Here is a 57671-nt window from a genome sequence, read left to right on the forward strand (position 1 = left end):
AACTTTTGCAGATGGATGTAGTTGTATTAAGCATAATAATTTATGCTATTCTTGGAAAACTATCTGATTTTGTAGCAAATGTAATAGAAAGAATTGTTTTAAGATGGAATCCAGCATTTAGTAAGTAATAGTGGAGGTAAAATAAAATGTCAGAAGATAATGGGATAGAAATTAAAATAGAACAATTGAATAAATATTTTGGCAAAGTTAAAGTATTAGAAAATTTATGTTTATCAATAAAGGCAGGAGAATTTATTGCTATTGTTGGGAAAAGTGGTTGTGGAAAAAGTACTCTTTTAAGAATTATTTCGGGTTTAGATAAACCATCAGAGGGTGAAATTAAGTTAGATGATAAAATCTCTCATAAACAAAATGAAAATGTAAGATACTTATTCCAAGAAGCAAGATTATTGCCTTGGAAAAATATTATGGATAATGTGCTTATAGGTTCTCAGAATAATAGGGACTTAGCAGAAAATGCATTAAATGCAGTTGGACTTTTAGACAAAGCAAAGGAATGGCCTTATGCACTTTCAGGTGGCCAAAAGCAAAGAGTTGCATTAGCAAGGGCACTTACAAGCAGCCCTAAATTAATACTGCTTGATGAACCACTTGGTGCTTTGGATGCTTTGACAAGGATTGAAATGCAGCAATTAATAGAAAAAATATGGCTTGAGAAAGGTTTTACAGTAATATTAGTTACCCATGATGTTAGTGAAGCAGTAACTTTAGCTGACAGAGTAGTATTAATTGAAAAAGGAAAAATAGAAATGAACATTGATATTACTCTTGCAAGGCCGCGAATAAAGGATAATGATTTTGCGTATTTTGAGAATCGCATTTTAAATAAAGTTCTTAATCTATCAGATGAAAGAAAAGTACAAGCTGAATATGCTATATAACGTATTAATTTGTGTTGAGAAATTATTAGTTAGGAGGAAGATGTGAATGAGCTTAATACAAACACCATATGAATATGTAAATGAACCAGGAATTATTAGTGAAGCAGGGAATTATGTAAAAGAATTAGGGGGAAATGCACTTATAATTGGAGGAAAAACAGCCTTAAGTATTACTGAAAATAATATTGCAAAGAGTTTTGAAGAAAATAATATTATTTTTACTATAAAAGAATTTTCAGGATATCCAACAGAAAAAGTAATAGCTAAATTTTCAGAGCTTGGAAAAGAACAAAAAATTGATGTTGTTATTGGAATAGGAGGAGGAAGAGTTTTAGATACCACAAAAGCTGTTGGAAACAGGTTGAATATACCAATTGTTGCAATACCAACAATTGCAGCTACCTGTGCTTCTTGGGCAGCTGTATCCATTATATATGATGAAGATGGAAATCAGGTGGATTTTTTTGAGACTCAAAAATCAGCAAATTTAATTCTAGCAGATACAAAAATATTAGCTGAAGCACCAGATAGATATTTAAAAGCTGGAATTATTGATACTCTTGCAAAATGGTATGAATCAGAACCTAACTTGAAAAACCATAATGACAGTTTACAATTAAAAATTCAAACTGAAGTAGCTAAATTAGGTTTTGATATTTTACTGGAAAAAAGTAATAAATATTTTAATTCTAAAGATAGGAAAGATAATTTAAATGATTTTAAACAAATAGTAGATTCAATTATTTTAATTGCAGGTTTAGTTAATAGCATAAAAAGCAATGAATTTTATGGAGGGATAGCACATCCATTTTATAATAGCACTACAAGAATACCAGAAACGCGAAATAAACTTCATGGAGAAAAAGTCGCCTTTGGAATTCTTACTCAACTCGTATTAGAAGGAAAAACAAAAACTGAGTTAATAGAAACTTTTAACTTGTTTAAGAACTTTGATGCTCCGATAACCCTAAAAGGAATTGGAATTGAAAATGAAATAGATGAAAAGATTACTTTAATTGCAGAAGATGTATCAAAAAAGAGTGGATTTTATAAAGGAATAAACTATGAATTAACAAGTGATGTTATTAAAAAGGCTATATTGGAAGCAGATAATATAGGAAGAGAGATATCATAAAAAGGAGTATAGAAATATGTCAAATTTAAAATATAGAGAAGAGCTTGATTTAATTGAAAATTATAAGCCTGCAAAGTCCTTGGAAGCTGTAAATAGAGAACTTGGATTAACTGAAATAATCAAACTAGCAGGTAATGAAAATAGACTTGGAAGTTCTGAGTTAGCTAAGGAAGCAGTTAAAAATTTTGTTAATGAACTTTCTTTTTATCCGGATTTTGATGTAACGCTTCTTAGGGAAAGATTATCTAAAGACCTAAAGGTTAATGGAGATCAGCTTATTTTTGGAAACGGATCTTTTGAGCTTTTATCTTTGATAGCTAAAGCTTTTATAAATAAAGGAGAAGAATCTATAATTCCGGAAATTACCTTTGGGTGGTATCAATCAGTTACCCTTCAAATGGGAGGGAAGATTGAGTGGGTTTCACTTAAAGAACATAAAATAGATTTGGATGAAATAAAAGCAAGAATAAATCAAAATACTAAAGTAATATGGCTTTGCAATCCTAATAATCCTATAGGAACATTTATTGATGAAACAACTTTGAAAAATTTCCTTAAAGATGTTTCAAGAGATGTAATTGTAGTTCTAGATGAAGCTTATTATGAATTTGCAGATGATTCAAGTTATCCAGATTCTATCAAGTTACTTGGAGATTATAAAAATATTATTATTTTAAGAACCTTTTCCAAGGTTTATGGGTTAGCATCTTTAAGATTAGGTTATGGAATTGCAGATTCAGAATTCATCAGCTATCTATATAAGGTCAAGGAACCAATTAATGTGAACATGGTTGCTCAAGTAGCTGCATTGGCGAGTCTTGATGACTTTGAATTTAAAAATAAGGTTTTAGAAAACAATAAGAAAAGTAAGCAATTATATTATGAGGAATTAGATAAATTAAATCTAGAATACATTAAGACACAAGGTAATTTTATAATGATTAATACAAAGCTTAATGGGGATTTGGTTACAGAAGAGTTTTTAAAAAGAGGTATAGTCATAAGAAGCGGCGTAGAATTTAAGATGCCTGAATGGATAAGAATTTCTATAGGCACTTATGAAGAAAATGTTAAAGTATTAGAAGTATTAAAAGAAATAATATCATGATTATTATATGTGTATAAAACACTATTACAGATAAAGCAGATAATAATTATTTGGAGGTAAAGCATTATGAATTATAAAGCTGGACTTGATGTTGGTTCAACAACTGTGAAGCTGGTTATAATTGATTCTGACAATAAAATTGTATTTTCAAGTTATGAGCGCCACTTTGCTGATGTCAAAAATGCAACTTTAAGGGTATTAAAAGAAGCTATTAAAATTGTAGGAAAACAACAAGAAATTATAATGAGGATAACTGGTTCTGCTGGAATGGGGCTTGCAAAAGTTATAGATGTTCCTTTTATACAGGAGGTTATATCATGTACTGAAGCAGTCGAAAAGTTAATTCCAGAAACTGATGTGGTTATCGAACTAGGTGGAGAGGATTCAAAAATTACTTTTTTAAAGGGCACTTTAGAACAAAGAATGAATGGTACCTGTGCTGGTGGAACAGGTGCATTTATAGACCAAATGGCATCTCTTTTAAATACAGATGCCCAGGGAATTAATGAAATGGCAAAAACGGCTGCAATAATTTATCCTATAGCCTCGCGTTGTGGAGTTTTTGCAAAATCAGATATTCAACCTCTTATTAATCAGGGAGCATCAAAAGGAGATATAGCAGCAAGTGTTATGCAGGCAGTTGTAAATCAGACCATTGCTAGTTTAGCAGCTGGAAGAAAGATTCAAGGAAAGATTGCTTTTTTAGGAGGGCCACTATATTTTTTGAGTGAACTTAGAAAAAGTTTTATGGAAACTTTAAAAGTGAAAGAAGAGGATGCAATTTTTCCAGAAAATTCTTTATTATTTGTTGCATTAGGGGCAGCCTTATATCCTAAGCAAAATAAAATTGTACCTTTAGAAGAGGTTGTTCAGAATCTGGAGAAGGCTAGTAAAAATAATTTAGAAGTAGCAAGTTTCTTAGAGCCACTTTTTGAAAGTGAAGATGAACTAAAAGGATTTCGTGAACGTCATAGTAAAGCTTCAGTACCTACAAAAGCTTTAAGTGAACATAGTGGGGCTGCATATCTTGGTATAGATGCAGGCTCAACTACTTCCAAAATAGTACTTATAGACCAAGAAGCAAATATTTTATTTAGTCATTATGGGAATAATAAAGGAGAGCCGTTAGATACAGTAAAAGAGACATTGGTTGATTTATTTAAGAAGCTTCCTAAAGAAGTATATATAGGAAAAGCTACTGTAACAGGCTATGGAGAAGAATTACTAAAAAATGCATTAAAAATAGATATTGGAGTAGTTGAAACAATGGCTCATTATAGGGCTGCTGAGCATTTTCAAGATGGTGTAGATTTCATTTTGGATATTGGTGGACAAGATATGAAAGCCTTAACTATTAAAGATGGAACTTTATCCTCTATTCAACTAAATGAAGCATGTTCTTCTGGTTGCGGTTCCTTTATTGAAACTTTTGCGAAATCAATGAATTACAGTGTAGAGGATTTTGCAAAGGCAGCGCTTAATTCAAAAAGTCCAGCTGATTTAGGCTCAAAATGTACTGTATTTATGAATTCTAAAGTGAAACAGGTACAAAAGGAAGGGTTTAATGTTGGAGATATTTCAGCAGGATTGGCTTATTCAGTTATAAAAAACTCATTATATAAGGTAATAAAAATAAAAAGACCAGAAGAGTTAGGTAAGAAAATAGTTTGTCAGGGTGGAACTTTCTATAATGAGGCAGTGCTTAGAGCTTTTGAAAAAATCAGTGGCTTAGAAGTTGTTCGCCCAACTATTGCAGGGTTAATGGGAGCTTATGGAGCAGCGTTGATTGCTAAAGCTAATCATCAAATTGGAGAAAAATCAAGTTTAATTTCACTGACAGATTTAGAGCAATTTACAGTTGAAAAAGAATTTACTAGATGCAAGCTTTGCGAAAATAAGTGTATGTTAACTGTAACGACTTTCTCTGATGGTGGCAGTTTTGTATCAGGTAATAGATGTGAGAGAGGGGCAAAAATTCAAATTAAAGAAGAAGATAAAAGGGTTAACTTAGTAGAGTATAGATATAATAGATTATTTAAGTATCGCCCACTTGAAATGACTGAGGCCACTAGAGGCGTAATTGGAATTCCAAGGGCTTTAAATATATATGATAATTATCCTTTGTGGTTTACAATATTTACTGATTTAGGATTTGGGATCGAACTTTCCCCTAGATCTACTAAGAAAATTTATGAAACTGGTATTGATACTATTCCAAGTGATACAGTGTGTTATCCAGCGAAAATATCACATGGTCATGTACAGAACTTAATTAATAAAGGAATAACAAAGATATTTTTCCCAACAGTAGTATATGAACGACTGGAGCATGAAAAAGCAGATAATCATTATAATTGTGCTGTAGTTCAAGGTTATCCTAATCTTTTAAAGCATAATATAGATGAAGTAATTAATGAAGAGATAACTTATTATACACCAGCTATAAATTTAGCTGATAAGGATTCTGTAATTGAAACGCTTTTAGAAGAATTAAAGGCTTATAAAATTACAGAAGAAGAAATGAAAAAAGCAGTTTATCATGGCTTTGAGGAGTTAACTGCTTTTAAAAATGATATAAAAGCAAAAGGTGAAGAGACCCTAAAGCTTATAGAAGAAAACGGAGGATATGGGATTGTATTAGCAGGGCGTCCATACCATTCTGATCCTGAAATTAACCATGGCATTTCAAAGGTTATAACGCAAGAAGGCTTTCATGTTCTTACAGAAGATAGCATTTATCAGTTAGGAGATGTCGAAGATTTAAGATTAGTTAATCAATGGGAATATGGTTCACGTATTTTTGCAGCAGCAAAAGTTGTTGCAAAGTCTAAAAATATAGACTTTGTCCAGCTTAATTCTTTTGGATGTAGTTTAGACACTGTTGCTACAGATCAAATATCAGAAATTTTAGAGCAGTATGGAAAAGTTTTAACTGTCCTGAAAATAGATGAAGGTTCAAATTTAGGGACTGTAAAAATTCGTATGAGATCTCTTAAAGTGTCTATTAAAGATAAAGAAAAAGCAGGCTTTAAGCCATATAAGAGATTTGAAAATCCTAATTTTGCAAATTTCACTAAGGAAATGAAAGAGGCTCATACAATACTGCTTCCTTCCATTGCACCTTTTAGGCAAAACGGATTAGTGAATATTGCCCTTCGTGCGTCAGGTTATAATGCTGTAATGCTGCCTTCGAAAAACTTAACAGCATTAGATAAAGGGTTGAGATTTGTAAATAATGAATATTGCCATCCACCAATTGATTATGTTGGACAGATAGTAGAAGCTCTTGAAAGTGGAAAATATGATTTAGATAATACTACAATTATGATTTTAGATCCAGGAACAAATTGCAGCTGTAGAGGAGCAAATTTTGCAACAGTACTGCGTAAAGCAATTTATGATGCAGGTTATCCAGATGTACCAGTTGTTCCTATGCCTATAGAGTTTAAGGATTATGAGACAGATGAAAGAAAATCTGGTTTTGTTTTAACAGAGCCTCTTTTGAAAAGATTAGCCCTTGCAAATTCATATGCTGATTTATTTGAAAAAGTTGTATACAGAACTAGACCATATGAGATTAAATCTGGACAAATAGATAGATTACATCAAAAATGGATAGAGAAAATAAAACCTAATATAGAAAATACGTCCTTAAGTGATTTTAGAATTAACATGGAAAATATCATTAAAGAGTTTGATAATATTCCGTTATTAGATATCCAAAAGCCTAAGGTTGGGCTTGTTGGAGATGCTGAATTAACTATAAACTTTGCTGAAAATGGAAGTTACAATATTGTAAGGTTATTAGAGTCAGAAGGAGTAGAAGTCGTTGTGCCAGGAATAGGCTTTATGTCTACTTATTTAATAGGTGATTTAGGTGAACATATGAAAGAATTATCGGACAGCTTTTATAATCAATGCGAAAAGCCTATGGATGAAGCTTTAAGAGCTTCTAAAAGGTTTAGAAAATTCTATTCTATTTTTGACATGAAGGCAAGTGCAAATCAAATAGCACCATTTGCAAATTATCAGGGTAAGTTTTGGTTTATGACTGGTGGTAAAATGATAGAGCTTTTAAAAGATAATGTTAATAATATTGTACTGTATCAAGCTTTCAATTGTGCCATTAATTATGTGTGTGGTGTAGGTCTTAACAAAGAAATAAAAAGACAATATCCACAGGCTAATATAGTAAATATTGATTATGATCCTGGAATGTCAATGGTAAACCAGGTAAATCGTATTAAACTTATGATAAGTAATGCTGAAAAAGATTTGGAAAGGGAAGAAGTAATTTAGTGAAATTATATTTTAACTGTGATACAAATTACAGTTAAAATATAATTAGTGCTAGAAATACAGGAGGAAGTAATATATGTTATTACAGGAGAAATTTCAATTTCTAAAGGATAATATAAAAGAAAGAGGAAGTGGAGCAATTGCTTTTTCAGGTGGAGTGGATAGTACCTTCTTAGTTTATGTAGCACATGAGGTATTAGGAGATAAGGTTATAGCAGTTACAGCTACTTCATCAACTTATCCACAAAGAGAGTTAAAGGAAGCAATTAAATATGCAAAGGACATTGGAGTAAAGCACTTAATTATATCTTCAGAAGAGTTAGACATTGAGGGATTTGCGAGTAATCCTAAAAATAGGTGTTACTATTGCAAAAAAGAACTTTTTACAAAGATAAGGGTAGTAGCTAAAGAAAATGGTATTGAATATGTTTTTGATGGTTCAAACCTGGATGATAGTGGTGATTACAGACCAGGAATGCAGGCAGCTAGTGAATTGGAAGTTATAAGCCCTCTTAAGGAAGCTACTCTTACTAAAGAGGACATAAGAGCACTTTCAAAAGAATTAGGAATTCCAACTTGGAACAAGCCTTCCTTTGCATGTTTATCTTCCAGATTTCCTTATGGAAGAAAGATTACAATTCCAAAGCTTAAAATGGTAGAAGAAGCAGAACAGTTTTTACTAGATATAGGCATAAGGCAAGTAAGAGTAAGGCATCATGGAGAAATAGCTAGAATTGAAGTTTCTCCTGAAGAAAGAGTTAAATTCTTTGATGTTTCTGTAATGGATAAGATAGGAGAGACGTTCAAAAAAATAGGATTTTCTTATGTTACTTTAGATGTAATAGGATACAGAACAGGGAGTATGAATGAAGTTCTTACAGCGGAAGAAAAAAACAATGCGTGAGATTTTATTTTGATCTGATTATACAAACGATAAGCAGGTTTTGCTTATCGTTTGTATAAAAAAATAAAAATTGTATCTACAAAATGAATTGAGAAAATTTTATAAAAATATAAAATTATATTGACTAATAGTCCCAATATGGAATATAATTATTTTTATAAATCATACTAAATAAATAGGAATAATAAGAAAAAGAAATCATATAATTTATTATAAGACAAAGCAATGAAGGGAATAAGTATATTAAGGAAAGTTTTTAGAGAGGAATTCTTAAAAGAGCTGGAAGGAGTTCTAAATGGAACTTAATAGAATGCATCCTGGAGCACTAAGTTGAACACAGGTATATAAAGTAACAGGTAATTAAGCTTATCTATTTTACATTATTGGCCAAGTTATAGTAGACTTAGCGGGAATGCCCGATATAGCAAAAAGAAGATGTTATGTATAAATTTATTCATAACAATCAGAGTGGAACCGCGGATATTGTCTGCCTCTGTTTAATATGGAGGTAGTTTTTTTATATTAAAAATCATATTAGAACACGAGTAAAAAGATATTGGATGAATATAATAGTGGGGCTATTTATTTTATTTATTCAAATAACAAAATATTATTATGGATTTTGTACAAAAACTAATGTTTTATCTTCAAATTTAGAGAGAATAAGTTTTTTATAATTTAAAGTGTATGGGGGAATGTTTTATGGCGATTAATGAAAAACAAATTATCGAGGATAAAAAGCTTAAAGAAATACTTAAAATGATTGAAAAAATTAAATATGGGTCTGTGACACTAATAATTCAAGATGGAGTAATAATACAAGTAGATAAAAATGAAAAAATACGAATGAAATAATAAGAGAATAATTAATAGTGGTATTATAGTAATCTGACTGGAGAACCAGAGGATGTACTTCTTAATAAAAGAAGTATATCCTCTTTTATTTTATTAAAAACAATATAAAAAGGAGAATTTTAAAATGGCAGAAAAAACATTAAGACAAGTAGCAATTTACGGTAAAGGAGGAATAGGAAAATCAACCACTACACAAAATTTAACCGCAGGACTTGCGGAATTAGGTAAAAATATAATGGTAGTAGGTTGTGACCCTAAGGCAGATTCAACAAGATTATTATTAGGAGGATTAGCTCAAAAAACAGTTTTAGATACTTTGAGAGAAGAAGGGGAAGATATAGAATTAGACGCCATAATGAAAAAAGGCTTTAAAGGAATAAAATGTGTTGAATCTGGTGGGCCAGAACCTGGAGTTGGTTGCGCAGGAAGAGGAATAATAACTTCTATTGGAATGTTGGAAAGATTGGGAGCATACACAGAGGATTTAGACTATGTGTTTTATGATGTACTTGGTGACGTAGTTTGTGGAGGTTTTGCAATGCCTATAAGAGAAGGTAAGGCAAAGGAAATATATATAGTTGCAAGTGGAGAAATGATGGCATTATATGCAGCAAATAATATATCAAAAGGAATCCAAAAGTATGCATTAAAAGGCGGAGTTAGACTTGGGGGAATTATTTGTAACAGCAGAAATGTTGATAGAGAGCTTGATCTATTAAGAGCCTTTGCAAAGGAACTTGGAACTCAATTAATACACTTTGTACCAAGAAATAATGTTGTACAAAGAGCTGAAATAAGAAAGAAAACTGTAATAGAATTTAATCCAGAAGATAAACAAGCAGATGAATATAGAGAATTAGCAAGAAAGATAGAGGAAAACAAACTATTTGTAATTCCAAAACCAATGACTCAAGAAAGACTTGAAGAAATTTTAATTGAGTATGGCTTAATGGATTTGGATTCTGAGTATATCATTTAGTTTAAATAATTTTGGAGTATAAAGTTTAAAATACCTAAAGCAGCATTAGTATTTAAGATAATGGGGAGGCAATTTTATGATAACAGTTAAAAATGTAAGTAAAACTTTTAATACTCCAACCGGAAAAGTAGAAGTATTAAAAGATATACACTTTAAAGTTGATAAAGGAGATATTTTTGGAATAATAGGTTTTAGTGGTGCCGGAAAATCAACCTTAATAAGGTGTTTAAATGGTCTAGAAAAACCTAATTCTGGGGATATATTAATTGGAGAAAATGAGATAACTAAATTAAATAGAAAAGAGTTGCGAAGTGCTAGAAAAAAGATTGGTATGATATTTCAACAATTTAACTTATTTGATTCAAGGACTGTTTATGAAAATATTGCTTTCCCATTAGAAATCTCTGGGTATAAAAAAGATAAGATAAAAAATAGAGTTGAAGAAATATTAGAGTTAGTTGAATTATCAGAAAAAAGGGACTCATATCCACTTCAATTAAGTGGAGGGCAAAAGCAGAGAGTTGGTATTGCAAGAGCATTGGCAAATGAGCCAGATGTACTGCTTAGCGATGAAGCAACTTCTGCCTTGGATCCTCAAACAACATTTTCAATCTTAGAACTTTTGAAAAATATTAATCAAAAATTAAACCTTACAATAGTTATAATAACCCATGAACTAGATGTATTAAGATATTGCACTAATAATATGGTGGTTTTAGAAGATGGACACATTGTTGAAAGAGGAAATACAGAAAATTTATTTCTAAATCCCAAAAGTGACACATTAAAGAGATTTATAAATATTACAGAGGGAATTCAGAAGAGCAGAAAATTTTCAGGAGGTGAAGGGATATGAATAGCGACTTAGTTAATTTGATATTAACAGGAACAAAAGAAACATTATATATGGTATTCCTTTCATCAATAATAGCATTTTTATTAGGCATACCGATTGGAATTTTGCTTGTTGTCAGCGATAAGGGTGGGATATTTCCATTACTTAAAGTAAACAAGATAGTTGGATTTATAATTAATGTCATACGATCAATGCCTGAAATGATATTGATAATTATTTTATTGCCACTTGCAAAACTAATAGTAGGAACAACTTTAGGAGCAAATGCTGCCATTGTATCTATTTCTATAGGTTCAGCTCCTTTTATAGCAAGAATAATAGAAAATAGTTTAAAAGAGGTTGAGTTTGGAAAGATTGAAGCAGCAGAAGCAATGGGAGCAACGACCTTTGAAATAATCAAAAAAGTTTTGCTGCCAGAAGCATTACCTTCAATAGTTAGAGGCGCTACTATTGCGATAATAGGAATAATTGGATTCACAGCTATAGCTGGTGCAATAGGCGCGGGCGGGCTTGGAAGTTTAGCAATAAGATTTGGATATCAAAGATTTCGTACAGACGTATTAATTGGCACTGTAATAGTACTTGTGACAATTGTACAAGTTATTCAGCTGATTGGAGATTCTAGTGCAAGATTAATAAATAAAAAGAGATTCAAGTTTGATTAGAGAAGTAATTTAAATTGAATTAATAGATAATTATTAAAATAAAAAATTTTAAGGAGGAATATATAATGAAGAAAAAAATAATCGCAATTATTGCAAGTACATTTATTTTAATGGGAGCACTTGCAAGCTGCTCTGCAAATAGTAAGCAAGATTCAAATAATTCAAATAGTAGTTCAAATGAAAAAAAAGAAGTAACCATAAAAGTAGGGGCATCAATAACGCCACATGCTGAGATATTAGAGCATATAAAACCTAAACTAAAAGAGCAAGGAATTAATTTAGAAGTTGTAACATTAGATGATGAAGGACAGTTAAACCCTGCATTGGATGAAAAACAAATTGATGCAAATTACTTTCAACATGTGCCTTACTTAGAATCAGTATCAAAAGAAAAAGGGTATAATTTTGAAGTTGCAGGAAAAGTTCATATTGAACCGATAGGGCTATATTCTAATAAAATAAAATCTATTAATGATTTAAAAGATGGAGATAAAATAGGAATACCTAATAATCCATCAAATGAATACAGAGCATTAGTACTTCTTGAGAAGAATGGACTTATTAAATTGAAAAGTGGACTAGCAAATTATTCTGCGACACCAAATGATATAGCAGAAAATCCTAAACATCTTCAATTTGTAGAAACTGACGCAGCACAATTACCAAGAGCGCTTGGGGATTTAGCAGGAGCTGTAATAAACACTAATATAATTTTAGATGCAAAAATAGATCCCAATACTGCTCTGATTAGAGAAAGTGGAGATTCTCCTTATGCCAACATAGTTGTAGTAAGAAAAGGTGATAAAGACAGGCCAGAGATTCAAGCTCTTGTAAAGGCCTTAACATCAGACGATGTTAAAAATTTTATTAAACAACAATATGGTGTGGCAGTAGTTCCAGCATTTTAGACATATAAAAGAAAATAATAAGTCTATAATGCGATGTATATTTCCCGTCGGATAAGGAAGTATGTTTGATTTATAGTGAGCCTATTAGGCTGACATACTGATTTATTATTTTTTTGATCTTGAATATTAATTGGAAAGGAGAGAAAGGAAATGTCGTATAAAGTAGCATTTGCTAGTAGTGATGGAAAAGTTGTTAATCAGCATTTCGGAAGGACAAAACAATTTTTAGTAGTTGAAATAGATAAAGATAATAAGAATTATAACTATGTTGAAATGCGAATTAATGAACCAGCTTGTCAGGAATTTCAACATACAGAGGATGCCTTAAAGAATTCTATTGAGTTAATATATGATTGCGAAGCTGTTTTCGTTGCTAGAATAGGACAAGGTGCATTAGCTCAAGTTGAAGCTAGAGGAATAAAAGGAATTGAGGCACCATACTTCATTGAAGATATAATTGATAGAATACTAAATTCAAGAGTTAATATTTTAGATATATATTAGGAATTAAGTTTAATTTATAAATATTAATTAACAATGCACAATTAATGCCATTTAGGGTATCCGGTGGGCAATTATGGTTGAAAGTTTACAGAGAAAGTTTGAGAATTTATATATAATATAGAATTTTTTAGAGGTGAATTTAAATAAAGTTATTTTAAGGAAGTGAATTTAATGGGAAATTTTAATCATCTTGCAAAGACTCACCCATGCTTAGGAGGAGAAGCGCATTTTAAATATGGAAGAATACATTTACCAGTGAGTCCATCATGTAATATACAATGTAAGTTTTGCAAAAGAGGATTTAATAAATCAGAAGTACGTCCAGGAGTAAGTTCATTACTATTAACTCCTGAAGAAGCAGTAAAAACTGTTAGAAAGGCATTGACTTTATGTCCTGAAATTAGTGTTGTTGGAATAGCAGGGCCAGGAGATACACTTGCAACTGATCATGCTCTTGAAACTTTTCGTTTAGTTAAAAAAGAATTTCCACAGCTTATAAATTGCTTAAGCACTAATGGACTAAGGTTAGAAGAAAAGGCAGAAAAGATTGTTGAAGCAGGAGTACAAACCATAACAGTAACTGTTAATGCAATTGATGCAAGAATACAAAAAGATATATGTTCATTTATAATTGATGAAAATGGAAAGAAAATACAAGGTGAAGAAGGTGCGAGAAAGTTAATAGATGCCCAGCTTAGAGGAATTAAAAAGATTAGCGAATTAGGCGTAATAGTTAAAATAAATAGTGTTTTGGTACCTGGTATAAATGATAAGCATATTAAGGAAGTAGCACGAGTAACAAGAGAATTAGGAGCTTCAATACTAAACATTATCCCGCTAATTCCACAAAATGAATTATCTCACCTTCAAGCACCAACATGTGAACTTTTAGATAAGTGCAGAGGAGAAGCAGGAGAATTTCTTGATGTATTCAGACATTGCAAACATTGCAGAGCTGATGCTTGTGGAGTGCCAGGTAAAAATCAAGATATACATGGTCAATTATATGATAAAGAAGTTGTAGAAACTTTTTCACATGGCTAAAAATATGTTTGTATTAATTGAGTTTAAATTTAATTCTATTCTTATTAAGGAAGGATGAATTAGATATAAAAAAATTTAAATTTAATCGTAGTAAACAAATAGGAATGATATTAATACTATATGATATAGGGTTAAATTAAAGTATAACAAGTCAATATTACAGAATTTATTTTATTATATAGATTCTAATTGCCAATGTTCAATTAACAGCGAAATCAATCCAAGATTTCTTGAAATGTACACTCTTAATTAGAACTTATATATACAAAAAATTGTAAGTTTGGCTTGTTATGTCCTTACAACGATAAGAAGAAATTATATAATATGGAGGAAAAAGAAATGAGAATAGAATCATTATTAGTTCATGGTGCTGTAGATGGAGATGAATTGACAGGGGCAGTAAATGTTCCTATATATCAAACTTCCACATACAAGCAAGAAGAGTTAGGTAAAAATAAAGGATTTGAATATTCAAGAACAGGAAATCCAACACGTGATGCTTTAGAAAAGACTATTGCTTTATTAGAGAAAGGTATAGGAGGACTTGCATTTAGTAGCGGAATGGCTGCAATTACAGCGATTTTATCTCTATTTAGTAGTGGAGATAAAATAATAATTCCAAGTAATCTTTATGGTGGTACGTTTAGAGTAATTGATAAAGTATTTAAAAATTTTAATATTCATTATGAAATAGTTGATTTTTCAAGAATTACAGATGTGAAAAGACTTTTAGAAAATGATAAGGAGAATGCTAGAATAAAGGCTGTGTTAATAGAAACTCCAACCAATCCACTTATGGACATTACTGATATCGAAGAAATTAGTAAGCTTACAAAAGAGTATGATGTTCTTACGATTGTAGATAATACATTTATGTCACCTTACTTGCAAAGACCGTTAGAATTTGGAGCTGATATAGTTGTTCATAGTGCAACTAAATATTTAGGGGGACATAGTAATGTCGTAGCGGGGCTGATAGCTGTAAAGGATAAAGAGCTTATGGAAAAGCTTCACTTTATACAAAATTCCACTGGCGGGGTACTTGGTCCATTTGATTCATTTATATTACTTCAAGGAATAAAAACTTTGGGAGTAAGATTGGATAGGCACAATGCGAATGCAGAAAAAATAGCAGAATTTTTGGGTAAAAGTGAGTATGTTACAAAAATTTATTATCCTGGATTAAAAAACTCTAAGGGATATGAGATCCATAAAAAACAAGCATCAGGTTTTGGAGGAATAATATCTTTTGTGATTAACGAAAAAATTGATTATAAAAAATTCTTGGGATCTTTAAAACTTATAACTTTAGGAGAAAGTTTAGGGGGAGTAGAATCACTGATTTGCCATCCAGCAAGCATGACCCATGCTTCAATTCCATATGAAATAAGGCAAGAGGTTGGAATTGTTGATAATTTAGTTAGGTTATCAGTTGGGATAGAAAATATTGATGATTTACTAGAGGATTTAAGCAATGCATTCAAGGAGAGTTTGGTATGAATTTCGTAAGTGATGTTAAAGAACTTATTGGAAATACTCCATTGATAAAACTTACTAATATTAATGTAAAAGAAAATGTTAATATATTTGCTAAATTGGAATGCTTTAATCCTGGTGGTAGTGTTAAGGATAGAATAGGTGTAGCAATGATTGATGGAGCTGAGAAGAGAGGAAAATTAAAAAAAGGGTATACAATAATAGATGCAACAGCAGGAAACACTGGTCTTGGAATAGCTTTAGCTGCAATAAATAAGGGGTATAATATAATTTTTGTAGTACCAACAAAGTTTTCGATAGAAAAGCAGAAGTTGATAAAAGCTCTTGGCGCTAAAATTATAAATACTCCTGATGAAGATGGAATGCTTGGAGCAATAAATAAAGCAGAAGAACTAATAAAAGAAATTCCCAATAGTATTAGTTTGGAGCAATTTGCAAATGAAGATAATCCTTTAGCACATTATGAAACGACTGGTCCTGAAATATATAATGCACTAGAAGGACATATAAGTTACTTTGTAGCAGGGGCAGGAAGTGGAGGTACTTTTACTGGAATTGTTAAATTTTTAAAAGAAAAGAATAGAAATATCAAAGGTATATTAGCAGATCCTGAGGGTTCAACTATGGTAGGTGGAAAGCATAAAAGTTATAAAATAGAGGGTATAGGGAATGATTTTCTACCAAAGACAATGGATATATCTTTAGTTGATAAAGTGATAAAAGTTAATGATGAAGAAGCTTTTGATAAAGTGCGTTTATTAGCTAAAAAAGAAGGATTAATCGTTGGCTCATCTTCTGGTGCGATACTTGCAGCAGCTATGAAATTATCAGAGGAAATAGATAGAGGAAACATAGTGGTCGTGTTTCCTGATAGAGGAGATAGATATTTAAGTACAACATTGTTTGATTAGTAAAAGAAAAATTGAGATAGAAATATTTGTATTAATAGCAAACCGCATTTTTATAGTATAAATTTTATCTTGAAAAAGATACTACTATAAAAATGTGGTTTTTAGTAAGTAATAAGGCATTGACGGATAAGTGAAGAAGTATTATATTAATATCATATTAAAAATATAGGAATAGTTGGTAAAATGTATTGAAGAAAGGATTGTGATTATTATGGATAAAATACCTACAAGAGAGGAAGCATGGAGCTTACTAACAGAGTATAATCAAGATGAATTTCATCTAGAACACGCTGTAATTGTAGAAAATACCCTTCGGTATTTTGCAAAAGAGCTTGGTTACGAAGATGAAGTTGATTTCTGGGGAATAGTAGGATTACTTCATGATTTAGATTTTGAAAAGTATCCTGAAGAGCATTGTTTAAAAGAACAGGAAATTATGAGTAATAATGGAATTGATAAGTCAATAATACATGCTACTGCAAGTCATGGTTATGCGATTACTGTTGATATAAAGCCTGAACATGAGATGGAAAAGGTTTTATATGCGGTGGATGAATTAACAGGGTTAATAGGAGCAGTTGCAGTTATGAGGCCGTCTAAAAGTGTTCAAGATTTAGAATTAAAATCAGTAAAAAAGAAATATAAGAATTTAAAATTTGCAGCTGGATGTTCTAGAGATGTTATTAAAAGAGGTGCTGAAATGCTTGGATGGGAGTTAGATGCTTTGATTCAAAGAACAATTAATGCATTAAGAACATTTCAAAAATAATAAATAAAATGTTTAACAAATATGAAAGAAGCAAAAAATTAATAATTTCATAGTAAAATATTGAGATTCATTGAAAAAAATGTTACAATACTAAAAATATATATTTATAGAGAATAGGGTCCCAAAATAAAGATCCTGTTATTTTTATAAATATATAGTGTAGTTATTCTATCGGAATAATAAAAAAGGTAGTTAAAACTACAGGCAATAATATAATTGTATGACATTTTAAACAAATGGGGATTATGTCATCCAATAATTTAAAGGGGGAAAAATATGAAAAACAAATATTTATCATTATTAACAGTGTTGTTTTTTATGTGTGGAATTGTTCTCACTGGGTGTAAACCGCAAGAAACAACAAGTACAGCAAGTCAAACTGCTGCAAAATCAGGAGGCACATTAAGATATGCTTTGTGGAGTTCACCTCCAGGATCATTTCATCCAAGCTATAGTGCAAATATTTATGATAACAAGATAGTGGATTTGGTATATGAAAAATTAATAAATGCAGATGAAAATGGTAATTATGTGCCAGGTCTTGCTGATAAATATGAAGTGTCAAGTGATCAACTTACAATCACTTTTAGCTTAAATAAAAATGCAAAATGGCATGATGGGGAACCTGTAACTGCTGACGATGTTGCTTATACATTTACAACTATTGCTGATCCAGATTATGATGGACCAAGATTTTCACAAGTTGAAAATATAGCAGGAGCAAAAGATTATAAAGCTAAGAAGGCAACTAGTATTTCAGGAATAAAGGTTATTGATAAAAATACGATAAGTTTTACTTTTTCACAAGTTTATTCACCAGCACTTGCTACTTTTGCACAAAGAGCTATAATTCCAAAGCATGTGTGGGAAAAGATACCTGTAGCTCAATGGTCAAAGAGTGATCAACTTAAAAAACCAATTGGAAGCGGGCCTTTTAAATTTAAGGAATTTGTTCCAGATCAATATGTAGAACTTGAAAAATATGCAGATTATAATTTAGGAGAACCTAAGTTAGATAAGATTATATTTAAAGTTACTAATCAAGATACTGCTCAATCTGAACTTATAAAAGGAGATTTAGATATAGTACCAATATCTTCATTCAAACAAAAAGATCTTGATGCTTATAAACAAGCAGGGATAACTGTATTGGAGAATGATGGGGTGAGTTATCAATTCTTAGGATTTAATTTTGAAAATCCTATATTAAAAGATCAAAAGATAAGACAAGCTATAGAATATGCAATAAATCGCAAAGGTATAGTTGATAGTGTATTAGATGGTCATGGTAAAGTTGTTAATACTGTATTTTCATCAAAAAGCTGGGCAAATCCAGGCGAAGATGGGCTTGAAAAATATGAGTATAGTACAGATAAAGCTAAGTCATTGCTAAAAGAAGCAGGTTATGAAGAAAAAGATGGAGCCTTCTATAAAGATGGCAAGCCACTACAATTTACTTTAAAATATTCAACTGGTAATAAACCAAGAGAGCAGTCGGCTGTATTGATACAACAAAACTTAAAAGATATTGGTATTGCTGTTAATATTCAAAGTATGGAATATGCAACTCTTGATAAACAATTAACAAGTAAAGATTTTGAAATATTCCTTCTAGGTTGGACTAATGATTTAGATCCAGATATTAAGTCTTCATGGTATTCAACTCCAGGAAGTATACTTGGAAAATATGAAGGCTTTACAGATCAAAATCTTGATAAATTAATTGATGCTGGAAGAAGTGATTTTGATCAAAATAAACGTAAGGAAAATTATAAACAAATAGCAAAGGAATTTAATAATGTAGTTCCAGCTGTGATATTGTATAGTCCAAATGATGGATATGCATATAATTCAAAATTAAAAAATTATAAGCCAGTTCCTTATTATGAATTTTCAAATGCACAAAACTGGTCTTTAGAACAATAAAAATTATAAAAATATGAGGCTTTAGGAATATGAAAATATGCCTAGGCCTCATATGTGCATAAGAGTGAGTTTATTTATGTGAAAATTAATATAGAGAGGAAGGCAAATGAATGTTTAAATATGCAATAAAACGTATGATAAACACTATTCCAATACTTATAGGTATATCTATAATAGTATTTATTCTTATTAACTGTCAGCCAGGAAATCCATATTCTAACATGGTAGATCCAACCGTTACAGATGAAGTAAAGGAACAGATGCTTACACAGATTGGATATTATGATCCACTTCCAGTCAAATATTTTAAATGGGTAACGAGAGCAGTAAGTGGGGATTTAGGATATTCAATTACCTATAAGGAGTCTGTAATGAATGTAATAAGCTCAAGAATTGGAAATACCATTTTACTTGGTACAGCCTCATTGTTTTTAAGTGTTTTAATAGCAATACCAATAGGAATGATAAGTTCAGTTAAAAGATATTCAATTTTTGATTATATAATGACAGTGTTGGCGTTTATAGGCTTGTCTATTCCAGCTTTCTTCTTTGGATTGCTTTTGATTAAGGTGTTTTCAGTGGATTTAAAAATATTACCGATATCGGGTATGGTTACCATAGGGAAAAATTATCTGGGAATAAATCATGTTATAGATATTTTTAATCATATGATTTTACCTACTATTGTACTAGCGTTGTTGAACACAGCTTCTTTCATGAGATATACAAGATCCAGTATGATAGATATAATTGGCCAAGATTACATAAGAACAGCAAGAGCAAAAGGAGTATCTTCCAGAATTATTGTTTTAAAGCATGCTTTTAAAAATGCATTGATTCCAATTATAACTGTTATCAGTTTAGAGCTCCCAACTTTATTTTCAGGAGCTTTAGCTACAGAAACAATTTTCGTATGGCCAGGAATAGGAAGATTAAATTTTGAAGCAGTAACTAATAGAGATTATTCTTTGATAATGGGACTAGTTATGATATTTGCAGTAGTAACTCTTTTATCTAATTTAATTGCAGATATTTTATATGCAGCAGTAGATCCTAGAATTAAATATGATTAAAAGGAGGGCTAGATGTGGCTAAGGAAAAGGTATTATCACCAGCTAGAATTGCCTTAAAGAAATTAAAAAGAAATAAACTTGCAATATTTGGAAGTGGTGTTTTGATTATATTAATATTATTAGCAATAATTGCACCAATAATATCTCCTTATGGAAGGGACACCGTAGACTTATTAAATATAGAAGCTGCTCCTACAGCTAAGCATATATTAGGAACTGATGAATTAGGACGTGATGTTTTTGTAAGGCTTATATATGGAGGACAAGTGTCCTTAAGTGTTGGAGTAGTGGCAATTGTTATACAGCTTGCTATTGGAATAACCTTAGGGGCTATAGCAGGATACTTGGGTGGAATTGCAGACAAAATAATAATGAGACTTGTAGATATGGTATTATGTTTTCCATTTTTGGTAATAGCAATAACTATGGCATCAATTTTAGGCCCTAGTATTTGGAATGTTATGATTATTATTGGAATACTAGGCTGGCCTAAAATTACAAGAATAGTTAGGGCAGAAATCCTATCATTAAAAGAAAGAGAATTTATTGAAGCAGCTAAAGCTTTAGGATTAGATAGTAAAGATATTATATTAAAGCATTTAATTCACAATATTTATGCACCAATTATAGTTTATGGAACTCTAGGTATAGCCCAAGGAATTTTATATGAATCCTTTTTAAGCTTTCTTGGAATGGGAGTAACACAGCCGCAGCCAAGCTGGGGAAATATGTTGACAGCAGCTCAAAATATGAGAGTTCTTCAAAGTGAATGGTGGTTATGGATTCCGCCAGGTGTATGTGTATTTTTGACTATTGTTTCAATTAATTTTTTAGGTGATGGTCTTAGGGATGCTTTAGATCCCAAAATAAAGGCATAGGGGGTGGAGCATGTGGAAAAAGAATTACTTAAAGTAAACAATTTAAAAACGAGCTTTTATACAGCAGAAGGAAAAGTTACTGCAGTAAATGATGTAAGCTTTAAGGTTCATGAAGGAAAAGTACTTGGAATAGTTGGTGAGTCAGGATGTGGTAAAAGTGTTACTTCAATGTCTATAATGAGACTTCTAGATGATTCCATTAGTAAGATTGAAGAAGGGGAAATTATTTTTGAAGGAACTGATATACTTAAGCTTTCTGAAAAAGAAATGAATAAAATAAGAGGTAATAAGCTTGCAATGATATTTCAAGAGCCCATGACTTCACTAAATCCAGTTTTCACTATAGGACAGCAGATAGGTGAAGCAATAAAAATTCATCAAGGAATAAAGGGAAAAGAAAATAAGGAAAAATCTATTGAAATGTTAAAGCTTGTAGGTATTCCTACGCCTGAAAAAATTGTAAATGAATATCCTCATCAATTAAGTGGTGGGATGAGACAGAGAATTATGATAGCAATGGCACTTTCCTGCAATCCTAAGCTCATAATTGCAGATGAGCCAACTACAGCTCTTGATGTTACAATTCAAGCACAAGTTTTGGAGCTTATGAAGAAGTTAAGTAAGGATTTAAAAACTTCTATTATATTAATTACTCATGACCTTGGGGTAATAGCTGAAATGGCTGATGAAGTAATAGTTATGTATTCAGGAAAAGTAGTTGAGGAATGTTCTGTCCAAAATATATTTGAAAAAGCAAAGCATCCATACACAAAAGGCTTATTATATTCAAGAGCAGAAAATGTTAAAAAAGGAGAAAGGTTATATAACATTCTTGGTATGGTGCCAAATTTAAATGATATGCCTTCAGGCTGCAGCTTTAATCCAAGATGCGAAAAATGTATGGATATATGTAAAGAAGAAATGCCAAAGCTAATTGAGACGGAAGAAGGTCATAAAGTTAGATGCTGGCTTTATAGCGGAAAGGAGGTTTAGCTTTGGGAAATGAATTATTAAAGGTTAAAAATTTAAAGAAATATTATACTAGTAAAAGAGATCTATTTTCTAAGAATCAAAGAGTGGTTAAAGCAGTAGATGATGTTACTTTTAGCATTAATGAAGGTTCTGCTTTTGGATTAGTTGGAGAATCAGGCTGCGGTAAATCAACTACTGCAAGAACAATATTAAATTTAATTGAGCCAAGTGGCGGATCAGTTGAATTTAATAATGAAATTATCTACGATGTTGAGGACAAAAAATTCTTAAGCAAGGAAGAAATGAGAAGGAAAAGAAGGGAAATGCAGATGATCTTTCAGGATCCTTATGCATCTTTAGACCCACGAATGAATATTGGTGAAATTGTAACTGAAGGTCTTATAAAACATAAGATAGCAACAGGAAATGATGCTCTTTCTATGGCAAAAGAATTTTTGGAGCTTTGTGGCTTAAGGAAAGATGCTATTAACAAGTATCCTCATGAGTTTAGTGGAGGACAGAGGCAGCGTATAGGAATAGCTAGATCTATGATATTAAAACCAAAGTTTGTAATAGGAGATGAACCTATTGCAGCTTTAGATGTATCCATACAGGCACAAATAGCTAATCTTTTGATAGACTTAAAGGAAAGATTTAAATTAACATATTTATTTATTTCTCATGACTTAAGTTTTGTAAGATATTTTTGTGATAGAGTAGCAGTTATGTATTTGGGATCTATTGTAGAAATGGGAGATTCAGAAGAGTTGTTTAATAAAAGACTTCATCCATATACAAAATCATTAATATCTGCAATTCCAACAACTAATCCGTTGCTTAGAACAAATAGAATAATTCTTGATGGAGATGTACCGAGTCCATCAAATCCGCCTAAGGGGTGTAAATTTCATACTAGGTGTAAATATTGTACAAATATATGCAAAGAAGAAGTACCTAATATTGAAGAAGTTAGTAAGGGATATTTTCTTGCATGTCACAATTGGCAAGACATAAATTAGAAAGGAAGAAATAAAATGAAACCAGTAATAGGCATAACCACCTTTCATGATATAGAAGTAGAAAAATCATTTAGTTTAGCAAGCAATAATTACCTAAGTGCTGTTGAAAATGCAGGTGGGGTGCCGCTATGCATTCCTATTAGTGAAAACATGGAGGATGTTAAATATTATTTAAATGTAGTTGATGGTATTATTTTCTCAGGGGGAGAGGGAGTAAGTCCCTTAAAATTTGACGAGAACCCTTCACAAAAAAATTCATATCTAAGTCACTTGAGAGATGATTTTGAGATAGAACTTTTCAAGGAGGCATACAATAGAGATATGCCTATATTGGGAGTGTGTAGAGGAACACAATTAATAAATGTAGCATTGGGAGGAACATTATATCAAGATATTGTTTCTCAAATACCAAATTGTCATGGACATATGCAACAAGGAATGCAAGTATATGAGTTATTTCATAAAATTAATATAGAAGAAAACAGCAAGTTATTTGATATTTTCAAAAATACAGAGCTAGAAGTGAATTCTTTTCATCATCAAGCAATAAAAGATATAGGTAGAGATTTAAAAATTATTGCTACTGCTAAAGATGGGGTTATTGAAGGAATTGAAAGTTTAAGTAGAAAATTTTTGGTTGGAATACAATGGAATCCAGAAGATTTAACTTTAAAGCATAAAGAATTTTTAAGTATCTTTAAAGCTCTAATTAACAATATAAAGCAGTAGATGAGGAGGAGTAACCAATGAAGCCGATAATTGGATTAGCTTTGTCTAGTAGAGTTAAACCTAAAAAGGTATATAGCGTAATAAATAATGATTACATTAAAGCAGTGCAGAAAGCTGGAGGAATACCAGTTCTTATTCCATTTAGTGATAATTTAGAAAATATAAAAGTATATACAAATAAAATTCAAGGAATAATTTTTACAGGTGGGGAAGATATATCGCCTTTGTTTTATAATGAAGAGCCTATAAAAGAAGTACAATGCATAATTGAAAAAAGAGATATATTTGAATTGGAACTTTTTAAGGAAGTATATAAGAAACAGATACCTATTTTGGGGGTATGTAGAGGACTTCAACTTATTAATGTTGCACTTGGCGGTAGTTTATATCAAGATATTAATGTTCAAATTCATAATAGTAATGGTCATTTACCAAAGTATGCTTTAAGATCAAATCTTTATCATTCAGTAAAAATAGAAAAAGGCAGCGAGCTTTTTGTTATATTTAAAACAGAAGATTTAAAAGTTAATTCATTTCATCATCAAAGTATAAAAAAACTTGGAAAAGATTTAAGAGTAACAGCACATTCTAGTGATGGAGTCATTGAAGGAATTGAAAGTTTAAAAGAAAAATTTTTAGTTGGAGTGCAATGGCATCCAGAAAACTTAGTAGAACGCCATAGTGAATTTTTAAAGCTTTTTCAGGCACTTATTGATAATGCACGGGAGATATAAATTTATGTATTTTAATATATGACTCAATACAGGGGAGTCTTGAATACATGTCAAAAAAGTACAGAAAAAATAGTTGTTGTGTTTCCGGGATATGGGAGAGATGGAACATTATTTTGAGATTAGAATAAATAAAGAAAATTTAATAATTACAAATCAGTAATACAAAAATAAAATTCCACTAAAACAAATTTTGGTGGAATTTTATTTTTATGTTTATAAATAATTGGTTAAAGTTTATCTAGAAAATAGCTTTACGTGTTAATCAAGATATATAAAATACTTTATTCTTTCAAACGTTAATAATTAACTACTTCCTTGAGTTTTGTTCTTTTAATAGCATACTAAGAGGAAGAGCTACTAAAATTATTATAAAAGATATAAAATATACATCATTGATTCCCATTAAATACGCTTGGTTTGGAAGTAATACTTTTGAAATATCAGTATTAGCTAATTCATTAGTGTGCACAGAAGTCATTAGTGTTAGTAAAGAGGTAAAAACACCTATAGCTAGTGAGCCAATACTTTGTCCAACCCAATTGTTAACTGAAGCAGCATTTCCAGAAAGTTCCCTATCTATGCAAGACATACCTATATTAGTTACTGGCATAGTTGATAGAGCTATTCCAACATTACGTAAGGTCATCCATAATATTATGTATAAAGTTGAAGTATCTAAGCTTAAGTGAGACATTTTTAATGAACCTATAGCCATTGCTATAATTCCTGACACAACTAGAAAACGTGGATCCATAAGATTATAAAGTTTTCCGGCTATAACCATACAAAGTGCCATCATTAAGGATGGAATAAGCATGACAAGTCCAGCATTTAATGGTGTCATATGCTGAACATTTTGCAAATAAAGTGGAGTTAAAAGAGTTCCAGCATATAAGCTCATGATAACTACAGCTCGTACAATTATGCTCATAGTATAGCCTTTAAATTTAAATATTTTAAGATTTAATGCAGGTATTTTTGTGGTTGATTCCTGTCTTAAAAATATACTTAAAATAATAGCACCACCAATTAAAAGTAATATTATTTTGTAAGATAGCCATCCCCAGCTAGCCCCTTCACTAAATGCAGTTAAAAGCAATACACTTGCTATTATACTAGTTGAGAAACCAGGAAAATCAAAACCAGCAGGAGGATTTAATTTATAATATGGAGTGAATTTTAATACTATTACAATAGCAATTAAGCCTAGAGGAACGTTCATTAAGAATATAGCCTTCCAGCTAAAAGTTTGTATTAAGAAGCCACTAAGTGTAGGTCCTACAGCAGGAGCAAGCATTGATGCTAGACTCCAAAGACTTATAGCAGTTGCATGTTTTTTTCTCGGTATAACTTGATATATAATTGTCATGGTAGCTGGTGCTGCCAAGCCATTAAAAGCTCCTTGCAATATACGAAAGCCTATGAGGGATTCTATATTCCAAGAAAAAGCACATAGAATAGATGATAAAGTAAAACCTATAAGAGATATCAAATATAAGCGCTTGTAACTAAATTTTTCACCTAAATAGCTGGTTATTGGAGCTATAGTCCCAGTTGCCAGCATAAATCCTGTTAATGCCCATTTTGCCGAATCTAAGGAGGTATTAAAATATTTCATTAGATCTATTAAGGCTAAGTTTATGGTGCTTGTTCCTAAAGTTGTTAAAAAGGCACCAAGGAAAAGAGAGGATATGACAGGCCAAAAGTCCACCTCTTTGTTATTGATATTTTCCATTAAATAATCTCCTTACTTTAATATTTTTGTAAACGTATCATTGAATATATGTAAAAAATGACATATAATTAATAGTAATTATAGAATATATAAAAAAGATATATATGTCAATATTGACATATATGGAGGCGTGATTATGAATAAATTATCTTATGGTTTACTTAGTATCTTATCAACGGAAGCCTTAACTGGTTATGATTTGATGTTAAAATTAAATTTGTTTAGACATACAACTCATAGTTCAATATATCCATTGTTCCCAGCACTTATAGCAGAAGGATATATTGAGTGTACAATTATTGAGCAATCCGGAAAGCCAGACAAAAAGGTATATAATATAACTGAGCAAGGAATCGGTATTTTAAAAGAATGGATAAAAAATAAGGTAGATGGAGAAGAGACAAATAATGAAATAATGCTAAAGGTATATTGTATTCATATTTTAGATAGAAATTCTGCTATGGAATTCTTAGCTGAAATAGAAGAGAGATTTTGTAAGAAATTAGATAAGCGTATAAAATCTTTTGAAAAGCTTAAAGAGAGGCTTAAAGATGAGTCTGTAACTACAAATTCATTGAAATTTGGGGCTTATTTGTTAAATGAGAAAGTAATAAATGACTCAAGAGCTGAAATTATTTGGTGCAGGTGGATTAAAGAACTATATAATAAGAATGATAATATTAATATCTTTAAAGAAAATTTTCAAGGGATATTAAATAATAAAATGCTGAGAGAACTGTAAAAGATATAATTTATAGTTCGGGTAATACTTAAGCAAGTAAAGGTTCAAATATGCTGAAATCAAAGAAATAAGAATCCATACAAATTTTTTACTTGAAAATCATTCAAAATGTATATATAATAGAAAAAGAACAAAATATAGTAATGAAGTAACAGCAATGATAAAAGCTACGATTTATAAATTTCTTTAGAGAGCCGATGGATGGTGCAAATCGGTGAAATGTTAAGTCTTTCCACTTTTGGAGCTGTCGGTGATGAATCGAAAGACTGGTACCCTTTATAGTACTATTATCGAGTGGTTGGTTATTAGTAATCAGCAATTTGGGTGGCAACGCGGATCCTTCCGTCCCATATATAGAATATGAGATGGCGGGTTTTTTTACGTTTTTAAATAATTTTAATATATAGATAATTAATTTTAGGAGGAAGAAATATGTTAGACATAAAATTTTTAAGGGAAAATCCAGAAGTAGTTAAAGAAAATATAAAGAATAAGTTCCAAGATAATAAGTTAGAATTAGTTGATCAAGTAATTGAGCTTGATGCTGAACTTAGAAAGGTTAAGCAAGAAGTTGAAGCTTTAAGAGCTGATAGAAATAAGAATTCAAAACAAATTGGTGGATTAATGGCTCAAGGTAAAAAAGAAGAAGCTGAAGAATTAAAGAAGAGAGTTAATGCGGATTCAGAAAGAATGGCTGAATTAGATGTAAAAGAAAAAGAATTAGAAGAAAAAGTTAAAAATATAATGATGATAATTCCAAACATAATTGATCCAAGTGTACCTATAGGTAAGGATGATAGTGAAAATGTTGAATTAGAACGTTTTGGTGAACCAGTAGTTCCTGAGTTTGAAATTCCATATCATACAGACATTATGGAAAAATTAAGTGGTATTGATCTAGATAGCGCAAGAAAAGTAGCAGGTAATGGTTTCTATTATTTAATGGGAAATATAGCTAGATTACATTCAGCAGTAATTTCTTATGCAAGAGACTTTATGATAGATAGAGGCTTTACATATTGTATTCCACCTTTTATGATCAGAAGTCAAGTTGTTACAGGTGTTATGAGTTTTGCAGAAATGGATGCTATGATGTATAAAATCGAAGGTGAAGATTTATACTTAATTGGTACAAGTGAACATTCTATGATTGGTAAGTTTATAGATACAATTTTACCAGAGGATTCACTTCCACATACATTAACTAGTTATTCACCTTGCTTTAGAAAAGAAAAAGGTGCTCATGGTATAGAAGAAAGAGGAGTATATAGAATTCACCAATTTGAAAAACAAGAAATGATCGTTGTTTGTAAACCAGAAGATAGTATGACATGGTATGATAAAATGTGGAAAGACACAGTAGCGTTATTCCGTTCTTTAGATATACCTGTAAGAACTTTAGAATGCTGCTCAGGAGATTTAGCAGATTTAAAAGTTAAATCAGTTGACGTAGAAGCTTGGTCTCCAAGACAAAAGAAATATTTTGAAGTTGGAAGCTGTTCTAACTTAGGTGATGCACAAGCTCGTCGTTTAAAAATTCGTGTAGATGGTAAAGATGGAAAATACTTTGCGCATACATTAAACAATACAGTAGTAGCTCCACCAAGAATGTTAATTGCATTCTTAGAAAACAATTTAAATGAAGATGGAAGCATTAATATTCCAACTGCATTACAACCATATATGGGTGGAATGAAAGTAATAAAATAAGGATTTAATAAAATCTAGAAATATGAGAATTATAGGTGAAATTTTTTGCCTATAATTTTTTTTTATAAAAATATCTAAAAGCGTGATGAATTCAGTTGTGTTCTTTTAGTAGAAATGCTTCAATAAAAGAGCATGATTATAATAATTTTGATATACTATGATTGTAAATAAACAAGTTTTGTTTTATGATGGAAATTACAATTATAGAAGTTGATTGGAGTAAATTATGAAAGTAAATAGCTTTCTACCAAAATATATGGTGGATTTTAAATGTATAAATTCTAAGTGCATTGATACTTGCTGTGCCGGTTGGGATATAAATATAGATGATGCAACTTATAACAAGTATGTTAATAGTGATGGAGATCTAAAGAAATTAGTTTCTGGAAAATTTGTAAAGAATAATGAAGAAGATAATTCTTTTAATTGTGGATTTATGATTCTTAAAGAAGAAAGTAGATGTCCTTTTTTAAATTCTAATATGCTTTGTGATATACATGGAGAAACTGGTGAAGAAAATCTTTGTATTACTTGTAAGAGTTATCCAAGGGTATTTAATATTGTTGATGATGTTTATGAAAAGAGTGGGTTACCATCCTGTATAGAAATATGTACTCGTGCTTTATTAAATAGGGATAAAATGGAATTTGTTGAATCAGAGGAGGATATTGAAGAAGGCAATATTGAAATAAGAAGAATTATAGATAGTGAAGCCTTTGATGGAACAGAAAGCCTTGTTCAGTATTTTTGGGATATAAGAGTAATATCAATAAATATTATGCAATTAAGAAATTATTCAATTGAAGAAAGATTAAATATTCTTTTGAGTTTTTATTCTAAGCTTGAAAAACTTAATATTCTTAAGGAATTTGAAAACATAGATGAAACTATAGAAGAATTTAATAATGGTTTAGTGAATTTTGGAAGTTTAAAAGGAGAAAGTTTTAAAGAGAAAAGTGATTTTTACAAAAGTCTTTGTGATTCCAAATTAGTTGATAATATTCGAAGCATAAGATTAAAAGTGTGTGTAGATGAATATAAAGCTGGAATTTTAAAAGCTGTTGATATAATTAAATATATAGAAGAGGATCCTAAATATTTAAATCAATTAGAACAATATTCATATATTTTTGAAAATTATTTAGTAAACCAAATTTTTAAAGATCTAGTTCCGTTTAACAAAGGAGAAAATTTAATAGGAAGTATTAAAAAAGTTATTAATACTTACAGAATAATTAAAGCATATGTTATTGGAATTGCTATAAATAATGATGAGGATATTAAAGAAGAAAATATCATTACAGTTATTCAAGCTTTAAGTAAAGATATAGAACACAATAAAGTATTCAAAGAATTGCTATAGATATCCAAAGCGAGAATTAGACATATGCGTAACTTACCGAAATTAAACACATATTTATTACAGCGAACTAATGAAATTTTCGCTGGATGGGTTCTAAGTGGAAGGTTGCACCCATTTCTGCATGTTCCTAAAGTAAATTTATGACAAGCAGAAAGTGGAACAACCAATAGAGGAAACTCGACTCACGTTCGTTCGCTGAGTAAGCGATTCACACCAAATCAGTTTTTTAAATGAGGTTAACTCATGAATGAGTTAACTAAGTTCAAGAAACCAAATCATAGATTTGGACTTTCACTTATCTGCTTAATAATCATCACAGCTTAATTTCATATGCCGCTTGCACAAATATGTATGTAATTTCTAGTGTAGTGTTACGATTATAATTTCTCAATGATGCATGTATATTTCATTTATAAGTTTGATTATTAAATTGGATATCTATAGAAGCTTAAAATTTAGAAACAAATGAAAGGTTGATTTAAAATGGGAAAATTAAGAGTTATAGGAATAGGACCAGGAAGTATTGAAAATATGAGTTTAAGGGCATTAAAGGCCATTGAAGATAGTGAAGTTATTGTTGGATACAACAAGTATATAGATATGATAAAAGATTTAGTAACAGATAAAGAATTATATTCAACAGGAATGAGGGGAGAAGAAGCAAGATGCCAAGAAGCTTTAAAGCTTTGTAAGGATAAAAATGTGGCATTAATAAGTACAGGGGATGCAGGTATTTATGGAATGGCAGGTCTTATACTTGAACTTAAAGAAGATGAAGATGTTGAAATAATTCCAGGAATAACCGCAAGTAGTGCAGCTGGATCAGTAGTTGGTGCTCCTCTTATGCATGATAATTGTAATATTAGTTTAAGTGATCTTATGACACCTTATGAAGATATTAAAAAGAGAGTAAAGCTTGCAGCAGAAGGAGATTTTATAATATCGTTATATAATCCTAAAAGTAAAGGAAGACCGGAGTATTTAAAAGAATGTATTGAAATAATAAGAGAATTTAGAGAAGCTTCAACACCAGTAGCTGTAGTAAGGCATGCTCTTAGAGAAGGGCAGAGTTATAAATTGTTTACTATTGGAGATTTTAATCCAGAGATTGTTGATATGATGTCAATTGTTATTGTCGGTAATACTAAAAGTTTTTATAAGAATGGAAACTTTATAACACCTAGAGGTTATGAAAATAAAAGAGATAAATGTGAAAATTAACTAGACCATAACCCAATTTTTATTGAGTTAGGAAGTGGAGAAAAAATGATTGGATTTATACTTGGAACTTCAGAAGGAAGAAAAATTCTATCTTTAATGAATGAATACACAGATAATATTGTAGTAACAACAGCTACAACATATGGTGGACAGCTTCTTGAAAAATTTAAAATGAAAAATTTAAACACAAAACCTTTAAACAAAGAAGAAATGTTAGAATGGATTAAAGTAAACTCCATCAATATATTGGTAGATGCATCACATCCTTATGCAGAAATTGTTACTAGAACTGCAATAGAATGTGCTGAAGAACTTGATATTAAATATTTGAGATATGAAAGAAAAGGTGCATTAGAAGATATTGAAGATGAAGATATAATAAGAGTTAAAGATTATGATGAAGCTATTAATATTATAAAAAACATAGAAGGTAATGTTTTGAATACCACAGGCGGAAATAATGTTACTAAATTTTTAAGCTTAGAATGCAAATACAGAGTGATACATAGAATTTTACCATCGCCAAATGTCTTATCTAAAATTGTAGATGCTGGAATCAAGCTTAAAGATATCATAGCACTTCAAGGACCTATATCCTATGAACTTGAAAAGGCTTTTATTAAGCAATATGATGCTAAGGCGATTTTGACAAAAGATAGTGGCACAGAAGGTGGAGTATTAGAAAAATATAAAGCAGCAAAAGAGTGTAATATTAAGTTAATAGTTATAGATAAACCTAAATTTATAGGGGATACACCTTTTTCTAGTGAAGAGGAATTAGTTCAACATATAGTAAAAATAACTCAAACATACTAAATACCACTGTTTTTTTACAATATATAAACAATTATAGATTGAAGAAGTATAGGCGAATAATTAATTGAATAGTAAATTTTAGTAGATAATTATTATTGATTAAAATTTATTTATATATTATAATATATAAATAAATGATTAAGAGGAGATGAATTTAATGAGCGTTAAAGAAAAGGTGTTAGAAACTATGAGAGAAGCAGGTAAACCAGTAAGTGCTGGTGAAGTTGAAAAATTATCTGGGTTAGATCGTAAAGAAATTGATAATGCATTTAAAGAATTAAAAAAGGAAAATGCTATTGTTTCTCCAGTTCGTTGTAAATGGGAGCCAGCTAACTAATAAGTATTTTTGAATACATATTTAATTTTATGAAATAATAAGTTTAAAATCAATTATGTCCTATGAAAAGAGTTAGGAAATCTATTTCATAGGATATTTTCATTTATACTTTAGCATTCAGAAAACCATTGTCTAAACAGGTTACCATGAATTATTCTGTTATAAGTTTAAATTTGTAGAAATTATATAATATATGTTGACAATAAAAGAATGTTCGTTTATTATAGAAATATAATAGAGGTGTTTACAATGAGAAAAAAGGATGATGAAAAAGAAAAAAGTATAAAAGAAGCGGTAATTAAATTAATACTTAAAGAAGGCTTTCATGGGACTTCTATTTCAAAGATAGCAAAGGAAGCAGGAGTTTCACCGGCAACCGTTTATATCTATTATGAAAACAAAGAAGTAATGCTTCGAGATATATATCTTGAGTATTCAGAAGAAATTCTAGAATATTTACTTAATAAAGTTTCCAATATTAATAATGGACAAATGCTCATTGAAATTTTAATTAAAGAGTATTATACCTATATTAGAGAGAATGAAGAAATATTTCATTTTGTAGATCAATTTTCAAATTGCCCAGCTTTGGCAAATCAATGTGCTTCAAGAAATAGTATTAATAAATTAAATTATTTATTGGACAACTTGAAAGAAAAAAGAATTTTTAGAGATTTTCAAAATGATAATCTAGCAGCAATAATTTTTTCACCGGTAAAATCAATTGCTATAAATAATTGCATTGAAGAAAGAAAACAAGTTGAATTGATAGATGAGATTACTAGAATTATACAAAAAGCTTTGCTTTTTTAATCGAAGAAGATTTATGAGCGAGAAAGTTTTGGAATTATTAGAATAACAAAATTTTCTCGCTATTACTAAAAAAATAATTAAATGAGCATTCATTTAAACACTGTTTAGAGAAAGGATGATTAATATGATGAATTTAGATAGAAAAAATACAAAAGCTGTAGTTATACCTATATCAAATATGGTTTTATTAGCAAATATGACTCACAAATTAAAATTCAGTAGAATTAGTGATGAGCAATATGAAAGATTAAATAGTGAAAATCAACCTATTATTGTTTTACCATTGAAACAAAATTTTAATCAAGTCCAATTAAAAGAAGAAGATTTTCATAGAGTTGGAGTATTAATTCAAATAGATGGAATTGAAAAAAGTCAAAAGGGATATGAATTTGCTATTAAAGTATTAGATAGAGTAGAAGTTAAATCAATTGAAGTTGGAGAAGATTTTGTAAATGCTGAATTTGAAACAGCATCAGACATTATAGATCTTACTGAGAAAAGTAAAGAAGAAATGTTAGAATACATGAAAAATGTTACTTATGATATCAGTAAAAATTTTGATGGAGCAGAACCTATAGTAAGAAAAATAGAAAATCAAAAAGATTTGAATAAATTAATCGGTTATCTTGTTCAGTTTATGCCACTTTCAAATGATGAGAAATATGACTTAATGGAAACTCAATCTATAAAAGATAGAGGTCTAAAGTTTATGGACTATCTATTAAAGCAAAAAGAAGCTTTAAAATTACAATTTGAAATGGCAGAAAAATTCACTGAGAAGGCAAATAAAAATTATAGAGAAACAGTATTAAGACAACAATTAAAAGCAATTCAAGATGAATTAAACGAAGGTAAAAATGGAAGCCCAAAAGGCGAAAAAGATTACTTAAAGCAAATTGAAGAAGCTGGAATGCCTGAAGAAATAAAAGAAGCTGCTTTATATGAATTAGAAAAATTAGAAAGTCAAGGTCAAAATGGTTCTGAGTATAATGTTATACGCAACTATTTAGAATTATTAATAAAGTTACCTTGGAAGAAATCAGAAGCTACAATGGTTAATTTAGAAGAAGCTAGACGTATTTTAGATGATCAACATTATGGATTAGAAAAAGTTAAGGATAGAATAATACAACATCTAGCAGTTATGCAGCTTAAAAAAGATAAAAAAGGCTCTATTTTATTATTAGTAGGACCTCCTGGAACAGGTAAGACAAGCTTAGGCAAGAGTATAGCTGAAGCTCTTGGAAGAAAGTATATTAGATTAAGTTTAGGTGGTGTTCGTGATGAAGCTGAAATCAGAGGCCATAGAAGAACTTATGTGGGAGCAATGCCAGGTAGAATAATTCAAAGTATTAAAAAAGCAGGAGAAAATAATCCTGTAATGATCTTAGATGAAGTTGATAAATTAATGACAGGTTATAATGGAGATCCAGCTGCTGCATTATTAGAAGTATTAGATCCAGAACAAAATAATACTTTTACTGATCATTATTTAGACTTACCATATGATTTATCAGATGTGTTCTTCATAGCAACAGCAAACTCATTAGAAACTATTCCAAGACCTCTATTAGATAGAATGGAAGTAATTCAAATATCAAGTTATACTATAAATGAGAAATTCCACATTGGTAAAAATCACTTAATCCCAGCAATACTTGAGGAACATGGTTTGAATGAAACTCAATTAGTTGTAGAGGATGAAGCCTTAGAAAAGACTATAAGTGAATATACTTTAGAGGCTGGTGTTAGAGGTCTTAAGAAACAATTAGCAACTATTGCAAGGGTAGCATCAGAAAAAATTGTATCTAATAAGGTAGAATTACCATTTAAAGTTACTGTAGATCAATTAGAAACTTTACTTGGTAGAAAGGTTTCAAGACATGATAAAGCTCAAGATGATAATCCACCAGGTGTTGTAACAGGATTAGCTTGGACATCAGTAGGCGGAGAAATTCTTTTCATAGAAGCAACTGATATGCCAGGAAGTGGACAAGTTATTTTAACAGGTCAACTAGGAGATGTTATGAAAGAATCAGCAAGAATTTCTTTAAGTTTATTAAAATCAAGATTACCAATGAATACTGTAAACTTCAGAGAAAAGGATCTTCACATTCACGTTCCATCAGGATCAGTGCCTAAGGATGGTCCATCAGCTGGAATCACATTATTTACTGCATTAGCATCTTTAGTTACAGGCATAAAAGTAAATTCAAAGATTGCAATGACAGGTGAAATTACTTTAAGAGGAGCTGTTCTTCCAATAGGCGGTCTTAAAGAAAAATTATTAGGAGCTCAAAGAGCTGGAATAACAAAGGTGTTAATTCCAAAAGATAATTTAATTGATTTAAAAGATGTTCCAGAAGAAGTTAGAAAAGAATTAACTATAGTAGCAGTTGAAACAGTAGAAGATGTTCTTAGAGAAACTTTAGGAATATCCTTACCAAAAGTTGAACATGTAGTTAATTTTAATATATCACCAGAGGGAACTTTAAATTCAAGATAATTTAATAAGATAAAAAGGAAGAGTCTAATAAAATAGATTCTTCCTTTTTTAATGTTAAGACGATTTTTGTATTAGGAATAAACTTTATTTTTCTTGTGATGTTATTCTTTATAAGAATATTTATGGTAAAATGTATTAGAATATTTTTTATTAATAGCTTATTGATAAAAGCTTAGATAATTAATGATGCAAATCATGAAAGAGAGTTGTAAACAATGAATAATAGTTTTAGTGATAAATTATTGCTTTGCCCTGTTTGTAAGGAAAGCTTAATTAAAGATACTTCAAGTAAAGTATATAGATGTGATAATAATCATTCCTACGATATAGCTAAGGAAGGCTATGTAAACTTAATTATTAGTAATCAAAAAAGAAGTAAGAATCCAGGAGATTCTAAAGAAATGGTTCTTGCAAGAATAGATTTTTTAAATAGAGGTTTCTATAAAAAGATATCTGATAAAATTAGTGAAGTAATTGTTGAAGAGTTTGGGAAAAATAATTCTGAGAAAATAAATATTCTTGATTTAGGATGCGGTGAAGGATATTATTTAGTGAATTTGAAAAATTATATGCAGGAAAAAAATATTGAGGCAGCTTTTTATGGCTTTGATGTTTCTAAAGATGCTGTAAAGTATGCTGGAAAATCAAATAAAGACTGCATATGGGCAGTTGCAAATAACTTTAATATTCCAGCAAAAGATAAATCTATAGATTGTATATTATCTGTATTTAGTCCAATAGATATTGATGAATGCAACAGAGTTTTAAAGGATGATGGAGTTTTTGTTAGGGTACTGCCTAGAACTGATCACTTAATACAGCTTAGAAATATTATATATTCTGAAGTTCATTTGAATAATAAGGTTTATACAGCTAGCGAAGATGATAATGAATATATCAAAGAAAGCAATGTAACCTTTGATATGGAATTAAATAAAGAAGAAATCTTAAGTCTGCTAAAAATGACACCACATTATTGGAAGTCAACTCCAGAGAATAAAGAAAAATTAGAGTCATATGAAAAGTTAACTATTACTGTGGATATGAGGATTGGAATTTTTAGAAAGAAATAATATATGTTGTGAAAAAATTAGTAGAGATGTTTAGGAAGTGAGAATTAGTGAAATTTTATATTGAGTCAGAAAGAATTGGATTTTCTGTGTGGGATAATGAAAATGAGCAATGTGCCTATCTATTATGGGGAAATAAAGTAGTAACTAAATATATATCAGTTACAGGAAATATGACAGAAGAGCAGATAGAAAAGAGATTAGAAAAAGAAAAAAATACATATGAAAAACATAAAATTCAGTATTTTCCTATATATGAGAAGGAAAGCAATAAATTTATTGGATGTTGTGGTTTAAGACCTTATGATTTAGAAAAAAATATAGCTGAATTAGGAATTCATTTATTACCAGAATATTGGGGGAAAGGTTACGCAAAAGAAGCTTGTTTAAGAATGATAAAATTTGCATTTGAAACCTTATCCTTTGAAGAGATATTTGTAGGGCATAATCCATATAATTTAGCGTCTTCACAACTTATAAAAAAACTTGGTTTTGAATACGTGCACGATGAATATTATGCACCAACAGGGCTTAATCATCCATCATATTTATTGAAGAAAATAGATTAAATTTAATGAAAAGGAATTAATTAATATGTTAAAGGATATTGCAATTGGGATGCTGTCTGAAAATTATCTGTTACATGTAGATATGTTGGAATGCATAAGAAGAGGTAGTGCCGAAATTTTATATGCTTCAGAAGAAGGCGTGCTTTTAGTAGATATTCCTTCACAAGTTTTCATGATTTCAGCTTTTAATAATCATACTTCTGAAAATTTAATTTCTAAAATTCCGGATAGCGCAGAAATTATTGCTGCTCATGATAAATTTTCTTATGATTCGTTGTTAAAAAAACATGACTATTCAGCTCGGATGATTTGTCACAATACAGTATACACAAAAAAGACCTTAATACCAGTTGAAAATTTTGATATTAAAATTAAGCATTTAAATACTGATTATAAAGATACTATAATTAGCAATTATACTAAGGCAGAGGTTGTAGATAGCAATTATATTGAGGAAAGACTAAAAGCTAATGTTATGCTTGGAGCGTTTATTAATAACGATTTATGTGGTTTTATTGGAAATCATTCAGAAGGTTCAATAGGAATGTTAGAAGTTTTTCTTAAGTATAGAGGTAATGGAATTGGAATGGCATTGCAGATTGCAGCAACTAATGATTCTTTAGCAAATAAGAGATATGCTTATGGACAAGTTGTAGAAGGTAATTTAGCTTCAACAAAATTGCAAAAAAAGCTTGGATTTGAATTATCAAAAGATAGAGTATATTGGCTAATAAGATAAATAATAAGCACCAATGTTTAATTTTATATAAACATTGGTGTTTATTATTTAATGTATTTATGAATAAACTAAAATAAAGTATAATTAATGTAATTCAGAAGATAGTATTGAAAAGAGTGTGAGTTAAAGGTGCTAAGAAGATATAGAGAAATTTTAAATTCAATTTTAAATACAGATGGATGTATTACAGGGAACGAATTGGCTAAACTATGTAATGTGAGCATACGCACCATAAGACTTGATATTAAAGAAATAAACAAATTATTAGAGGGATATAATGTAGAAATTGATTCGATTATGAAAAAAGGTTATTACCTTACGGAAATATGTAAAAAGCGTTTGAAAGAAAACGATATTATAAAGTCAGTTTGGGATCAGGAATATATAGCACAATTGCCTAATACACCTAGGGAAAGACAGATGTATATCATTCTAAAGTTAACAATGAAAGATTATATATCTATAGAAGAATTATCAGATAAGCTTTATATATCAACTTCAACTATTAATAATGACATTAGTGCCATAAAAAAATGGTTAAAAGAAAATTTAAACTTAAATATAAAGTATTCACTGAATAAAGGGATAAAGCTTGAGTGTAGTGAATGGTATAAGCGCAATGTTATTGGTTGGGTTATAGCAAAAAAATCAAATGCCAGTTCAGTAATGAAAAATTGTTATTATCTATTTAACCATCAGAATATTGTGATATTAACTGATAAATTATTTCCAATAATAAATTCTGAAACAAAGAAATATGGATATGTATTATCAGGTCATAGCTCACAATTTTTATGTAATCAAATATTTATAGCACTTGAAAGATGTAAACTTGGATTTAGGTTAAAAAGTACTGAAATTGAGGAAGAATTTTTGCCAGTGATTACTGCAATAGGAGAAGCTATACTAACACAACTTAAAATAGAATTGCCTGAAATTGAATGGTTAAATTTACAGCAATATTTTAAGTCAAGACAATTTATAGATGGAACAGATTTGAAAAATATAAATACTAAAGAAGCTATAAATATAACAAGAGAATTTATAAAAAATGTATATGCAAAATTTGATGTGAACATAGAAAATCATCCCAAAATAAAAGATACTTTATTATTATATACAGCATCAATGATAAATAGATTGAGATTTAAGCATTGTATAGTAAATAGCATTGACGAAAATATAATAAAAACGTATCCATTTGAATATAAAATTGCTTGTGAGATGAGGAATGTGGTTAAAAAGGAATTAGGCTTAGAGGTTACATTAATTGAATTAGCATATATAACTATGCATTTAGTTTCAACAAAAGAAATGTGGAGTAAGAAATTGAAAACTATTATTGTTTGCGATTTTGATCAAAGTATAATTAATTTTATAAAGAATAAGATTTTTACATATCTTAATGAAAAGATTTCATTTTATGGGTTTTATACATATCAAGAATTTACTTTTGGATTAGTTGAAAATTTAGAGGAAGTTGATTTTATAATAACAACTGCTACACTTGCTGGCAGAACTAATATTCCATTTGCCATAATAAGTCCAACAATGGAACAAAAAGATTTTATCAATTTGTATGAGCATTTGGAAAATTTGAAAGTTACGGATAAAAAATAAAATACTTTTTTGCACTCTAATAGGTGAATTTATCTAGATTGTTTAGAATAGTCGGAATCTGTAAAATAGGATTAGGAAATGTATTGTATATCTAAATATATTTAATGGTAATTTAGATTACAATATTTTTATAAATCTAATGGTAAATTTCAAATTTAGTTAAATTGAATTTTAATGAGTGTGTAAATTATATATTATGAGATTTTAGGAGGAAAGTTTATGGCTTTTAGTAAAGATTTTCTATGGGGTGGTGCTGTTGCAGCGCATCAAGTTGAAGGTGGATGGAATAAAGGTGGAAAAGGTCCTAGTATTGCAGATGTTATGACAGCTGGGGCACATGGAGTGCCAAGAATAATTACTGATGGAATACTTGAAGGAATGAATTATCCGAACCACGAAGCTATCGATTTTTATAGTCATTATAAGGAAGATATCGCTTTATTTGCAGAAATGGGCTTCAAATGCTTTAGAACAAGTATTGCTTGGACACGTATTTTTCCAAAAGGTGATGAATTAGAGCCTAATGAAGAAGGTTTAAAATTTTATGATGATATGTTTGATGAATTATTAAAGTATGGAATTGAACCTGTTATTACCTTAAGTCACTTTGAAATACCATATTATATAGCTAAAGAATATGGTGGGTGGCGTAATCGTAAAGTTATTGACTTCTTTGTAAGATATGCTACTACAGTAATGAAACGTTATAAAAACAAAGTTAAGTATTGGATGACTTTTAATGAAATTAATAATCAAAAGAATACTTTGAATCCAATTTTTGCATGGACTTGTTCAGGAATTGATTTTAAGGAAGGGGAAAAAAGAGAAGAAGTAATGTACCAAGCTGTTCATCATGAATTGGTTGCTAGTGCATTAGTTGTTAAAAAAGGACATGAAATAAATCCAAACTTTAAAATTGGATGTATGTGCTCTTTTGTTCCTATATATCCTTTCTCTTGCAATCCTGATGACATGATGCTTCAAGTTGAAGCAATGCATGATCGTTATTTCTTTGCTGACGTGCATTGCAGAGGACATTATCCTTCTTATGCAATAAAAGAATGGAATAGAAAAGGCTATAACATAAAGATGGAAGCTGAAGATGCTGGAATTTTATCTGAAGGGATTGTAGATTATTTAGGTTTTAGTTATTATATGTCAGATGCAGTTAAATCAGGTGTTAATGCAGAGGATAAGGATTCAGTAACTGGAGGCTCAAGTTCCAGTGTTAAAAACCCATTTGTAAAAGCTTCAGATTGGGGATGGCAAATTGATCCTGTTGGATTAAGATATTCTTTAAATCTGTTATATGAAAGATATGAACTTCCATTGTTCATAGTAGAAAATGGATTTGGAGCTATTGATATTAAAGAAGCTGATGGATCATGTAATGATGATTATAGGATAGATTATTTAAAATCGCATATTAAGGAAATGGAGAAAGCTATAGAATTAGATGGAGTTGATTTAATGGGATATACTCCATGGGGATGTATAGATTGTGTTTCCTTTACTACAGGTGAAATGAAAAAACGTTATGGATTCATATTTGTTGATAAAGATAATGAAGGAAATGGAACTCTAGCTAGGTCTAAAAAGAAATCTTTTGATTGGTATAAAAAAGTAATTGCTTCTAATGGAGAAGAATTATAATTGATTAAAGTGATAATCTCAAAATAACGTTATTAAACTTTTATTTTGAGGTTATTCTTTAACATATATGTTGCAATAAGAATCATTTAAAACTTAAGAATTTCCAAAGGAAATCAACGTTCATTGATCATTGATGCCTTGAAAGGGTGCCCTGTGGGGTATTGAAAATTGCAATATGTATACTTTTCGGAAAATATAAGAAGATTACAAAATAGAGATATATTGAGTTAGTATTTTGTATGTCTAATTTGAGGTGAAATTAATGAAATTTTTAAAAAGTGCACTTGGATATTTTTTAGCTTCAATTATAATAAATGGATTTTGGGGAATTTTTACAGGTAAACTTGGCCCTTTTGGAGGATATCTTGCAGCATTATTTCTTACAGGATCGTCTTGGTACATAGCGCATTATTTAGGATTAATCAAACATGATGAAGATTCAGCTTTTATTGATATGGCTTTAGCTATAGGTCTTTCTTTAGTAGTAAAGGGCTATTTATTATATGGAATAAATTCTGTAATAAGTTCAATACCAACTTTCATATGTATAGCAATTGGTGCAATTTTAGGAGGATATGTATCTGTAGTTATAGAAAAAAATATTGAAGCAAAAAAATTAAAGAAGAAGATTAGAGACGTAAACTCAGAAATAATTGATAATAGATGTGGAGGAGAATTATGCCAGGACAAGCTATAATTACAACAATAATTGGAGCATTTATATTTCCTATATTTATTAGGCTATTTTGGGGAAGGCTTGTAAATAAATTTGGAGCTATTGGCGGATTTTTATCAGCTATAATTATAGTAGGAACAATATGGGTAATGAATCATGGTATTGAAAAGCATTTAATACAACAAAGTGGAAGTACTTGGATAGATATGGCTTGGGCAGCTGCTATTGGAGTTTTCACAGCATCTGTTGTAGCAGGAGGGAAAATTAAAAAGTCACTTCCTAATATTGGTTCAGCTATAGTTGGCGGTATATGTGGAGGAATAGTACTTGTACTTATGTTTTAGATGTGGGATACTTCTAACATAATAAGCTTAATGGATTCAAAAAGAGCAATATGTTGCTCTTTTAATTTTATAAGTCTTGCAAAGGTAAACTCTAGAGTTCGTGCAAAACTAAACTCTAGAGTTATGTAGGATTAAAGTCTACTTATATTAATAAAATGATACTTCAAATTTCATTTAAGGTAAATTTTATCAAAAAAGTAGTGCAAGACTAAAGCCATTAATCACGAATTTAATATTGCAAACAAGAAATTAACTTTTCATTTTAGGCACAAGGCAATAAAAAACTATTGACCTTGAGTGGACTCAAAGGAGTAAAATATACTTGAAGTATTACTTAATGTAATATTTAATAGTTATTAAGGAGTGATTGTTTTGTTGTATAGAGAACTTGGAAGGACAAATGAAAAGGTTTCGGTATTGGGGTTTGGTTGTATGAGAATGCCAATAATTAATGGAGACACAACTAAAATTGACGAAGAAAAGGCTACAAAAATGCTTCGCCATGCAATTGATGAAGGGGTGAATTATGTTGATACCGCTTATCCTTATCATGGGACTGGAATGGGAAGTGGAGGAGAAAGTGAACCATTTGTAGGTAGAGCTTTAAAAGATGGATATAGGGAAAAAGTTAATTTAGCTACAAAACTTCCTAGCTGGTTAATAAAAACTAGAGAGGATATGGATAAGTATTTAAATGAGCAATTAGAACGCTTACAAACAGATAAAATTGATTTTTATTTAGTACATGCATTAAATAAAGGCTCATGGGAAAATTTAAAGAAATTAGGAATAAATGAGTTTCTAGATTCTGCTATTAAAGATGGAAGAATAAGATATGCAGGATTTTCTTTTCATGATAAATTAGATGTATTTAAGGAAATTGTAGATTATTATGATTGGTCATTTTGTCAAATTCAATATAATTATTTAGATGAAGATTTTCAAGCAGGAACAGAAGGTCTGGAATATGCAGCGAGCAGAGGATTAGGTGTCGTTATTATGGAACCACTTAGAGGTGGTAAGATTGTTAGAGATCTTCCAGAAGAAATATTAAATACTTTTGATAAGTCTGAAATTAAAAGATCACCAGCTGAATGGGCTTTAAGATGGGTATGGAATCATCCAGAAGTGTCAGTAGTATTAAGTGGAATGAATATAATGGATAATGTTACTGAAAATTTAAGAGTTGCAAATGAAGCACTACCAAATTCTTTAAATGAAAATGAACTTGAAATCATGGAGAGTGTGAAAAAGGCATTTGAAGAAAGAATAAAAGTTAATTGTACAGCTTGTGAGTATTGTATGCCATGTCCAGCAGGAGTTAATATTCCAAAGAATTTTTCTTGTTATAATGAGTATAATGTATTTGTTACTCCAGCAACAAAAAAAGAACTTAAAAATAGATATAATGGGATTGATGAGTCAGAAAGAGCTGATAAATGTGTAGAATGTGGTAAATGTGAAAGTCATTGTCCACAGGCTATTAAAATTAGAGAAGAATTGAAAAATGTTAAAGCTTTATTTGCATAAGATTTAAATTAAGTATTATATGCTTTTAAATTTAAAGAGATTTGATAATATGGAGCTATAAAAGTAACATTATAGGGATATCTCAAAATAATTTTAAATTATTATGAGATGTCCTTAATAAAATATATAATGATTATTGTTGAAATAAATACTCAACAGAATTATAATATAAGTTAATAATGTTATAAATAATTATAAAAAATTGGGGATGATGGGAAATGAAGGAGCTATCGTTTGTTTTACAGTATATTAAGAAACCAAGGGCAACTGGGGCAATATTACCAAGTTCAAATTATTTAGCTGATAAGATGATTGAAGATATTAACTTTGAACAAGCAAGGTGCATTGTAGAATATGGGCCAGGGACAGGGATTTTTACAGAAAAATTACTTGAAAATAGACAAAGAAATACTACAGTTATGCTTTTTGAGTATAATTACGATTTTTATAATCTATTAAAAGATAAGTTTAAAAATGAAGAAAACTTAATTATAGTAAATGATTCAGCTGAAAATGTTGGTAATTATTTAGAAAAGTATGGAATTACGAATGTGGATTATGTAGTTTCTGGGCTTCCTTTTGCAAGTTTACCTAAGGAAATTTCTGAAAACATATTAAAGCAAACAAAGATTATTCTTAAAAGAGACGGAAAATTTGTAACCTTTCAGTATAGTAGATTTAAAATTAAATTCATTAAAAAATATTTTAAATACATTGATTTAAAAAGGGAATTTAGAAATGTACCTCCAGCATATGTGCTCAATTGCATAAATTATAATCAGTAAGATTTACATAAGATAGATTTAGTAAAAATAGAATAAAAGCTTATAAAAATGCATGGTGGGTGTTTTTATAAGCTTTTATTTTTTTATTAGAAGGATAATAAAGTTTTTAGAAAAGAACATTATGAGTTTTATCTACTTTTGTTATATAATAGTTTTATGAAGCTGTAAGTTAAAGTAATATATTATAAATTTTATACATATTTATGGAGGAAAAAATGAGTAATAAAAGCAGTGGGAAAGTCACTTTATATTTAATGAGACATGGACAAACTATCTTGAATAAAGCGGAAAGAACGCAAGGATGGTGTGATGGAGTTCTTACTAGTGAAGGAATTGAGGTCGCAGTAAATGCAGGTTTTGGACTTAGAGATGTGAAATTTAAAGCAGTGTATAGCAGTGACTTAGGAAGAGCTATAAAAACAGCTAAAATTGTTATAAAAGAAAATCAATCAAGTGAAAATCTAGAATTGAAAGAATTGGAAGGCTTAAGAGAAGTAGGCTTTGGAAAATACGAAGGAGAGCTTGAAAGCGTGAAGTTCAAGCATATACTTAATTTCCTTAATGTAAGTTCGTTCAAAGAAGCTCTAGAAAAATATGATTTTCAAAAGGCATATTGTGATGCCTGTGCAGCTTTGGATGAAACAAAGCAAGCAGAGGATTATGCTACTGCTTCAAAAAGAATAATGAAAACTTTAGAAGAGGTATGCAAGGAGAATGTGACTGATGAAGGCGGAAATGTTCTAGTAGTATGCCATGGTGGAATGCTTAGATTAATTATTGATTCTTTGGACAAAAGTTTTAATGTGAGAAATATGGACAATTCAAGTATATCTAAGATTACATATGAAAATGGAAAGTTTAAAGTTGAATCTGTAAATGACAATAGTTATAGTGAAAAAGGTAAGGCTTTAAAAGCACAATTGTAAATACAAAACTAGAATTAAGCATATATCTGCACAAAATAATTATAAGTTTTAGTGCAGGTATATGCTTAAAAATTTAATATTTATTTTAATGACATAAAAAGGAGTTATTGTTTACATGAGAAAAAGGAAAAAGAATATTAGAAGAACGATAATTACAATAATGCTTCTGTGTTTTTCTTTATTAATTGGAGTAGAAATTTACTTTGGTTATGCAGAAAAATATAAGGATATTAATTTAGAACAGCTAAATACAAAATTATATATACAGGCAGCTGATAAAGCTAGTATTGGTAAGTTGCAAGTAAATTGGCAGTACATGGCTGCCATTGATGGAGTAAGATATAAAAATAATTTTTCTAATGTTACAGATGAAAGTTTAATTGAATTAGCAAATATGTTTTTAGAAGAAAATAGTACAAGCATTAAGCTTAAGAATAGCAAATATAAGTTAGTAGAATTAGACGATGTATTAAAAAAATTATCCTTTAGTAAAAGTCAAAAGGAAAAAGTTTATCATTACATAGATAACTTAAAATATACTGGAACTCAAAAAGATAATTTAAATGATAATTCAAAACAGGAATTTATAAAAGGGATATATCCTCAAGCAGCTGATATATATGATAAATATGGAGTGTTACCTTCTTTAACTATTTCACAAGCAATATTAGAAAGTGGCTGGGGAAAATCAGACTTAAGTGTTAAAGCACATAATTTATATGGAATTAAAGCAGACTCTAGTTGGAAGGGTAATAAAATTAAGATGAATACCTCAGAATATTATAATAAAAAAATTAAAGATGAATTTAGAGTTTATGGTAGTAATGAAGAATCTATAAAGGATTATGGAGAATTTCTTAAAAATAATAAAAGATATAATAAGAGTGGTGTATTTGCAGCGACTCAGTATTTAGAACAGGCAAAAGCTATAGAGAAAGCTGGATATAGTACTGTGGAAAATGATAAAGGTGAAGAAATTTATGCAGAACTTTTAACAGAAATTATACAAGAACAGAATTTGCAGCTTTTAGACTACGAATGTGAGATGAATTACTTTAAGAATAATCAATAATTAAAAATTCAATTATAATAAAATTAATGAGAAAAGATCCAAGGAAAAAGTTGATGTTTCTGAATATAAAATTGGACATTCACTTTTGTATACATACTTTTTGGAGATTAAAGATACCCAGAGCGAGAATTAGACTTATGCAACAATTACCGAAATAAGATACATTTATCTTCCACAGGACTAGTGAAATTTTCGCTGGAAGGTTCTAAATGGCGGCTTGTGGTCAGTTCAGCGTGTTCCAGATATAAAATCTGGACATGCTGTAAATGAAACAAGCCCCCATTAAGAACCATCATCAGCTCAATTTCACATGCCTGCTTCCAGAAAAATGTATCTAATTTCTAGCGTAGTGTTACGATTATAATTTCTCAATGATGCATCTATATTCCATTAATAAGTTTGATTATTAATTTGGATATCTATAAAAAGAATTTAATATATATTGATAATTGAGGAGTGAACCTTGATAAATGGAATATATATTAAAATTAGAGGTTTGGAGGATATAAACATTTTGGTATAATAGAAAAATAAAAGATTTCAAAAATATTCATAGCATTTAATTGAATTAATGATTGGGGATATAAAATGAATGAAAATATAAAAAAATTAAATAATATTATTAAGGTTATAGAAGGGGCAGATAAGGATGCTATCTTGCAAGCAGAGAAAAGAATGACTTCCCTTGTAAAACCTTTAAAAAGTTTAGGAAAGCTAGAGGAAATGGCTATAAAGCTTTCTGGGATTACAGGGAAAATAAAAAATAATATTAATAAGAAGCTAGTAATAATAATGTGTTCAGATAATGGAGTTGTTGAAGAAGGAGTTGCTTCAGCACCACAATCAGTTACTCTTTCTCAAACAATTAATTTTACTAAGGGGCTTACAGGAGTTGCCGTTCTAGCAAAAGCTAATAACACAGAACTTATGGTAGTTGATGTTGGAATAAATTATGATTTTGATTATCCAAATGTAATTAATAGAAAAATAAGAAAATCAACAAACAACATTGCTAAAGGGCCAGCTATGAGTTATGAAGAAGCAGCTCAGGCAATTTTAATTGGAATTGAGGCAGTTAATAAAGCACGAAATGAAGGTTATGAGATTATTGGCGTTGGTGAAATGGGGATTGGAAATACTTCAACAAGTAGTGCTGTTTTATCAGCATTAACAGCTATAAGTGTAGAGGATGTAGTTGGAAGAGGAGCTGGAATTACTGATGAAGCTTTCAGAAAAAAAATAAAGGTAGTAGAAAAAGCTATAGAAATAAATAAACCAGATAAGTCAGATCCAATAGAGGTTGTTTCAAAGGTGGGTGGATTTGATATAGCTGCTATGGCAGGAGTTTTTTTAGGAGCTGCTTATTATAAAATTCCAGTAGTTATAGATGGTTTTATATCAGCTGTTGCAGCGTTAATTGCTTTTAGGTTAAATAACAATACAAGAGATTATATGTTTACTTCTCATTGTTCAAAAGAAGTGGGATATAATGCAGCTATTAAAGAACTTGACTTAAGTCCAATTTTAAATTTGGATATGGGATTAGGAGAAGGTAGTGGATGTCCATTGGCCTTTTCAATCATAGATTCAGCTTGTGCAGCAATGAATAATATGGCTACCTTTGAGGAAGCTGAAATTAATGATAGTTATTTAGATGAACTTAAAAAAATGCAGAATAAATAGAAAAGGTATAGGAAGGAGAAGAAAAATGGAGTTAGGACTTATTCACATTTATTGCGGAGATGGGAAAGGAAAGACTACAGCTTCAATGGGGCTTGGAATTAGGGCTTTAGGCAGAAATAAAAAAGTATTGTTAACTCAGTTTTTAAAGGATAATGATACAGGAGAGTTAATTTCTATTGAGAAATTGGGAGAAAATTTTCAAGTATTAAAGGGAGTACCAGTAAGAAAATTTTTCAAATTCATGACTCCAGAAGAACAAAATCAAACAAAGCTTGAGCATGAAGAAAGATTTAGAAAAGTAACACAAAAAGCAATAGATGAAAACTTTGATTTATTAATTATGGATGAGATAATAGCATCAACTAATTTAAATTTAATAGATCTGGAGGAAGTTGTAGAGTTTCTAAAAAATAAGCCTAAAGGTTTAGAAGTTGTTTTGACAGGAAGAAATCCAAATGAAAAATTAATTGAACTGGCAGATTATGTTTCAGAAATAAAAGCTATAAAGCATCCTTATGAAAAAGGTATAACATCAAGAATTGGTATAGAAAAATAAATTAAGGATAGAAAATGAGATGAATTATTTAATAATTGGTGGCTCAAAAAGCGGAAAATCTGAAGTTGGGGAAAAACTCGCTTTAGCTTTAAATAACGATAAGGTGATATATATTGCTACAATGAAACCATATGATGAAGAAGATAAAAGGAGAATAGCAATACATATTAAAAATAGAGAAGGGTTAAGATTTATTACAATAGAAAAGCATAATAAATTACATGAAATAATTGATAAAATAGATGTTAGTGATACTGTGTTAATTGATAGTATAACTTCACTTTTAACTAATGAAATGTTTATAAATAATAAAATAATATTTAACCCAAGTGAAACTATTTTAAATGGACTGAAACAAATTATTTTGAAAGCTAAAAATGTAATAATTGTATCAGATTATATTTTTAATGATGCTATTAAGTATGATGAGATAACAGAAAATTATAAAAGAGAACTTGGGAAAATTAACAAAGAGCTTGCTAAATTATGTGATAAGGTAATTGAGTGCAGTTTTGGTAACATTAAATATCATAAGGAAAATTGATTATCAAATTTAGACTGCATTTAAATTTGATTTTTATTTAAACTAATATGAAATTTGTATATTTTTTAGGAGATATTTTTATGAAAAAACTTTATAAGAGCTTTATAATGGCACTTAGTATGTTTACGATACTTCCAACGCCTTATATCGAATGGGATGATGAAGGTGTTAAAAATATGATGAAGTTGTATCCTATTATTGGATTAATTGTAGGTGGCATTTGGAGTGTAGTTTATTATTTATTAAGCTTTTTTTATTGTTCTATTATTTTAAAAAGCGTGATAGTCATGATAGTTCCATTTATTGTGACAGGTATGCTCCATTTAGATGGTTTTATGGATGTATGCGATGCTATTCTTTCAAGAAGGGATAGAGAAGAAAAGCTTAGAATATTAAAAGATTCGAGAACGGGAGCATTTTCAGTAATATCTTTGTTAATTTTATTTTTTCTTCAGTTTGGAGGAATGTATTCTGTTGTAGAAAAAAATATTAAATTTTATTTGTTGATTTTGATTCCAATAATAAGTAGAAGTATTGTAGCATATTTTCTTTTGAGTAGAACAACGATAAAAGAAAGTACACTTGGAACTTATTTTAAGAAAGGAACTAATATTAAGGATAGAATAATAATGGTAATATCATTATTGATAATGCTTGTAATAGCTTTTGACCTACTAAAGGTTTATGGAGTAATTTTGATATTAGCAGTGGTTATTTCAGTTGCCTTAGCAGTAGAAAAATGTAGGAAAGAATTTGGAGGCATTTCAGGAGATGTCGCCGGATTTGCATTGGTAGTAGGTGAAGTTGTAGGTATATTAGTATTAGGGATGATGTAAATGTGAAGTTGGAGGAAAAATTGATGATATTAGTTTTTGGGGGAGCTTATAACGGAAAACTAGAATTTATAAAGGAAAAATTTAAAATAGGACAGGAAGAAATATTTTTTTGCAAAGATGAAAAAATCGAATATGATAAGAAAGTTATATGTGGATTACATATATTTATTAGAGCTTGTATTGAACAGAACATTAACTCACTTGAGATATTAGAGAATAATATAGATTTGATGAAAGATAAGATAATCGTTTGTGATGAAATAAATTCTGGAATTGTCCCTATTGAGCAGCTTGATAGGATTTGGAGAGAAGAAACAGGGAGAGGAATTCAATTTATAGCTAAGAATTCTTCTTCAGTATACAGAATATTTTTTGGGCTTGAAGAAAAATTGAAATAAATATTTGGAGGTGAAGTTTAGTGATGAAATTAAATTATAAATTTATTACTAAATGTAAACCATGAGAGAAATTAAAGTATATTTAATTAGGCATGGAAAAACTTATTGTAATGAAAAGCAGCTATATTGTGGGAAAAGTGATGTTGAATTAAGTGAAAATGGAATAAAAGAATTAAAGAATATTTCAGAAAAATACAAATTTCATAAATGTGATTTCTATTTTACAAGTGGAGCTAAAAGAGCAAATCAAACTATGGAAATTCTATGTTCAAGAAATAAATATAATGTTTTTGATAAATTATTTGAATATGATTTTGGAGATTTTGAGTTGAAATCTTATGAGGATTTAAAGGCATTAAAGGAATATACAGCTTGGATAGAAGATATTGAAGGAAAGATAAAATGTCCAAATGGTGAAAATAAATTAGAATTTAGAAATAGAATTAAAGAAGGTTTCATAGAACTCATTAATTTGCTATATGAAGAAAATATTAATACTGCTTTTGGAGTGCTTCATGGTGGAAGTATAGGAATGTTGTTGGAAATGTTGTATGATGATAGTAAAAAATTTTATGAATGGCAACCTAAAAATGGTGAAGGCTACGAACTTATAATAGATGTACTAGAAAAAAATAAGTTCAAGATTAGTAAAGTGAGGTTAGTATGATTGAATTAACAATAGGATTTCTTTTAGATATAATAATTGGAGATCCTAATAATCCATTTCATCCAGTTAGAGGAATAGGATATATAGCAAAAAAATTTGAAGCATTATTTAGGAAAATCTTAAAGAAAAGTTTAAAAACTGCAGGTTTTTTAACTTGGATATTCACGATATTAATAGTGTTTGCAATTACCTTTGAAATTGTGAGTATATGTAAAAGAATTAATGTTTATTTTGGCGTTATTATTGAAGGAATATTAATATATTTTTGTATAGCATCAAAAGGCCTAGTAGTTGAAGGTTATAAAGTGATTAAGTTTTTAATGAAAGATGATATAGATGGTGCGAGAAAACAATTGTCTTTTATTGTTGGAAGGGATACTGGAAGCTTAAGTAGAGAAGGCATAATAAAGGCAGTTGTAGAGACTATAGCTGAAAATATGGCAGATGGAATTATAGCTCCATTGTTTTATGCAGGAATTTTTGGAGCACCTTTAGCTTTTGCATATAAAGCTGTAAATACCATGGATTCAATGTTTGGCTATAAAAATGATAAATATATGGAATTTGGTTATTTTCCAGCAAAATTAGATGATATCTTTAATTATATTCCTGCAAGGGTAACAGGAGTTTTAATAATAATTGCAGCTGGAATTTTAGGTTATGATTACAAAAATAGTTTTAAAATTTATAAGAGGGATAGGCACAATCATACAAGTCCTAATAGTGCTCATCCAGAAGCAGCTATGGCAGGAGCTCTGGGAGTAGAACTTGGAGGGGCTAATTTTTATTTTGGTAAGCTTGTTGAAAAACCAACTATAGGAGATAAAATTAAGGAAATAGAAATTAGAGATGTTGATAAAACTGCTAGAGTACTTTATTTATCCTCTTTTATAGGATTTGTCCTTGCTATATTAATAAAGGGCATTATTTCTTATAGTACTTATGTTTAAATTATCAATTAATGATGACTTCTTTTAGAATTTCTTAATTTGAGCTGTAAATATTAATCAGAGAATATAAATATGTAGGAAGTAAGAGCTGAAGGTACGAGTTTTAGGTGAAAAGCCTATTGGGTTTTCTAGAATTAAAATTATTTAAATAAAAAAATGTTAGAAAATATGGAGGGCTTTTATGGCGAACTTTGGGCATGGTGGAGATGCAAAGGAGTTAAGTAGAAAAAATAAGTTAGAGTATAATAAAATTATTGATTTTTCAGCTAATATAAATCCTTTAGGAATGCCAGCTAGTGTTAAAGAAGCAATAATTGATGGATTAAAGGAAGTTGAAAAATATCCAGATATAACTTATTTTGAACTTAAATCTGCAATTAGTGAGTTTGAAAATATAGATAAAGAAAGTATAATATTAGGTAATGGTGCAGCAGAAGTATTATTTAATATAGTCAGAGGTCTCAATCCTCAAAATGCATTAATACTAGCACCAACATTTTCAGAATATGAAGAGGCAACAAGAGCTGTAAGCGGAAATGTGATTTATTACAACTTAAAAGAAGAAAATAAATTTAAGATACAAGATGATATTTTAGAATATATAAATAGAGAATTAGATGTTCTATTCATATGTAATCCTAATAATCCAACAGGAGTTATTACGCCTAAAGAATTATTGATTAGAATTTTAATGAAAGCAAAAGAAAATGATGTTATAACTATAATAGATGAATCATTTTTGGATTTTATTGAGGAAGATGTATCTATGATTTCTTATGTAAATGAATATAATAATTTAATTATAATAAAATCATTGACTAAGTTCTTTGCACTTCCAGGATTAAGAATTGGATATGGAATAAGTGGAAATTCAAAACTAAAAAGAGAAATAGAAAAAATTACTCCTGCGTGGAATATAAATACTTTAGCTGAGATAGCAGCGAAAATTGGTATTAAAGATAAAAAATATATAACAGAATCTATTAAATATGTGATTAAGGAAAAAGAATATTTATATAATGAATTAAAAAAGAATAGTGAATTGAAATTATATGAACCAAGTGTCAATTTTATTTTAATAAAAACTTGCAAAAATATTAATTTAAAGGAGGAACTACTAAAAAGAAATATATTAATCAGAAGCTGTAGTAACTATGAAAGGTTGAATAAGAATTATTATAGGATAGCTGTAAGAACTCATGAAGAAAATGTTATTTTAATCGAGGAGATTAGACGTATATTTGAAGAATTATAAAGTTAGAGGTAATATAAAATATATAGTAATAAGTAAATGAGGTAAGTATAAAATGAGTAAAGAAAAAGTTATGATTTCATTTAGTGGCGGTAAAGATTGTACCTTATCCATGTATAGGATGATGAAGAAGGAATATGAAATAATCGGATTATTAGTAACCTTTGATAATCAAAATGAGTCGTGTTTTCATAGGATACCAAAAAATGTTTTACAAATGGTTTCAAAAGAATTAGAAATCCCTCTTATTGAAGTTGAATGTGGAGAAGGAAAGGAATATGAAAAGGAATTTGAAAAAGCATTAATTGGGGCTAAGAAAAATGGTGCAAAAATATGTGTCTTTGGTGATATTGATATAGAGGCTCATAAAAAATGGTGCTTAGATAGATGTGATTCAGCAGGAGTTGAAGGAGTATTTCCAATATGGCAGGAGGATAGAGAAAGCTTGACTAATGAATTTTTAGATTGTGGTTTTAAAGCAATAATAAAAAAGGTTAATTTAAAAGCTTTAGGAGAAGAGTTTTTAGGAAAAGAACTAACTAAAGATGTTGTTCAAGAAATTAAGAAGTTAGGTTGCGATCCAAGTGGAGAAAATGGTGAATATCACACCCTAGTATTTGATGGACCAATATTTAAAAATAGGGTTGCTTTTAACCAAATTAAAAAAGATATAGATGATAATTTTGGTTATCTAGTTATAGATGGGATATAAATACATAAAACTAAACAGTATTTAAAATAAGAGCAGAAAGATTAGTTTTAGTATACCTAAGTATTGGAACTCATATTTGAGAGGAGTAAAATCAATGGATAAAAAAAATATAATGTTTTTAGGTACAGCATCCTCAGTTGGAAAAAGTACCATAGCAGCAGCTATATGCAGGTATTTGAAAAATCAGGGTTTTAGTGTAGCTCCTTTTAAGGCGTTAAATATTTCATTGAATTCATATGTAACTAAAAATGGATTAGAAATGGGAAGAGCACAGGTGGTTCAAGCGGAAGCTTGTAAAATAGAACCAGATGCTTTAATGAATCCAGTCTTATTAAAACCAAGTGGGAATTGTACGCAGGTAATTTTAAATGGAAAGGTTTTTCGTAATATTGAACCTTATAAATATAAGGAACTTAACAAAAATTTAAAGAAAAAAGTAAAAGAAGCATATGAAAAACTTAAAGAGGATTATGATATAATTGTTTTAGAAGGCTCTGGAAGTTGTGCAGAAATAAATTTAAAAGATAGTGATATTGCTAATATGGCAATGGCTGAAGTGGCAAATGCACCCGTGATTTTAGTATCAGATATTGATAGGGGGGGAGTTTTTGCTTCAATCGTTGGAACTATTCAATTATTATCAGAAGCAGAGAGAAGTAGAATCAAAGGTGTTATAATAAACAAGTTTAGAGGAAATGTAGAATTATTTAAGCCTGCAATTAAGCAATTGGAGGAAATTATTAAAATTCCTGTACTTGGAGTTATGCCTTATGAAAAGTTTGACATTGAAGATGAAGATAGTGTGACTGAAAGAATCAAGAATAGTGAAGAAGAAGGGACTTTGGATATTGCTATTATAAGACTTTCACATATGTCAAATTTTACTGATTTTAATATATTAGAAAGAATGCCAGGAGTTACAGTAAGATATGTTACTAAACCATCTGAGTTAAAAAATCCAAACTTAATAATAATACCTGGAACTAAAAGTACCATAGAAGATTTGCAAAATATTAAAGAAAATAAATTATTTAATAAAATCAAAGAATTAAAAGCAAATGGAACTCCAATCTTTGGAATATGTGGTGGATATCAAATGTTAGGAACGTGTATTCTTGATAAGTTAGGAGTTGAAGGAGAGATTTCTCAGGAAGATGGTTTTGGATTTCTGGATATTAAAACAAGGTTTAACGAAACTAAGATCACAAAACAAACTAAGGGTGAAATACTATGTGATCTTAAATTAATAAGAAATATTGAGGCAAGCACCATAAGTGGATATGAAATTCATAATGGAATAAGTAAAATAGGTAAGAAAGCAATTCCATTTATAAAAGATTTAGAGGGTAATGTGGTTGGAGTATGTGACGAAGAAAAAATGGTTGCAGGAACTTATCTTCACGGGTTGTTTGATTCTGAAGAATTCATGAGTTTATTTGTAAAGTCTCTCAAAAAATACAACAATATAATAACATCTGAAGAAATGGTTATTGAAAAAATTAATGAATATAAAGATAATCAATATGATAAATTAGCTAAATTGCTTGAAGAAAATATAAATCTAGAAAAATTAAAAGAGATTATTGAAATTTAGGTTTAGAGGTGAAGAGAATATGTTGACAGTTACAGAAGAAAGGTTATTAAAATACATAGAAGATCGTGCAAGAGAAAACATTAAAGGAAAAAAATTTTATAAAACCACAGATGTATTAGAACAAGCTTTTTGGATATCTGAAGAAAAGGCCTATGAAGTTTTAAAGAATATAATCTCTAGAAAAAATATAGGAAATTCTAAAGAAGCTATTGTAGATGAATATATTGATATGCTAAAAAAAGGATATGGATCAATACAGGAGCAAGTAGAAGTTTTTGGCGGTGATAAAGTTTCAAGTGTACTTTATACAGCACAAAAAAGGGTGAAAACTTTTAGTGGAGGATCTTTTTTTGATGTGTTAAGGGAAGTATATAAGGTTCCAGAAGAAGAAATTTTTCCTTTAACAGAGAAGTATTTGAATTTTTTAAATTCTAATCTATTTGCCTATAGATTAGAGAAAGAGACTTTTCATAAGTTTTTACAATCGGATTTAGAGGAATTGGACAAGCAATTTAGTCGATTTGTGAATTTATAAATGTAAGTATTGTATTTAGGTTTAAATAAAGTTTATATAAAAGCAGTGAAATTTGAGCTTATGGATATTATAATAATCATCCGGCATCAAATTGATCACTGCTTTTGTATATAATATTATATAAGTTTTTTATTTTATGTAAATCTAATTTTTATATATCTTTATATAAAGTATGTTTAAAATTAGTAATTAATTCATAAGCTGTGTCATAATCAAAAACATTCAATAGATTCTTGATTTTATTTAGAATTATAAATTGGCTTTCAGTTAAATCATATTCCAATAATTCATTTAAATATTTGTTGCTAGAATCTAAGTCGAAATTATCGATTGTGTTAGCTATATTAGTAACTATAGTTATTAAATCTTGAAAATTAAATTCCTTAATTTTAGGTTGGGGAACTGTAGTTTCTTTTGTAATTACAAATTCAATATTAGATAAAAGGGTAGTGTATTTATTAAGTAAAAGATCAACATTCTCTGTAATGAATTTTAAATCTTTATTTGTTCCAGCGATTTCATGAAGTTTAGCTAACTGGCAGAGGCTTTCATCTCCAATTAAAGCAGCAACAGTTTTTAGAGCATGTACCTCTATAGTATAATTTTCAATATCTTTATTATTCGCAAAATCTTTAATTATATTTATTTTATTTTTACCATCATAATAAGCAACTGAAAGAAGTGAAAGATAATTATCCATATTGCCACAGCAATTTTCAATTGCTTTTCTTGTATTAACATTCTTTATTTTTATTTCATTTGTTATCTTTGCTGGTTTTTCTGTAAAGGTTATTTCTTCAATATATTCTTTTGGAAGATAACTGCGAAGAATTTTATTTAATTCAAAAATTTTTATTGGCTTTTCTAAATAATCATTAAAACCGTTCTCAACATAGAGAGCGAGTGAATTAGAAGAAATGCTTGCAGTTAAAGCGATTATTGTAATGTTTTTCAAATGTTCTTCTTTCTTTTCACGGATCTTAGAAGTTGCTTGAATTCCATTTAGAATTGGCATTACAATGTCCATAAAAATAATGTCATATGAATTGT

55 protein-coding genes (2 of these 55 cut by a window edge) are annotated in these 57671 nt (G+C 29.6%); 53 read left to right on the top strand and 2 right to left on the bottom strand.

Annotated features, from left to right (window positions below):
• The 23 genes from CSPA_RS06935 to CSPA_RS07045 all read left to right on the top strand — a co-directional run.
• Positions 1-128: the 3' end of an ABC transporter permease subunit gene (locus CSPA_RS06935; protein WP_015391511.1), read on the top strand. Its footprint begins 652 nt before the window's first position; only the last 128 of its 780 coding nucleotides appear in the window; its start codon lies off the left edge, out of view; it ends in the stop codon at positions 126-128.
• Positions 129-146: 18 nt separating this feature from the next.
• Positions 147-902, top strand: a complete 756-nt coding sequence (locus CSPA_RS06940) for an ATP-binding cassette domain-containing protein (protein ID WP_015391512.1) — start codon at positions 147-149, stop codon at positions 900-902.
• 46 nt (positions 903-948) lie between these two features.
• On the top strand, positions 949-2037 hold the full coding sequence (locus CSPA_RS06945; RefSeq protein ID WP_015391513.1) for an iron-containing alcohol dehydrogenase family protein: 1089 nt from the start codon (positions 949-951) through the stop codon (positions 2035-2037).
• Between the two features lie 16 nt (positions 2038-2053).
• The gene (gene hisC, locus CSPA_RS06950; protein WP_015391514.1) at positions 2054-3145 is read left to right on the top strand and encodes a histidinol-phosphate transaminase; all 1092 of its coding nucleotides are present in this window, start codon (positions 2054-2056) and stop codon (positions 3143-3145) included.
• Positions 3146-3211: 66 nt separating this feature from the next.
• Positions 3212-7444, top strand: coding sequence for an acyl-CoA dehydratase activase-related protein (locus CSPA_RS06955; RefSeq protein ID WP_015391515.1), 4233 nt, complete (start codon positions 3212-3214; stop codon positions 7442-7444).
• A 76-nt stretch (positions 7445-7520) separates the two neighbouring features.
• Positions 7521-8348, top strand: a complete 828-nt coding sequence (gene larE / locus CSPA_RS06960; protein WP_015391516.1) for an ATP-dependent sacrificial sulfur transferase LarE — start codon at positions 7521-7523, stop codon at positions 8346-8348.
• A gap of 702 nt (positions 8349-9050) precedes the next feature.
• Positions 9051-9203 carry a YezD family protein gene (locus CSPA_RS06965; protein WP_015391517.1) on the top strand — a complete coding sequence of 51 codons (153 nt, stop codon included), beginning with the start codon at positions 9051-9053 and terminating at the stop codon, positions 9201-9203.
• A gap of 124 nt (positions 9204-9327) precedes the next feature.
• Positions 9328-10182, top strand: a complete 855-nt coding sequence (nifH, locus tag CSPA_RS06970) for a nitrogenase iron protein (protein WP_015391518.1) — start codon at positions 9328-9330, stop codon at positions 10180-10182.
• Positions 10183-10258: 76 nt separating this feature from the next.
• Positions 10259-11038: a methionine ABC transporter ATP-binding protein gene (locus CSPA_RS06975; RefSeq protein ID WP_015391519.1), complete on the top strand. Its 780-nt coding sequence runs from the start codon at positions 10259-10261 to the stop codon at positions 11036-11038.
• Positions 11035-11703 carry a methionine ABC transporter permease gene (locus CSPA_RS06980; protein ID WP_015391520.1) on the top strand — a complete coding sequence of 223 codons (669 nt, stop codon included), beginning with the start codon at positions 11035-11037 and terminating at the stop codon, positions 11701-11703. Before CSPA_RS06975 ends, CSPA_RS06980 begins: the two co-directional genes overlap by 4 nt.
• A 65-nt stretch (positions 11704-11768) precedes the next feature.
• A complete protein-coding gene (locus tag CSPA_RS06985; protein WP_015391521.1) occupies positions 11769-12611 on the top strand; it encodes a MetQ/NlpA family ABC transporter substrate-binding protein in 843 nt (280 codons plus the stop codon).
• Between the two features lie 150 nt (positions 12612-12761).
• Positions 12762-13115 carry a NifB/NifX family molybdenum-iron cluster-binding protein gene (locus tag CSPA_RS06990; RefSeq protein WP_015391522.1) on the top strand — a complete coding sequence of 118 codons (354 nt, stop codon included), beginning with the start codon at positions 12762-12764 and terminating at the stop codon, positions 13113-13115.
• 171 nt (positions 13116-13286) lie between these two features.
• Positions 13287-14159: a radical SAM protein gene (locus CSPA_RS06995; RefSeq protein WP_015391523.1), complete on the top strand. Its 873-nt coding sequence runs from the start codon at positions 13287-13289 to the stop codon at positions 14157-14159.
• A 339-nt stretch (positions 14160-14498) separates the two neighbouring features.
• Positions 14499-15659 (top strand): trans-sulfuration enzyme family protein, encoded by a 1161-nt coding sequence (locus CSPA_RS07000; RefSeq protein WP_015391524.1) that lies wholly within the window; start codon positions 14499-14501, stop codon positions 15657-15659.
• Positions 15656-16567 carry a PLP-dependent cysteine synthase family protein gene (locus CSPA_RS07005; RefSeq protein WP_015391525.1) on the top strand — a complete coding sequence of 304 codons (912 nt, stop codon included), beginning with the start codon at positions 15656-15658 and terminating at the stop codon, positions 16565-16567. The genes CSPA_RS07000 and CSPA_RS07005 overlap by 4 nt, the downstream gene beginning before the upstream one ends.
• 211 nt (positions 16568-16778) lie before the next feature.
• Positions 16779-17336, top strand: a complete 558-nt coding sequence (locus CSPA_RS07010; protein WP_015391526.1) for a hydrolase — start codon at positions 16779-16781, stop codon at positions 17334-17336.
• 276 nt (positions 17337-17612) lie between these two features.
• Positions 17613-19262 (top strand): peptide-binding protein, encoded by a 1650-nt coding sequence (locus CSPA_RS07015; RefSeq protein ID WP_015391527.1) that lies wholly within the window; start codon positions 17613-17615, stop codon positions 19260-19262.
• A gap of 110 nt (positions 19263-19372) precedes the next feature.
• Positions 19373-20335 (top strand): ABC transporter permease, encoded by a 963-nt coding sequence (locus CSPA_RS07020; RefSeq protein WP_015391528.1) that lies wholly within the window; start codon positions 19373-19375, stop codon positions 20333-20335.
• A gap of 14 nt (positions 20336-20349) precedes the next feature.
• Positions 20350-21213, top strand: a complete 864-nt coding sequence (gene opp4C / locus CSPA_RS07025) for an oligopeptide ABC transporter permease (RefSeq protein ID WP_015391529.1) — start codon at positions 20350-20352, stop codon at positions 21211-21213.
• A 12-nt stretch (positions 21214-21225) separates the two neighbouring features.
• Positions 21226-22206, top strand: coding sequence for an ABC transporter ATP-binding protein (locus CSPA_RS07030; RefSeq protein ID WP_015391530.1), 981 nt, complete (start codon positions 21226-21228; stop codon positions 22204-22206).
• A 2-nt stretch (positions 22207-22208) separates the two neighbouring features.
• Positions 22209-23204, top strand: a complete 996-nt coding sequence (locus tag CSPA_RS07035; RefSeq protein WP_015391531.1) for an ABC transporter ATP-binding protein — start codon at positions 22209-22211, stop codon at positions 23202-23204.
• Between the two features lie 15 nt (positions 23205-23219).
• Positions 23220-23933: a gamma-glutamyl-gamma-aminobutyrate hydrolase family protein gene (locus CSPA_RS07040; protein ID WP_015391532.1), complete on the top strand. Its 714-nt coding sequence runs from the start codon at positions 23220-23222 to the stop codon at positions 23931-23933.
• 17 nt (positions 23934-23950) lie between these two features.
• Positions 23951-24667: a gamma-glutamyl-gamma-aminobutyrate hydrolase family protein gene (locus CSPA_RS07045; RefSeq protein ID WP_015391533.1), complete on the top strand. Its 717-nt coding sequence runs from the start codon at positions 23951-23953 to the stop codon at positions 24665-24667.
• 307 nt (positions 24668-24974) lie between these two features.
• On the opposite strand, the gene CSPA_RS07050 is transcribed toward CSPA_RS07045, so the two are convergent.
• Complete coding sequence (locus CSPA_RS07050) at positions 24975-26402, bottom strand: MDR family MFS transporter (protein ID WP_015391534.1); 1428 nt, start codon at positions 26400-26402, stop codon at positions 24975-24977.
• Between the two features lie 136 nt (positions 26403-26538).
• Between CSPA_RS07050 and CSPA_RS07055 the strand changes: the two genes are divergently transcribed.
• From CSPA_RS07055 to CSPA_RS07200, 30 genes are all read left to right on the top strand, one after another.
• Positions 26539-27144 carry a PadR family transcriptional regulator gene (locus tag CSPA_RS07055; RefSeq protein WP_015391535.1) on the top strand — a complete coding sequence of 202 codons (606 nt, stop codon included), beginning with the start codon at positions 26539-26541 and terminating at the stop codon, positions 27142-27144.
• 432 nt (positions 27145-27576) lie between these two features.
• Positions 27577-28854 (top strand): serine--tRNA ligase, encoded by a 1278-nt coding sequence (gene serS / locus CSPA_RS07060; protein ID WP_015391536.1) that lies wholly within the window; start codon positions 27577-27579, stop codon positions 28852-28854.
• A gap of 226 nt (positions 28855-29080) precedes the next feature.
• A complete protein-coding gene (gene fliB, locus CSPA_RS07065) occupies positions 29081-30217 on the top strand; it encodes a flagellin lysine-N-methylase (protein WP_015391537.1) in 1137 nt (378 codons plus the stop codon).
• A gap of 483 nt (positions 30218-30700) precedes the next feature.
• Positions 30701-31438 (top strand): precorrin-3B C(17)-methyltransferase, encoded by a 738-nt coding sequence (gene cobJ / locus CSPA_RS07070; protein ID WP_015391538.1) that lies wholly within the window; start codon positions 30701-30703, stop codon positions 31436-31438.
• A 45-nt stretch (positions 31439-31483) separates the two neighbouring features.
• On the top strand, positions 31484-32254 hold the full coding sequence (locus CSPA_RS07075; RefSeq protein ID WP_015391539.1) for a cobalt-precorrin-6A reductase: 771 nt from the start codon (positions 31484-31486) through the stop codon (positions 32252-32254).
• A gap of 157 nt (positions 32255-32411) precedes the next feature.
• On the top strand, positions 32412-32591 hold the full coding sequence (locus tag CSPA_RS07080; protein WP_015391540.1) for a hypothetical protein: 180 nt from the start codon (positions 32412-32414) through the stop codon (positions 32589-32591).
• Between the two features lie 249 nt (positions 32592-32840).
• Positions 32841-33404: a TetR/AcrR family transcriptional regulator gene (locus CSPA_RS07085; protein ID WP_015391541.1), complete on the top strand. Its 564-nt coding sequence runs from the start codon at positions 32841-32843 to the stop codon at positions 33402-33404.
• A 124-nt stretch (positions 33405-33528) separates the two neighbouring features.
• The gene (gene lon / locus CSPA_RS07090) at positions 33529-35910 is read left to right on the top strand and encodes an endopeptidase La (protein WP_015391542.1); all 2382 of its coding nucleotides are present in this window, start codon (positions 33529-33531) and stop codon (positions 35908-35910) included.
• Positions 35911-36125: 215 nt separating this feature from the next.
• Positions 36126-36983 (top strand): putative RNA methyltransferase, encoded by an 858-nt coding sequence (locus tag CSPA_RS07095; RefSeq protein WP_015391543.1) that lies wholly within the window; start codon positions 36126-36128, stop codon positions 36981-36983.
• 47 nt (positions 36984-37030) lie between these two features.
• A complete protein-coding gene (locus tag CSPA_RS07100; protein ID WP_015391544.1) occupies positions 37031-37549 on the top strand; it encodes a GNAT family N-acetyltransferase in 519 nt (172 codons plus the stop codon).
• A 25-nt stretch (positions 37550-37574) separates the two neighbouring features.
• Positions 37575-38288, top strand: coding sequence for a GNAT family N-acetyltransferase (locus CSPA_RS07105; RefSeq protein ID WP_015391545.1), 714 nt, complete (start codon positions 37575-37577; stop codon positions 38286-38288).
• A 129-nt stretch (positions 38289-38417) separates the two neighbouring features.
• On the top strand, positions 38418-39908 hold the full coding sequence (locus CSPA_RS07110) for a BglG family transcription antiterminator (RefSeq protein WP_015391546.1): 1491 nt from the start codon (positions 38418-38420) through the stop codon (positions 39906-39908).
• 219 nt (positions 39909-40127) lie between these two features.
• The gene (locus CSPA_RS07115) at positions 40128-41561 is read left to right on the top strand and encodes a 6-phospho-beta-glucosidase (RefSeq protein ID WP_015391547.1); all 1434 of its coding nucleotides are present in this window, start codon (positions 40128-40130) and stop codon (positions 41559-41561) included.
• Between the two features lie 262 nt (positions 41562-41823).
• On the top strand, positions 41824-42258 hold the full coding sequence (locus tag CSPA_RS07120) for a Lin0368 family putative glycerol transporter subunit (RefSeq protein ID WP_015391548.1): 435 nt from the start codon (positions 41824-41826) through the stop codon (positions 42256-42258).
• Positions 42240-42581, top strand: a complete 342-nt coding sequence (locus CSPA_RS07125) for a Lin0368 family putative glycerol transporter subunit (protein WP_015391549.1) — start codon at positions 42240-42242, stop codon at positions 42579-42581. Before CSPA_RS07120 ends, CSPA_RS07125 begins: the two co-directional genes overlap by 19 nt.
• Before the next feature lie 372 nt (positions 42582-42953).
• Positions 42954-44111, top strand: coding sequence for an aldo/keto reductase (locus CSPA_RS07130; protein ID WP_015391550.1), 1158 nt, complete (start codon positions 42954-42956; stop codon positions 44109-44111).
• 218 nt (positions 44112-44329) lie between these two features.
• On the top strand, positions 44330-44896 hold the full coding sequence (locus CSPA_RS07135) for a class I SAM-dependent methyltransferase (protein WP_015391551.1): 567 nt from the start codon (positions 44330-44332) through the stop codon (positions 44894-44896).
• Between the two features lie 215 nt (positions 44897-45111).
• Entirely contained in the window at positions 45112-45822 is a 711-nt protein-coding gene (locus tag CSPA_RS07140) for a histidine phosphatase family protein (RefSeq protein WP_015391552.1), read from the top strand.
• Between the two features lie 115 nt (positions 45823-45937).
• Complete coding sequence (locus CSPA_RS07145) at positions 45938-46894, top strand: glucosaminidase domain-containing protein (protein WP_015391553.1); 957 nt, start codon at positions 45938-45940, stop codon at positions 46892-46894.
• 588 nt (positions 46895-47482) lie between these two features.
• Positions 47483-48577 (top strand): nicotinate-nucleotide--dimethylbenzimidazole phosphoribosyltransferase, encoded by a 1095-nt coding sequence (gene cobT, locus CSPA_RS07150; protein WP_015391554.1) that lies wholly within the window; start codon positions 47483-47485, stop codon positions 48575-48577.
• A 25-nt stretch (positions 48578-48602) separates the two neighbouring features.
• The gene (locus CSPA_RS07155; RefSeq protein ID WP_015391555.1) at positions 48603-49133 is read left to right on the top strand and encodes a cob(I)yrinic acid a,c-diamide adenosyltransferase; all 531 of its coding nucleotides are present in this window, start codon (positions 48603-48605) and stop codon (positions 49131-49133) included.
• A gap of 19 nt (positions 49134-49152) precedes the next feature.
• A complete protein-coding gene (locus CSPA_RS07160; RefSeq protein WP_015391556.1) occupies positions 49153-49677 on the top strand; it encodes a bifunctional adenosylcobinamide kinase/adenosylcobinamide-phosphate guanylyltransferase in 525 nt (174 codons plus the stop codon).
• An 80-nt stretch (positions 49678-49757) separates the two neighbouring features.
• The gene (cobS, locus tag CSPA_RS07165) at positions 49758-50513 is read left to right on the top strand and encodes an adenosylcobinamide-GDP ribazoletransferase (protein WP_015391557.1); all 756 of its coding nucleotides are present in this window, start codon (positions 49758-49760) and stop codon (positions 50511-50513) included.
• Positions 50514-50536: 23 nt separating this feature from the next.
• Positions 50537-50911, top strand: coding sequence for a bifunctional adenosylcobinamide kinase/adenosylcobinamide-phosphate guanylyltransferase (locus CSPA_RS07170; protein WP_015391558.1), 375 nt, complete (start codon positions 50537-50539; stop codon positions 50909-50911).
• A gap of 61 nt (positions 50912-50972) precedes the next feature.
• The gene (locus CSPA_RS07175; protein WP_015391559.1) at positions 50973-51578 is read left to right on the top strand and encodes a histidine phosphatase family protein; all 606 of its coding nucleotides are present in this window, start codon (positions 50973-50975) and stop codon (positions 51576-51578) included.
• Positions 51575-52528, top strand: coding sequence for an adenosylcobinamide-phosphate synthase CbiB (gene cbiB, locus CSPA_RS07180; RefSeq protein ID WP_015391560.1), 954 nt, complete (start codon positions 51575-51577; stop codon positions 52526-52528). The genes CSPA_RS07175 and cbiB overlap by 4 nt, the downstream gene beginning before the upstream one ends.
• A 181-nt stretch (positions 52529-52709) precedes the next feature.
• Complete coding sequence (gene cobD / locus CSPA_RS07185; protein WP_015391561.1) at positions 52710-53783, top strand: threonine-phosphate decarboxylase CobD; 1074 nt, start codon at positions 52710-52712, stop codon at positions 53781-53783.
• A gap of 52 nt (positions 53784-53835) precedes the next feature.
• A complete protein-coding gene (locus CSPA_RS07190) occupies positions 53836-54492 on the top strand; it encodes a Dph6-related ATP pyrophosphatase (RefSeq protein WP_015391562.1) in 657 nt (218 codons plus the stop codon).
• A 94-nt stretch (positions 54493-54586) separates the two neighbouring features.
• A complete protein-coding gene (locus tag CSPA_RS07195) occupies positions 54587-56086 on the top strand; it encodes a cobyric acid synthase (RefSeq protein WP_015391563.1) in 1500 nt (499 codons plus the stop codon).
• 19 nt (positions 56087-56105) lie between these two features.
• The gene (locus CSPA_RS07200; RefSeq protein ID WP_015391564.1) at positions 56106-56621 is read left to right on the top strand and encodes a hypothetical protein; all 516 of its coding nucleotides are present in this window, start codon (positions 56106-56108) and stop codon (positions 56619-56621) included.
• A 151-nt stretch (positions 56622-56772) separates the two neighbouring features.
• Here the strand turns inward: CSPA_RS07200 and CSPA_RS07205 are convergent, their stop codons facing one another.
• Positions 56773-57671, bottom strand: partial view of a response regulator gene (locus CSPA_RS07205; protein WP_015391565.1) — the 3' portion only. Its footprint extends 172 nt past the window's final position; 899 of the gene's 1071 nt are visible here — the last part of the coding sequence; the start codon falls outside the window, past its right edge; it ends in the stop codon at positions 56773-56775.

It is taken from the genome of Clostridium saccharoperbutylacetonicum N1-4(HMT) (assembly GCF_000340885.1).
In the GTDB taxonomy this organism is placed as follows: Bacteria; Bacillota; Clostridia; order Clostridiales; family Clostridiaceae; genus Clostridium; species Clostridium saccharoperbutylacetonicum.

Bases quoted from the DNA above. Each gene is read 5' to 3' on its own strand.
- hisC (WP_015391514.1), top strand. From the start codon at position 2,054: ATGTCAAATTTAAAATATAGAGAAGAGCTTGATTTAATTGAAAATTAT.
- cbiB (WP_015391560.1), top strand. From the start codon at position 51,575: ATGATTGAATTAACAATAGGATTTCTTTTAGATATAATAATTGGAGAT.
- CSPA_RS07015 (WP_015391527.1), top strand. From the start codon at position 17,613: ATGAAAAACAAATATTTATCATTATTAACAGTGTTGTTTTTTATGTGT.
- CSPA_RS06940 (WP_015391512.1), top strand. From the start codon at position 147: ATGTCAGAAGATAATGGGATAGAAATTAAAATAGAACAATTGAATAAA.
- CSPA_RS07125 (WP_015391549.1), top strand. From the start codon at position 42,240: ATGCCAGGACAAGCTATAATTACAACAATAATTGGAGCATTTATATTT.
- CSPA_RS07075 (WP_015391539.1), top strand. From the start codon at position 31,484: ATGATTGGATTTATACTTGGAACTTCAGAAGGAAGAAAAATTCTATCT.
- cobD (WP_015391561.1), top strand. From the start codon at position 52,710: ATGGCGAACTTTGGGCATGGTGGAGATGCAAAGGAGTTAAGTAGAAAA.
- CSPA_RS06975 (WP_015391519.1), top strand. From the start codon at position 10,259: ATGATAACAGTTAAAAATGTAAGTAAAACTTTTAATACTCCAACCGGA.
- CSPA_RS06980 (WP_015391520.1), top strand. From the start codon at position 11,035: ATGAATAGCGACTTAGTTAATTTGATATTAACAGGAACAAAAGAAACA.
- CSPA_RS06965 (WP_015391517.1), top strand. From the start codon at position 9,051: ATGGCGATTAATGAAAAACAAATTATCGAGGATAAAAAGCTTAAAGAA.
- CSPA_RS07115 (WP_015391547.1), top strand. From the start codon at position 40,128: ATGGCTTTTAGTAAAGATTTTCTATGGGGTGGTGCTGTTGCAGCGCAT.
- CSPA_RS06990 (WP_015391522.1), top strand. From the start codon at position 12,762: ATGTCGTATAAAGTAGCATTTGCTAGTAGTGATGGAAAAGTTGTTAAT.
- CSPA_RS06945 (WP_015391513.1), top strand. From the start codon at position 949: ATGAGCTTAATACAAACACCATATGAATATGTAAATGAACCAGGAATT.
- CSPA_RS07155 (WP_015391555.1), top strand. From the start codon at position 48,603: ATGGAGTTAGGACTTATTCACATTTATTGCGGAGATGGGAAAGGAAAG.
- CSPA_RS07085 (WP_015391541.1), top strand. From the start codon at position 32,841: ATGAGAAAAAAGGATGATGAAAAAGAAAAAAGTATAAAAGAAGCGGTA.
- CSPA_RS07120 (WP_015391548.1), top strand. From the start codon at position 41,824: ATGAAATTTTTAAAAAGTGCACTTGGATATTTTTTAGCTTCAATTATA.
- CSPA_RS07095 (WP_015391543.1), top strand. From the start codon at position 36,126: ATGAATAATAGTTTTAGTGATAAATTATTGCTTTGCCCTGTTTGTAAG.
- CSPA_RS07005 (WP_015391525.1), top strand. From the start codon at position 15,656: ATGAATTTCGTAAGTGATGTTAAAGAACTTATTGGAAATACTCCATTG.
- CSPA_RS06955 (WP_015391515.1), top strand. From the start codon at position 3,212: ATGAATTATAAAGCTGGACTTGATGTTGGTTCAACAACTGTGAAGCTG.
- CSPA_RS07045 (WP_015391533.1), top strand. From the start codon at position 23,951: ATGAAGCCGATAATTGGATTAGCTTTGTCTAGTAGAGTTAAACCTAAA.
- nifH (WP_015391518.1), top strand. From the start codon at position 9,328: ATGGCAGAAAAAACATTAAGACAAGTAGCAATTTACGGTAAAGGAGGA.
- fliB (WP_015391537.1), top strand. From the start codon at position 29,081: ATGAAAGTAAATAGCTTTCTACCAAAATATATGGTGGATTTTAAATGT.
- cobJ (WP_015391538.1), top strand. From the start codon at position 30,701: ATGGGAAAATTAAGAGTTATAGGAATAGGACCAGGAAGTATTGAAAAT.
- CSPA_RS07010 (WP_015391526.1), top strand. From the start codon at position 16,779: ATGGATAAAATACCTACAAGAGAGGAAGCATGGAGCTTACTAACAGAG.
- CSPA_RS07050 (WP_015391534.1), bottom strand. From the start codon at position 26,402: ATGGAAAATATCAATAACAAAGAGGTGGACTTTTGGCCTGTCATATCC.
- CSPA_RS07135 (WP_015391551.1), top strand. From the start codon at position 44,330: ATGAAGGAGCTATCGTTTGTTTTACAGTATATTAAGAAACCAAGGGCA.
- CSPA_RS07160 (WP_015391556.1), top strand. From the start codon at position 49,153: ATGAATTATTTAATAATTGGTGGCTCAAAAAGCGGAAAATCTGAAGTT.
- cobT (WP_015391554.1), top strand. From the start codon at position 47,483: ATGAATGAAAATATAAAAAAATTAAATAATATTATTAAGGTTATAGAA.
- lon (WP_015391542.1), top strand. From the start codon at position 33,529: ATGATGAATTTAGATAGAAAAAATACAAAAGCTGTAGTTATACCTATA.
- CSPA_RS07195 (WP_015391563.1), top strand. From the start codon at position 54,587: ATGGATAAAAAAAATATAATGTTTTTAGGTACAGCATCCTCAGTTGGA.
- CSPA_RS07175 (WP_015391559.1), top strand. From the start codon at position 50,973: ATGAGAGAAATTAAAGTATATTTAATTAGGCATGGAAAAACTTATTGT.
- CSPA_RS07200 (WP_015391564.1), top strand. From the start codon at position 56,106: ATGTTGACAGTTACAGAAGAAAGGTTATTAAAATACATAGAAGATCGT.
- CSPA_RS07140 (WP_015391552.1), top strand. From the start codon at position 45,112: ATGAGTAATAAAAGCAGTGGGAAAGTCACTTTATATTTAATGAGACAT.
- cobS (WP_015391557.1), top strand. From the start codon at position 49,758: ATGAAAAAACTTTATAAGAGCTTTATAATGGCACTTAGTATGTTTACG.
- CSPA_RS07145 (WP_015391553.1), top strand. From the start codon at position 45,938: ATGAGAAAAAGGAAAAAGAATATTAGAAGAACGATAATTACAATAATG.
- CSPA_RS07020 (WP_015391528.1), top strand. From the start codon at position 19,373: ATGTTTAAATATGCAATAAAACGTATGATAAACACTATTCCAATACTT.
- CSPA_RS06985 (WP_015391521.1), top strand. From the start codon at position 11,769: ATGAAGAAAAAAATAATCGCAATTATTGCAAGTACATTTATTTTAATG.
- CSPA_RS07040 (WP_015391532.1), top strand. From the start codon at position 23,220: ATGAAACCAGTAATAGGCATAACCACCTTTCATGATATAGAAGTAGAA.
- CSPA_RS07055 (WP_015391535.1), top strand. From the start codon at position 26,539: ATGAATAAATTATCTTATGGTTTACTTAGTATCTTATCAACGGAAGCC.
- CSPA_RS06995 (WP_015391523.1), top strand. From the start codon at position 13,287: ATGGGAAATTTTAATCATCTTGCAAAGACTCACCCATGCTTAGGAGGA.
- CSPA_RS07000 (WP_015391524.1), top strand. From the start codon at position 14,499: ATGAGAATAGAATCATTATTAGTTCATGGTGCTGTAGATGGAGATGAA.
- CSPA_RS07170 (WP_015391558.1), top strand. From the start codon at position 50,537: ATGATATTAGTTTTTGGGGGAGCTTATAACGGAAAACTAGAATTTATA.
- CSPA_RS07105 (WP_015391545.1), top strand. From the start codon at position 37,575: ATGTTAAAGGATATTGCAATTGGGATGCTGTCTGAAAATTATCTGTTA.
- larE (WP_015391516.1), top strand. From the start codon at position 7,521: ATGTTATTACAGGAGAAATTTCAATTTCTAAAGGATAATATAAAAGAA.
- serS (WP_015391536.1), top strand. From the start codon at position 27,577: ATGTTAGACATAAAATTTTTAAGGGAAAATCCAGAAGTAGTTAAAGAA.
- CSPA_RS07190 (WP_015391562.1), top strand. From the start codon at position 53,836: ATGAGTAAAGAAAAAGTTATGATTTCATTTAGTGGCGGTAAAGATTGT.
- CSPA_RS07080 (WP_015391540.1), top strand. From the start codon at position 32,412: ATGAGCGTTAAAGAAAAGGTGTTAGAAACTATGAGAGAAGCAGGTAAA.